This window comes from Sorangium sp. So ce362 (assembly GCF_051519845.1).
Taxonomy (GTDB): domain Bacteria; phylum Myxococcota_A; class Polyangia; order Polyangiales; family Polyangiaceae; genus Sorangium.
Window position 1 is genome coordinate 6795219 of sequence record NZ_CP150332.1, and the last position, 57671, is coordinate 6852889.

Consider the following 57671-nt stretch of genomic DNA (forward strand, 5'->3'; position numbering starts at 1 on the left):
ATTGCCTGCAACCAGGACGACGTGGACGCCGGCATCGCGAGCTGCCCTGACGCCGGTCCCGCGGAGGACGGAACGGTCGCGGTGCGCGGGACGGTAGCCGCCACGACACCTGAGGGCCGCGACACGCTCGACGTGAGCTGCGCAGACGGCACGTCACACCACTTCAATCGGATCGACGCCGAAAGGAAGTGCCCGGAATACGCGCAGCTGCTTCCGAGGGCAGTGCTCAGGACGAGCCTGGGCAACCAACCGCCTCCGAACGCCGGCCCGGCGGCCCCAGACGGCTTTGAGGGCTTCATCTCCTTCAGCGTCCATTACCCGCCGCGCGGTGCTACCCCGAATGCCGAGGGGGAGCTTGACGCGGACACCGCGGCTGAGGTGGTGGAGTATTTCTACTGCGAGTTCCCGCCACCTCCGGCGCTCTGCTTCAACGGCATCAAGGACGGCCCGGAGACGGACATCGACTGTGGCGGAACGCTCTGCGAAGGGCGGTGCGGTGATGGCCAGGCGTGCGTCGACGAAAGTGACTGCGCCGAGGAGCTGGAGTGCCGCCTCGTGGACGGCTTCTCCAAGTGCAAGGCCCCGGAGCCGGAGGACGGCGGCGCGGGCGGCGCAGGCGGCGCGGGCGGCGCAGGCGGCGCAGGCGGCGCGGGCGGACAGTAAGCTCCGCAGGACCGGGACCTGTCACGCAGCGTCCCGCCCGCCTGAGCTCACGCCACCAGCACCTTCACCACGAACGTCGTGCTCCCGAGCCGCAGCCTGTCGTTGTCGCGCAGCTGCCGGCGCTCGCCCTGCCCGAGGCGCTGCTCGTTGACGAAGGTGCCGTTGCGCGAGCCGTCGTCCTCGATGAAGACCTGGCCCGTCGTCGGGTCCGCATGGACCGACGCGTGCCGCGACGAGGCGCTCGCGTCGGCGAGCCCGATCTCCGTCGCCGGATCCGCCCCGGCGCGCCCCACCTGAGTGCGGCCACTGTAGATCGGCCAGAAGCTGCCCCCAGGGTCGTTCTGGAACGTCACGATGAAGCCCACGAGCACGCGCGACGGCTGCGCCGTGAGCGGCTGCACCACGCCCGGCACCGCCCCCTGAACGATCGGCGGCGCGACGATCGCCGGCGCCCTGCCCTGCGCCGCCGCAGGCACCCCGCCCTGCATCAGCGGCGGCGCGACCCCTCCGCCCTGCACCATCGGCGGCGGCGCGACCAGCCCCGGCGTCCCCGCCGGCACGGCCGCAGGCACCCCGCCCTGCACCATCGGCGGCGGCGCGACCGCTCCGCCCTGCACCATCGGCGGCGGCGCGACCAGCCCCGGCGTCCCCGCCGGCACGACCATCGGCGGAGGCGCGACCCTCTGCGGAGGCGCGCCGAACATGGGCGACGGCGATCCGGCCTGCTGCCCCATCGCGCCGCCCAGGGCAGCGCCGGGCACCATGCCCTGGATCGGCGACCCGAGCGGCGGCTGGGCGGGCGTGACGCCCGGCGCGTTCATCGGAGGAGACGCAGGTTGCGACGTGAGCCCCGCCGACGGTGCCGCACGCGCCCAGGGAGAGACAGGGAAGGCAGCGTCCGCGCCGCTCGAAAAGGGGACGCCGCCCCCCGGCGACGCAGACGCCGGGTGACCGCCGCCCATCCCGACCTGCGGAGGCGGAGGCGGATAGGCACCCTGCCCGCCGCCCATCGCGCCGTAACCCGGGGATACCGGCGGCGCCGCGCCGCCGTAGCCGGAGCCGACCGGCTGGCCCGGATAGCCCGGCGGGCCGGGCGGAGCATAGGCGCCAGCCCCCCCTTGCATCGGCGGCGGCGACGCAACCGCGGAAACTGAAGGCGCTGCGCCGGCCACGCTCGCGCCGCACATCGTGCACGCAGCGTCGGTCTCCTTGAGCATCCACGCGCAGTTCGGACACGGCCTCATGCGGTGACGAGGCTACCGATTCGCTTGACTTCCGTCGAGACGAAAGGCCGACGGCGGAAGCGTGGCGGCCCGCCGCCGCGCGACCCTCATGACGAAAAAGGCGCCGCGCGTTCAAGCCGCGCGGCGCCCTGGAGACAGATCGCTCAGCGATCGATCCGTGGATCAGTTGCTGGCGATCGAGCTCTTATCCGACTTCTCGAGCTCCTTCTTCTCACCGTCCTTCGACTCCTCGGTCACGGGCGCGGGCTCGGGCAGCCGCTCGAGCGCGGCCTCCAGGACCTGCTCCATCCGGCTGACGAAGAAGAACTGCAGCTCGTCCACGACCTCCTTCGGGACCTCCTCGAGATCCGCCCGGTTGCGCTCGGGGACGATGATGCGCTTGATGCCGGCGCGGTGCGCCGCCAGCACCTTCTCCTTCAGGCCGCCGATCGGGAGCACCCGACCGCGGAGCGTGATCTCGCCCGTCATCGCGACGTCGTGGCGGACCTTGATCCCGGTGAGGAGCGAGACGAGCGCGGTGAACATCGTCACACCCGCGCTCGGCCCGTCCTTGGGCATCGCGCCGGCGGGGATGTGGATGTGCAGGTCGCTCTTCTCCAGGAAGTCCTTCGCGATGCTGAACCTCGACGCGTTGCTGCGCACGAAGGACAGCGCCGCCTGCGCGGACTCCTTCATCACGTCGCCGAGCTGGCCGGTCAGCTGGAGCTTGCCCGTGCCGTACATCCGCGTCGCCTCGATGAAGAGGATCTCGCCGCCGACGCTCGTCCACGCGAGGCCCGTCGCGACGCCGCTCTCGGCGGTGCGCTCGGCGACCTCGCTCGTGTACTTGGCCGCGCCGAGGAACTCGTGCAGGTCGTCCTCGTTGTCGACGCGCCGCTTCTGCGTGTCGCCCTCCGCGACCTTCACCGCCACGCCGCGGATGACGCCCGCGATCTGCCGCTCGAGCGAGCGGACGCCGGCCTCGCGCGTGTAGTGATCGATGATCTCCTCCAGCGCCTTGTCGGTGACCTCGAGCTGCTCGGTCGTGAGCCCGTGCTCGGACAGCTGCTTCGGGAGCAGGTGCTGCCGCGCGATCGCGAGCTTCTCCTTCCGCGTGTAGCCGGGGATCTCCAGGATCTCCATGCGGTCGCGGAGGGGCGGCGGGATCGGATCGGCCACGTTCGCTGTCGCGACGAACATCACGTGCGACAGGTCGTACGGGATCTCCAGGTAGTGATCCGCGAACGTGTTGTTCTGCTCCGGGTCGAGCACCTCGAGCAGCGCCGCCGAGGGGTCGCCCCGGAAGTCGTGCCCGATCTTGTCGACCTCATCCATCATGAAGACCGGGTTGATCATCCCCGACTTCTTCATGCCCTGGATGATCTGGCCCGGGAGCGCGCCGACGTAGGTCCGCCGGTGGCCGCGGATCGCCGCCTCGTCGTGCACGCCGCCGAGCGAGACGCGGTGGAACTTGCGGCCGAGGGCGCGCGCGATGCTCCTGCCGAGCGACGTCTTGCCGACGCCGGGCGGCCCGAGCAGGCAGAGGATCGGGCCCTTCTTGTCCTGCTTCAGCTTCCGGACCGCGAGGTACTCGAGGATGCGCTTCTTGACCTTCTCCAGGCCGTAGTGATCCTCGTCGAGCACCTTGCGGACGCTCCCGATGTCGAGGTTGTCCTGCGTCGACTGCGTCCAGGGCACGTCGAGGATCCAGTCGAGGTACGTCCGCACCACGGTGTACTCGGCCGACCCGACCTGCATCGTCCGCAGCCGCTTCAGCTGCTTCTTCGCGACGGTCTCCGCCTCGGTCGGCAGGTTCGCCTTCGCGATGCGATCCTCGAGCCCGTCGAGGTCGCCCTGATCGCCGTCGTCCTCGCCGAGCTCCTCCTTGATGGCCTTGAGCTGCTGGCGGAGCACGTACTCGCGCTGGTTCTTGCCCATCTCCTCCTTGATCTGGGAGTTGATGCGCTCGCGCATCTTCAGGATCTCCAGCTGCCGCGTGAGCAGCCGGAGCACCTTGCGGATGCGCTCCTTGACGTCGATCGTCTCGATGAGCTGCGCCTTCTCCTCGACCGGCGCGTCGAGGTTCGCCGCGACGAGATCGGCGAGCGCCCCGGGCGCCTGGATCGAGTCGATGAGCGAGCCCGCCTCGCGCGGGAGCTCGGGCATCAGCTGGATGACCTGCTTCGCGATGTCGCGCAGGCTCATCGCGAGCGCCTCCGCCTCGACGTCCTCCGTCACCGGCTCGTCCATGCGGCGGATCTTGGCGCGCAGGTACGGCGCGTGGGCCGTGACGGTGTCGAGCCGGATCCTCGTGAGGCCTTGCAGGATCAGCGAGTAGTTGCCGGAGCTGTGCTTGAGCGCCTTCAGCACGCGCGCGGCGCAGCCCACCGGGTAGAGGTCCTCGGCGCCGGGATCGTCGGTCGACGGATCGCGCTGGGCAAAGATCGCGATGACCGGTCCGGGGAGGTTGTCGACATCCTCGACCAGCGCGACCGACTTCTCGCGGCCGACATCGAAGGGCGCAACGGCGCCCGGGAACAGGACCGCATTGCGGATCGGCAGGACCGGCAGCTCGTCGCCGAAGACGACCTCTTCGTCGGAGCGCGGCGGCATCGGCGGGTTCTTTTTCTCGGACATGGCGATCTCCTCTAGGCACCCGACCGGGGGAGGTAAATCCCTTGATCAACCTGCGGCCGGTCCGCGCGGTCGACGCGTGCCCCGGTCATCCTGGCTTGCATCCAGACGGATGCGGATGGTGCGACGCGGAGCCCTGCTGGCAGCTCTGTTGGAAGACAGCCCGCGAGGCTACTGGAGCTCACCATAGACACGGCGCATGCCGCATGCCACAGCCCTGGCCATTTTTTTGAATGAGGTTACTCTGCGGGTCAGCTCCGACCTGCAGCGCTCGCCTGTCAGGCGACATGACGGCGCGGCGCAGCGTCCCCCGCGGCGGAGGAGAGGCAGCAGCGCCAGCCTCGCCCTCGCGCCGCCGAGTCGCGCCGCCTCCGGCCTGGCCGCGGCGGCGACCGGCGCGGAGCGACACCGGAGCCCTCGCTGAACGATGATCGATCCCCTGCTCGGCCTCGGCGCCCTCGCGCTCGCGATGCTCAGCCTGCCAGCGGCGCCGTCCCTCGATCCAGGGCCCAGCCCGGCGTGCCCGGCGGACATGCGGCTCGTCACCGGCACCCACCATGACGACGTCCAGCACGTCTGCGTCGAGCCGGTCAAGAACGGCAAGGCCACCCACTGCTTCGCGTACTGGGAGGGCATCACCGCGGAGGAGGGGCCGACCACCGAGATCTCGACGTGCATGGACCAGTTCGAGGCGCCGAACCAGCGGGGGGCGAAGCCGCTCGTCATGCAGTCGTTCGAGATGGCGACCGCGTGGTGCGCGGCGCGCGGCAAGCGGGTGTGCGCCGAGCAGGAGTGGGAGCTCGCGTGCGAGGGCCCCGAGCGGCGCCCCCTCGTCTACGGCTGGCGCGTGGACAGGGCGGTCTGCAACAGCGGCAAGGCGTGGCGGCCGGTCGACGAGCGGAAGCTCGGCGCCTCCGGCGAGGTGGCGCGGCGCGAGGTGGAGCGGCTCTGGCAGGGCGCCCCGAGCGGCTCGTACCCCGGGTGCGCTTCGTCCTTCGGCGTCTTCGACATGATGGGCAACGTCGAGGAGTGGGTCGCCTCGCGCCGCGGCCGCCGGTGGTCGGGCGCGCTCATGGGCGGCTTCTGGGCCAAGCCCTGGACAGGCTGCCGCGGGACGAACGACGCGCACGATCCGAAGTTCGTTTTCTACGAGACCGGCTTCCGCTGCTGCGCCGATCCGCGCGGCGCGGCGGCGCGCGCGGGGTCGGACGAGCGCAGCGGGCCGCCGGCGCCTCCGCCCTGAGCCCGCCGCGGCGGAGCTCGCGGCGACCGCTGGAGGAAGAACGAAGAAGGCGCCGTGCCGGGGCGCAGCTCCTGCTAGAGCTAGCGCGTGCGCGCGCTCTTCTTCGGTACCCCCGCCATCGCCGTGCCCTCGCTCGAGGCGCTCGCGTCGATCGCGGACGTCGTCGGCGTCGTCTGCCAGCCGGACCGGCCAGCCGGCCGCGGGCTCGAGCTGAAGGCGCCGCCGGTGAAGGTGAAGGCGAGCGAGCTCGGTCTGCCGGTCGTGCAGCCCGAGAAGATCCGCACGCCCGAGTTCGCCGCGTGGGTGAAGGACGCCGCGGCGGACGTCGCGCTCGTGATCGCCTACGGGCGCATCCTGCCGAAGGCGGTGCTCGAGGCGCCGCGGCGCGGCTGCATGAACCTGCACGCGTCGATCCTGCCGCGCTACCGCGGCGCGGCGCCGATCACCTGGGCGATCGCCGGGGGCGAGGCCGAGACGGGCATCTCGCTGATGCAGATGGACGAGGGCATGGACACAGGCCCGATCTTCACGATCCACCCGACGCCGATCGGCCCCGACACGACCGCCGACGAGCTCGCGATCGAGCTCGGGGCGCTCGCCGCGCGCGTCGTGCGCGAGGACCTCCGCCGCGCGGTGGGCGGCGAGCTCGTGGCGACGCCGCAGGATCACGGGGCGGCGACGCACGCGCCGCTCCTGAAGAAGGAGGATGGGCGCGTCCGGTGGGATCGGAGCGCCCGGCAGATCCACGACCACGTCCGGGGGATGACCTCGTGGCCGGGCGCCTTCACGACCCTCGAGGGCAAGACGCTCAAGGTGCTCGCTGCGCGCGTGGAGAGCGAGACCGACAGCGGCGGGGCGCCGCCGGGCACCGTGGTGATGGCGGGCCGCAGCGTCGTGATCGTCGCCTGCGGCGGAGGCGCGATCCAGATCCTGCGGGCGCAGGCCGAGGGGCGGAAGCCGCTCGCGGCGGCGGACCTCGTCGCCGGGCGGACGCTGCAGACCGGGATGGTGCTCGGCCGCTGAGCGGCGCGCGGCCCGACGCCGGCGCTACGGCCCGACCGGGTGCCAGATCGTCTTCATCTCGACGAACCGCTCGATCCAGCGGGGAGACGTCGTCGCCCCATCGTCGAACCACTCCGCCTCGCCGAGCGAGCGGGCGCGCACCCGCTTGACGCTCGCCGCGGCCGCCTCCTCGAGGCGCTTCGCCAGGGCCGCGTCCACGCCGTGCAGATCGAGCGCGGCGACCTCCATGTGCGCGGCGAGGTGCGGCAGCACCTCCGCGAGCTGGCCGGTGAGGAGGTTGACGACGCCGCCCGGGAGGTCGCTCGTGGCGAGCGCCTCGCCGAGGACGAGGGCGGTGCGCGGATCCGCCTCGCTGGCGAGCACGACGCAGGTGTTGCCGGCGGTGATCACCGGCAGGAGAGCGCCCGCGAGGCCGAGGAGCGCCGGGCGCGGCGGCGCCGCGATGACGACGACCCCCATCGGCTCGGGCACCGTGAAGGTGAAGTGCGGGCCGGACACGGGGTTCAGGCTCGAGAAGAGGCTCTGGTACTTGTCGGCCCAGCCCGCGTAGGCGACCGCGCGATCGATCGCCGACACGACCTCGCGCTCCGCGGCGCCGGCGTCGCGACCGCCGCGCTCGAGCGAGGCCGCGAGCTCCGCGCGCCGCGCCTCGAGCATCTCGGCGAGGCGGTAGAGGATCTGCCCGCGGTTGTACGCCGAGCGCGACGACCAGCCGCCGAGCGCGCCGGCCGCCGCGAGCACCGCGTCGCGCCCGTCCTTGCGCGAGGCGCGCGGGATGTTCTCGACCGCGCCCGCGCCGCTGTGATCGCGCACCTGCGTGTACCTCCCGGACTCCGAGCGCACGAACGCGCCGCCCACGAACATCTTGTACGCCTTGCGCACGCCGACGCGCGCGCGCGCCTCGTCGCCGCCGCTGTCCTGGTCTCCGGGCGCCATCAGTCCACCTCGAGGTAGGCGAGCAGCCCCTGGCGCCCGCCCTCGCGGCCGAAGCCGCTCTCCTTGTAGCCGCCGAACGGGGAGCTGGGGTCGAGCTTGTTGAAGGTGTTCGCCCAGACGACGCCGGCGCGGAGGCGCTGCGCGACCCAGAAGCTCTTCGAGCCCTTGCTGGTCCAGACGCCGGCCGACAGCCCGTACATCGTGTTGTTCGCCTTCTCGATCGCCTCCTCGGGCGTGCGAAAGGTCAGGATCGAGAGCACCGGGCCGAAGATCTCCTCGCGCGCGATCCGGTGCGACTGCGCGACGCCCGTGAAGAGCGTCGGCGCGAACCAGTAGCCGCGCTGCGGGAGCGCGCAGCTCACCGAGAAGCGCGCGGCCCCCTCGCGCTCCCCCGCCGCCACGAGCTCCTGGATCTTCTCGAGCTGCGCCCGCGAGTTGATGGCGCCGACGTCCGTGTTCTTGTCGAGCGGATCGCCGACGCGCAGGGTCGCCATGCGCTCGCGCAGCTTGAGGAGGAGGGCGTCGTGGACGCTCTCCTCGACGAGGAGGCGCGAGCCCGCGCAGCAGACGTGGCCCTGGTTGAAGAAGATGCCGCCGATGATCCCCTCGACCGCCTGATCGAGCGGCGCGTCCTCGAACACGATGTTCGCGGCCTTGCCGCCGAGCTCGAGCGTCAGCCGCTTGCCGGTGCCGGCGAGCGCGCGCTGGATGCGCTTGCCGACCTCGGTCGAGCCGGTGAAGGCGACCTTGTCGACGCCGGGGTGGCCGACGACCGCCGCGCCCGTCGCGCCTGCGCCCGTGACGACGTTGACGACGCCGGGCGGCAGGTCCGCCTCCTCGATGATCTTCGCGAGGAGCAGCGACGTGAGCGGCGTCGTCTCGGCGGGCTTGAGGACGCACGTGTTGCCCGCGGCGAGCGCCGGGGCGAGCTTCCACGCCGCCATGAGGAGCGGGAAGTTCCACGGGATCACCTGGCCCGCGACGCCGAGCGGCCGCGGGTCGCGCCCCGGGAAGGCGTGATCGAGCTTGTCGGCCCAGCCCGCGTAGTAGAAGAAGTGCGCGGCCGCGAGCGGGAGATCGACGTCGCGGGACTCCTTGATGGGCTTGCCGCCGTCGAGCGACTCGACGACGGCGAGCTCGCGCGACTTCTCCTGGAGGGCCCGGGCGATGCGGTAGATGTACTTGCCGCGCTCGAGCGGGCGCAGGCGCGACCAGTGCCTCTCGTACGCGACCCGGGCCGCCTGCACGGCGAGGTCGACGTCCCGCTCGGAGGCCTCGGCGAACTCGCAGAGCTTCTCCTCGGTCGACGGGCTGATGCTGTCGAGGTAGCGGCCCGACGCCGGGGCGCGCCACGCGCCGCCGATGAAGAGGTCGTACCGCGGCGCGATCTTCACGTGATCGCGCCCCTCGGGCGCCGGCGCGTAGCGCCACGCGTCGCCGAACACGACGGCCGCGTCGGCGGCCGTGTCGCGCGCCGCGCTCGGTTGCCGGGGCGAGCCCCCGTCGCCGCCTGCCGCGGCGGTGCCCTTGTCGCTCATGCGGCGCACTTTACGCCGGCGGCGCCGGGTTGAACATGCGAGCGCGCCGGGGCCCGCGCCGCGCGCGGGACCGGCCGCGCGCGGTCAGTCCTTGCTGAAATAGTCGCCGCCCTGGTAGGCGCCGGTCCGCTCCTTCTCGAGCTGCATGAGCACGTCGTTGAGGAGCGTCGACGCGCCGAAGCGGAAGAGGTCGCTCGTGAGCCAGGCGTCGCCGAGGGTCTCCTTGACCATCACGAGGTAGTGGAGCGCCTGCTTCGCCGTCCGGATGCCGCCGGCCGGCTTCATCCCGATGCGCCGGCCGGTCGCGTGCGCGTGATCGCGGATCGCCTCCAGCATCACAAGCGTCACCGGGGGCGTCGCCGCCGGGGTGACCTTCCCTGTCGACGTCTTGATGAAGTCGGCGCCGGCGAGGATCGCGATGCGGCTCGCCTTGCGGACGCGGTCGTAGCTCCCGAGCTCGCCGGTCTCCAGGATCACCTTGAGGTGCGCGTGCCCGCACGCCTCCTTTGTCGCGGCGATCTCGTCGTACACGGCGCGGTATTCGCCGGCGAGCATCGCGCCGCGGTCGATCACCATGTCGATCTCGTCGGCGCCGAGCTCGACCGCCTGGCGCACGTCGGCGAGCTTGACCTCGAGCGTGGACAGCCCGCTCGGGAAGGCGGTCGCCACACTCGCCACCTTGACGGTCGAGCCCTCGACCGCTCGCTTCGCGACCGGCACGAGCTTCGGATAAACGCACACCGCCGCACACGGAGGGATGTCCGCGCGCTCGTGGGGGCGAAGCGCCTTCTGACAGAGCTGTTGGACTTTTCCCGGGGAATCTTTTCCCTCGAGGGTGGTGAGGTCCATCATGGAGATCGCGAGCTTGAGGCCTGCGATCTTGGCCGGGCCCTTGATGCTTCGTTTGCCGAGCCCGGCTGCGCGCTCTTCGACCATGACCTTATCCACGGTGGGCGAAGAGAAATCGGGGTAGGTGATTCCCCTGCCCTGGCCCACCGCGCCGGGGGTGGCGCCGCTGCCGTTTCCGAAGGTCGCCATCGGTCTCGTCTCCAGGCGGCGCAAGGTATCAGAAGCGTCGGATCGATCCTACCGAGTGCGTGCTAACGTGGCGCCCTGATGAAGAGACGCTTCCCGACTGCCCTCGTTTTTGTCGTTGTTGCTGTCGTCTTTGCCTTTGTCTCGCTGCTCGCGTGTGGCGCGGCCCAGCGACCCGACGGTGGACAGGGGCTACTTCCGGTCGGCGCGCCGGCGCCCGACGTGTTCGCCGCCGACCAGCACGGCGCGATCCAGCGGCTGTCCGACCAGCGGGGTCGGGCCGTCGTCGTGTACTTCTATCCGAAGGACGGGACGCCGGGCTGCACGGAGGAGGCGTGCGCGTTCCGCGACGCGTGGGATCGCTTCAAGCAGGCGAACGTGCAGATCCTCGGCGTCTCCGCCGACACGCGCGAGTCGCACGAGGCGTTCGCGACCGAGCACAGGCTGCCGTTCCCCATCCTCGTCGACACCGATCACACGTGGTCCAACGCGTTCGGCGTGCCGATGCGGCTCGGGACGGTGGCGCGCGTGACCTTCCTGATCGATCCCGACGGCAAGGTCGCGAAGGTCTACCCGGACGTCGATCCCGGCGTGCACGCGGACGAGGTGCTGAAGGACGCCGCGCAGCTCACGGGCGCCGCGCTCCCGGTGGCGCCTGCGGCGCCTGCGGCGCCGGCGAGCGCCGCGCCGACCGGGCCCGACACGGCGGCGCCGGGTGCTGCGGCCGCGCCGGGTGCTGCGGGCGCGGCGCCTGCGGGCGCGGCGGCGCCGGGCGCGGCGGTGCCGGTGGCGACGGGGGTGGTGCTGCCCCCGGCGGCGCCTGCGGCCCCGCCCGCGAGGAGGTGACGGTGCCGGGCGCGCGGAGCACGCGGAGCGCGCGGGGGGTTGACGGGAGCACCGGCACGCGAGAGCACGCGCGTGGTGCGTAGGACGTCGGACCCCTGGAAGGCCAACGGGCTGGAGCTGTGCGTCCATCGCTTCCGCGACGACGGTGCGCGGCCGACCGGCCTCACGTTGCTGCTGCTCCACGGCTTCCTCGACGCCGGCAGCACGTGGGACCTCGTGGCGGAGCCGCTCGCGCGGGCAGGGCACGACGTTGTCGCGCCCGACCTGCGCGGCTTCGGCCGGAGCGCCCGCGTGGCCGCGGGCAGCTACTACTACTTCCCCGACTACATCGCCGACGTCGCGGCGCTCGTCGACGCGCTCGCGCCGGCGCGGCTCGGCGTGGTGGGCCACTCGATGGGCGGCGCGGTCGCGGTGTACTACGCGGGCGCGTGCCCCGATCGCGTCGAGCGCCTGGCGCTGCTCGAGGGCATGGGGCCGCCGTCGCACGGGCCCGAGGTCGCCGTCGCGCGCATGGAGGCGTGGCTGCGCGCGATGAAGGGGCTCGAGCGGACGCCGCGGAGGCTCGCGTCGATGCAGGACGCGATCGCGCGGCTCGTGGCGCACCACCCGCGCGTGCCGCGCGACGTGCTGGCGACGCGCGCGCCGCTGCTCACGCGCGAGGAGCCGGGCGGCGGGCTCGCGTGGGCGTACGATCCGATGCACCGCACGACGTCGCCGCTGGCGTTCCAGGCGGAGGCGTTCGCGGCGTTCCTGGAGCGCATCGCGTGCCCGACGCTTGTCGTGAGCGGCGGGCCCACCGGATGGCATCCCCCGGATGAGGCGGCGCGGGTGGCGAAGCTCGCGCGCGCGGAGCACGTCGAGCTGCCCGACGCCGGTCACATGATGCACTGGTCGGCGGCGAGCGAGCTGGCGGAGCGGCTGGACGAGTTCTTCGCCGGCGGGGATGCCGGCGACGCGGCGGGCCAGGGGAGCGGGGAATCACAGAAGGCAGCGGAGGCAGCGGCAGGCGCCGGGCTGGCCGGGGGCGCGAATAAAAGAGCTTGACTCGGCGGGGCGAGTGGGTAATCTGCGCGCCTCCTCAACGAGAGGCGTGCCACCTTAGCTCAGTGGTAGAGCAACGGTTTCGTAAACCGTAGGTCTCGAGTTCAAGTCTCGAAGGTGGCTCAAAGGAACAGATTGCCGGCGTGTTCGCTCGCCTGTGGGTGAGCAGGAGACACGCTGGCGTCTAGCGGGACGCGCGGTACGCGGTGAGCGGGCAGCGCTTTCGCTCGCGAAGCGGGAGCTTCGGTTGAGGAAACCGCTGCTCTGCTGAGCTGCGCTCTGGAGCGCCGCCGCTGCTGGTCGTGCGGCTGCAGCCGCCTTACGTTGCCCCATGTCGAGCGCCGCCCCTGGACGCCGCCTTGCGACGGTGGAGGACCTCCTCGCCCTTCCCGAGGCGGAGCGCTGCCATGAGATCGTCGATGGCGAGCTCGTCCAGAAGGCGATGCCGAGCCCCCGCCACAGCGCGGCGCAGGCCGAGCTCACCGCGGAGATCGCCGGGGCTTACGGACCGCGCGCTCGGGGGCGCGGGCCGGGGGGCTGGGTCTTCGCGACCGAGGTCGAGATCTTCTTCGAGGAGCCGCAGGTCTATCGCCCCGAGGTGTCCGGATGGCGGCGCGAGCGGCTCCCTCGGCTGCCGGACCAGGGCCCCATCGCGCTCCGGCCGGACTGGGTCTGCGAGATCCTCTCGCCCTCGAACAAGCAGAACGACCTGTTCAAGAAGCTGCGCACGTACCAGCGATGCCAGGTGCCTCATTACTGGATCCTCGATCCGGAGGTCGAGGTGCTCGCGGTTTATCGCTGGACGGCGGAGGGCTACCTCCTCGTGCTGACGGCGGAAGGCCACGAGAGCATCCGGACCGAGCCGTTCGATGCGGTCGAGTTCTCGGTGCACAGCCTGTTCGCAGGAGAGGAGGGCGAGTGAGGGGCGTAATCATCTGACATCGCCTGTCCCAGCGTCGCCCAGAGCTCTCTCTGTTTCTCGTAGGTGGGCGGGCGGAGAGCACGGTGGGAGGCGTCTGTACGAGCGCACGGCATGGGAGCGTGCTGCACTGGCCCGCGAAGCCGCAAATGGACCCTGGCGGCGATTATCTCCTTACGAGCGCAACGACAAGAACGGCAAGAACCACCACAAGACCGAGCACCAGCACCACGACAAGCCCCCAGCTCCTCCGAGAGGACGCCGCGCTCTTCGCCATCACGCCAGCGCCAACCTTCGCCTGCTCCCAGGGTTCTGTCCTCGCCAACCGCTCTCTGGGTGCCATTCCCGCCATGGCAGCGGCCGCCCCTCGCCACTTCTCCGTGCTCGCCAGCGTGCCCTCCCCCGGCCGAGCTGCCACCGCCCCGTCCCACGTCTCCGTGCTCGTCCCCAGCACGCCCGCCGCCGCTGCCCCCGCGCCCTGCCCCTCGGCCTCGACCCCCGCTCCCCCGCCCTCCATCTGGAGCGCCGGCACAGGCAACCGCTCCCCGGCCGCTTCGCCTCCGGTCCCGGTCTCCTTCCCCGCGCTCGCCCCACCCAGCCCCCACGCCGGCTCCACCCGGAACCGCTGCGCCATCGCCAGCCTGCGCCGCGCGTCCGCCCCCGCCGCCGCGCCGCCCTCCGCCGCTTCCCCCACCGGCAGCCCCGCCACCAGCTGCACCGCCTTCGCCGCATCCTCCCCCTCTCCCCGCGGCGTCGCCCCGCGCTCGCGGATCGCCCGCTCGCGCGCCGCATCCCCCGCCTCGCTCAGGAGCTGCCGCCCGCTCGCGTCCTCCAGCGCCCTCTCCGCCGGCAGCGCCGTCCGCGCCACCTCGCGCAGCGCCGCCGCGAGCTCCGCGGCCCGCGCAAACCGCTCCTCCGGCCGCTTCGCGAGGCACCTCGCCAGCGCCCGCCACAGCGCCTCCGGGCACCCCGGCAGCACCTCCTGCAAGGGCGTCGCCGAGAGGTGCACGTGCGCCGCCAGGATCTCGGTCTCTCCGATCCCCGACGCCCCGTCGAGCACCGCATACGGGTGCGCCCCCGCCAGCATCTCGTACGTCACCACGCCGAGCGCATACAGATCCGCGCGCCCGTCCACGGCGCGCCCGGCGATCTGCTCCGGCGCCATGTAGCGCAGCGTCCCCACCACGCTCCCCTGCCCCGTCAGCCCCGGGCCGCGCGCGTCCTTCGCCACGCCGAAGTCGAGCAGCCGCGCGCGCACGCCGCCGCTCACCAGGATGTTCTCGGGCTTCACGTCGCGGTGCACGAGCTCGGCCTCGTGCGCCGTCGAGAGCGCGTCCGCGATCTGGATCGCGTAGTGGAGCGCGCGCACCACGTCGAGCCGCGCGCCGCCGGCGAGCATCTCGCGCAGCGGGACGCCAAAGACGCGCTCCATCACCATGAAGAGCCGCCCGTCCGCCGTCGCGCCGGCGTCGTACAGCCGCACGAGGTTCGGGTGCGCGACCCGCGCGACGAGCTTCGTCTCCCGCAGAAAGCGCGCCGCGTAGCGCGCCTCCCCCGCGAGCACGCGGTGGACGATCTTGATCGCCACCGGCCGCTCCAGCGCCGTGTCGAGCGCGGCCCAGACCTCGCCCATCCCCCCGCGCCCGAGGAGGCGGTCGATCAGGAAGCGCCCCTGGAACAGCGCCCCGGGGCCCGGCAGATCATCGACGCTCGTCACCTCGCGACACCCCACCTCCCAGCACGCCACGCCGCAACGCGCCGGCCTTCCTCGCTCTCTACCCTTGTTGACCCTCCCGGGGAAAGGTAGCTTCGAGGGGCGCCATCGCGCGCCCGGCGCACGCAGCGCCGGCGAGCAGCGCGCCCCCTTCGCCTCATGTCGAGCACGCGCCCCGAACCCGATGACGGCGATCCGATCCTCGAGGCCCGCGTCGCGCACGCCGTCGCGCCGTACGCCGACCTCCTGCCCGCGGAGGATCTCGAGGCGCTGCGCGCGCTGACCGCGCGGTTCCTCGCGACGCACCCCGTCGCCGCCCCGCTCGTCGACCGGCTCCGCCCGCGCGCGCCGCCCGCGTCGAGCGGCGAGGTCGACCGGCGCGATCCCGCGGCGCTGGCCGAGGCGGCGCGGCGGCTCGCCGCGAAGGCGAGCGCTGCCCGGGGGCGCCCTCGCGGGGGCGGTCGATGAAGGGCGGCGATCGAACGCTGCGGGCCCTGAGCCCCGACCAGCAGGCGCTCGTCGCGCAGGCCGTGCCGCTCGCCGAGCGGCTCTGCGACCACTTCCTCCGGCGCACGCGGGCGCACTACGTGGCCGACGATCTCCGCTCCGCCGCGTTCCAGGCGCTCCACGAGGCCGCGCTCGGTTACGACCCCGCCCGCGGCGTCCCCTTCCCGGCCTACGCGTGGCGGCGCGTCGACGGCGCGCTCTCGGACACCCTGCGGCAGGAGTCGAAGCACTGGCGCGCCGCCCGCGACGACGGGTACGACGCCGCCGAGGCGGTGCAGGACACGAGCGACCTCCTCGCCGACGGCGACGCCGAGACGAGCGCGCAGGTCGATGGGATGGGCGACGAGGTCGCCGCCGCCGCGGTGCTCGGCCTTGTGGGCCGCGCGCTGCGAGCGCCGGGCGAGGAGGGCGAGCGGCTCCGCGCCACGTACGGCCGCGCGATCCGGGCGGTGGAGGCCGCGCTGGCGCGGCTCCTGGACGAGGAGCGGCGCGTCCTCGTGCTCCACCACGTCGAGGAGCGGACCTGGCAGGCGATCGGCGCGGCGCTCGGCTGCTCGGAGCGGACGGCGAAGCGACGCGGGGCGGAGGCCCGGAAGCGGCTCGCCGCCGCCCTGCGGGCGGAGCGGGAACGCGCGCGGGACGGCGCTCGAACGCATCACCGCCCAGCCAGATGAAGCTCCGAGCCGGTGGTCACCTCCGAGCCGATCCTTCGCATGCTGTGCGCGCGTGAGGTACGATCGGTTCATGGATGACGCCCAGGCACGGCGGCGCGCACGGGCGAGCTGGCAAACACGAATTTTCCGGAACGATCCGGAAGGCGAAGCCGACGCAGACGCCCGCTTCTGGGCGTCGATGTCGCCGGCCGAGCGCGTCCTCGCCGCATGGGCGCTGAGCCAGGAGATGCATGCCCTCGCCCACCCCGATGCTCCCCCCGCTGAGCCCGGACTTTCGCGATCTATTGTACGAGTTATCCGCAGCTGAGGCACGCTTCCTCATCGTCGGCGGATACGCAGTCGCGCTCCACGGCCGCCCGCGGGCGACGAAGGACCTCGACGTCTGGGTGGACGCGACCGGAGACAACGCTCCGCGTGTCATGATGGCTCTCCGAGCCTTCGGCGCGCCGCTCCAGGGTCTCGTCGAGCGCGACCTCGAGACGCCGGGCGTAGGTTTGCAGATCGGCATTCCCCCGCAGCGCATCGACGTGCTCACCCACACGAGTGGGCTCCGATTCGACGAGGCGTGGCCCAACCGCGTCGAGGTCGCCATCGCTCCAGACCTCCTCTGCCCGTTCCTCGGTCTCGCCGATCTGCTGCGGAACAAGCGCGCGGCAGGAAGACCGCAAGATCTCGCCGACGTGGCTGCGCTCGAACTTGCAAAGGCCAAGGCGCCACAAGGGTGAATCATCCGCGTGGATGAGCGGGTCCCGCTCTCCAGACCCTCTCCACCATCGTCCGGTGCCGTGAACCCAACCGATGCCTGTCTCAGGCGCGGGTGATGATGGATCTGGCTCTCGAATGAGGAGCGTCGCGTCGTCGCGCGCCATCACGTCGACGAGCGGGCTTGGCAGGTGCTCCGCAATGTGATCCGGTGCCCGGAGTAGACAACGAAGCGCTGCGGGCGCGAGCCTGCAGGTGCTTCACCGCCGCCGTGCCCGCAGGTCGGATGCGCGCAGGGCGGCGCACGCGCTCCGGGTCAGGTGGGGCTCTCGGTCACGAGCTCCGGGACGGCCGTCACCGCAGGCGCCTCCCCGGCGACGCTCCCGCCGCCGCCCCCCTCCCCGGCTCCGTCCCCCTCGCCAGGCTTCGGCGCCTCCTTCCTCGAGCGGCCCCCGTTCGGCCGGCCCACAGCGAACAGCGACGGGAACCGCGCCTGCACACGCGCGTTCTTCCGCCACAGCCACAGCCCTGCCGCCCGCACCTCGTCGTAGCGCCGGCAGAGCAGCGTCCAGACCCGCACGTACAGGTCGAAGGCCTCCCGCGCCTTCGGCGTCATCGCCGTCGAGAGCCCCTGGATCATCACCCCCGCCAGGTCCCGCGCGCGCGCCGCGTCGCCGGCCCGGTACAGCTTCCGGTCCGCCTTCACCACGTCGGCGCGCAGCTCGTAGATCCGCACGTAGCCGAGCAGATCGTTCGCGAGATCGCGGTGCCCGGTGCCCGGCCGCAGGCGGTCGAGCTCCGGCTTGATCGCCGGGTCGTCCGACAGGTGGTACTCGCACAGCGCCTGCATGCGCCCCTCGACCTCCATCGCCTCGGTCACGAGCTCCGCCGGCAGCCGCGCGTCCGTCGTGAGCGCGCCGGCGGCGCGGGCCTCCGCGAGCGCGTGGAGCGCGGCGAAGCACGCGAGCTCCAGCTCGTCGACCTGCGTGATGTCGAACTCCTCCCGGGGCAGCCGCGCGAAGCGCGCGCGCACGTCGGGCGAGGACACGAATCCGACGACGCCGAGGGCCGCATACGTGGCGGCCTCGACATCCATCCTCACGGTCACGAGCTCGGCCTCGGCGAGGCGCTCGAGCTCCGGGGCAAGCGCCGCGATCGCCTTCTTGCCGGCCGCGGGATCGTAGATGGGCGGAGCGTACGACGGCTCTCCAGAGGCCGCGGCGATCACGGAGCACTTCTTCGACTTGGTCACAGCAGGCATATCTCTTCTCCTGAAGTCTCCTCAAAAAGGGAGGCTGTGGGTTGCGTTCGACCCGAACCATCGCCACCCCGCGCAGGCAGCGCGAGCGAACGATGGACAAGGGCCACCGGGACCGAGCGCGTCGCGCGAAGGGGATCCATCGCCCGGCGTCCTGCCGTCCCGTCGAGGAAATGAATCGGGAGCGCGACCCCGATCGGGTCACGGAAATCGACAAGAGCCTGTCGGTTTCCTTGTGGCCCTGTCCGGCACGCGCCCTGCTGGATCCGGGGATCCGTCGACGCGAGAAAAAGACGCCGGGAGGGCTGTCGAGAGGCTCCGGCCAGAGTTTCAACTCTCCCGACGGCTCCCGACAGCCTCCGGCCAGAGTTTCAACTCTCCGCGGAGCCTCTCGAGAGCCCCCGGCCAGAGTTTCAACTCTCCGCGGAGCCTCTCGAGAGCCTCCGGCCAGAGTTTCAACTTTCCCCGGAGCCTCTCGAGAGCCTCCGGCCAGAGTTTCAACTCTCCGCGGCGCCCTGCATCGTCAGCACGAGCTTGCCCACCGTGCTGCCCGACTCGATCGCCCGGTGCGCGTCCGCGACCCGCTCCAGCGGGAACGTCGTCACCGGCGGCGCCGAGAGGCGCCCCTCGTCCACCCAGCCCACGAGCCGGTCCATCGCCTCGCGCAGCATTTCCGTCTTGTTGAACAGGTACGAGAGGTTGAAGGCCAGCACGCTCTTGTTGTCGTTGCAGAGATCGAGCGGGTTGAAGCGGGGCATGCGGAGGAAGTCGAGCGCGAGCTTCGGGTAGCTCGGGCGGCCGCCCTGCCGCGGGAGCATCGTGTGGAAGCCGTACACGACGAGCTTCCCCGCAGGCGCCAGGTGCCGGTAGCTCTGCCGCAGCGTCTCGACCCCGTTCGCATCGAGGACAACGTCGTAGCCCTCGGGCGCGAGCCGCTCCGCCGCCGCCCAGAGCGGCTCGCTGCTCTTGTCGATCACCGCGTCGGCGCCGAGGCGCCTCGCCGTCTCGACCTTGTGCGCCGCGCCCACCACGCCCACCACCCGGCAGCCGGCGATCTTGCCGAGCTGCACAAGCGCGCTGCCGACGCCTCCGGCGGCCGAATGCACCAGAAGGGCCATGCCCGGCCGCAGACGCAAGAGCTCGAAGAGCGCGTAGTACGCCGTCATGAACACCGCCGGGAACCCGGCCGCCTGCTCCGGGGTGAGCCGCGCCGGGAGCGGGAAGACCTGGTGGCGCGGGACGACGACGCGCGAGGCGTAGCCGCCAAAGCGGACCACGCCGAAGACGGGCGCCTCCGGGGCGAGGTCGGAGACGCCCTCGCCGAGCGCGGCGACCGTGCCGGAGAGCTCGAAGCCGGGCGTGATGGGCCAGCCGACGTACTTCTTCGCCGACTCGTAGAGGCCCATGCGGACGACGCAATCCGCGTAGTTGACGCCCGCCGCCCGCACGTCGACGAGCACCTCGCCGGGCCCGGGGACCGGATCGGGGTGCTCCTCGACGCGGAGCTTGTCGTGGCTGCCGGGCTCGTGGACGACGATCTTGCGCATGGGTACCTGCTGGGCTGTCGTGGCCTCACCACAGAACCACGGTTCGAGATGGCGACGGAGACGGCGGCTGTCGTAGTACACCGATCGGAATAGGAAAGAAAACGCGCTCCGGAGGCGCTCCGGACGCGCCCGAGACGCGCCCGGGAGCAGCCTGTCCCGCTCTCCCGGTTCGGCTTGACAGGGAAGGGCACCTGGCTCTCCTGGCCGATAGCCACGTCGCGTGCGCCCGCCCAGGCGAACCCTTGAGCCACATGCTCCTCGCTTCCTTCCACGAGCCGCTCGAGCTGCGCTCGGTGCTCGGCATGACCGACCCGCGCGACAGCCTCGTCGTACGACCACAAGAACGCCGCGTCGGAGGCGTGCTCCTCGAAGATGTCTGCCTCGATCGTCGAGATCAATTGATCTGCACCGAGCCGCCCTGGATCCGGTTCACCCCGGAGGACCTCGTGAGCAAATAGGCGCCACGAATCAGGATCTTGCCAGCCCGCGTCAGCGTGATGCTGGCCTTCCCGCACTGGAGCACGATCTCCTTCTCCGCGGTGAGCACCAGCCGCTCGCCATCCGCCGTCGCCGTCGCCGTCGAGTCAGCGCGCTTCACGCTCGCGCCCTCCCCCGCCACGTGCATCCGCCCCATCACCACCGGCCTGTCGCGCCGCCCCCCCTCGAACAGGAGCGCGACCTCCCGCCCCGCGTCCTCCGGCCCTAGCGCCGTCATCGACCGCGCAGGAATACCCCCGCGCGCGCCGTCCCCCAGGACAGCCGCCTCGACGAGCGGATCGCCGTCGTGCCCGAATCCCACGATCCGACCCACAACGACCCCCTCGATCGGACCGGCCTTCGCCGCCTCCGCCGCGACGCGCTCCTCGTGTGCCGCCACCACCAGCTCGATCAGCCCCTCCGCGCCCTCGATCGCGCCCGCCTCTCCCTCCGCGCCGTCCACGCCCTCCCCGCCGGCAACCGCCGACTCGCCTTCCCCCTCCTCGATCAGAATCACCTCGCCGCCCAGCTCCGCCGCCGGCGCACGCCCATCGTCCCTCATCGCCCTGCTCCTCTGGTCCCGCTCGCCCCCGAAACGCCCGTTCCCCCCTCCCGCGTCAGTTCACCCCCACATTGCTCCCCTCGACTTCACGTTCCCCGAAGCCTCGACGTTCACCGACCCCTCGCTCTTCACGTCGAGCTTCTTCCCCTCGACCCGGACCGGCCCCTCGCCCTTCACCGTGATCTTCTTCCCCTGCACGGTCACGTTCCCGTTCTTCTCGATCGTGATCGTGGCGTCCCCGCACTGGATCGCGAGCTTCTCGCCGATGATCATCGTCTTCTTCTCCTTCACCTCCTCCTTCGCGCTCTTCCCGATGGTCACCGTCATGTCCTTGCCCACCGTCAACGTGTAGCCCTCGTCCACGCTCGTGGACTTGCCCTTGGAGACGCTCTCCGAGCTCGATCCCCCCACGGACTCGCTCGCGACGTCACCTTCCCCGACCGCACCCGCTCGGTGTACCGGAAACGGGAGACGTGCTCGCCCTGGACCAGGGCGCCGAGCTGCGGCCGGAACACGTGGGTGCTCTCCCCCGCGATCGGCGCGTGCGCAGAGGGGCAGTCGGCAAACACGAGCACGTGGCCGCCCTCGTCGTGCTCGAAGTAATAAGAGATGCCCTCCTCCTCCATCAGCCGCGACAGGAAGGCGAAATCGCTCTCCCGGTACTGCACGCAGTACTCCCGCGCGCGGTAAACCCCGCTCAGCAAGGAGCGGTAACCCTTGCTCGGGATCCCGGCCGCGCGCAGCTCCTTCTCGATGATCTCCGGGGTGGAGAGCGCCTGGAAGATCCGGCTGTTCCGGTGGTGCTTGAGGCGCGCGACGTCGGGCACGACGAAGTGGAAGAGCTCGGAGATGCCCTCGCGCCCCTCGAACCGCGTCACACGGAGCTCGTGCTCCAGTCCGTCGACCTGAAACGGCAGCTCCGCATGGCCGGTCACCACGACGCCGCACGAATCGAGGTACGGCGCGAGATCGCCCGCGGCCTGGAGCCACTGGCCGGAGGGATCGCGCTGCTCCTCCGGCGCGATGGGGTCCGGCGCGACGACCGACATGCGCCCCTCGGGGACGAGCGCAAACGTCGCCTTCACGACGACCGTGACATGCAGCCGGCCGCGCTGGAGCCAGGTGACCGTCGCGGCGACGGCCGGACCGAGGGGGGTAACCGCGACGTGCTGCGTGGATGGAATCATCGAAGCCGGGACATCATGCCTCACGGCCATCCCGGCATCTAGCAGGTCCGGCGGGAGGCGCTCGAGGCGGGACGCTTGCCTTGTCCGCGAGCTCGTGCGCGCCTCGCCTGATCGGGATTGAAAAAGGAGGGACAATTGTCCTCGCCGTCAAGGATGGCGAAGGCGGCGAGCGCAGCGGCGAGGCGAGCTACCTGGCCGACGACCTCCGCTCCGCCGCGCTCCACGCGCTCCACAAGGCCGCGCTCGGCTGCTCGGAGCGCACCGCGAAGCGGCGCGGGGCGAGCCTAAGGAAGCGATCTGCGTGCGATTTCTGGTGGATGAGTGCACCGGGCCGCGCGTGGCACGCTGGCTGCGCGACCAGCAGCATGATGTCGTCCCAATCTACGAGGATGCCCGCGGGCTCGATGATGCCGACGCGCTTGCGATGGCCGTCCGCGAGGATCGGATCCCATGAGAATTCTGGCCGTCTCATCGGAATGCGCGACAAACTCTCCACGATCGCTCCACGTTGTTCCCTGTGTCGCTGAACCTCTCCGGCGCATGATAGGGACAGGCTGTGCGTCCGACCCCCGTGGGCTCGTTCGCACGCAGATGCCCCCTGCTTCTCCCGTCCGCCAGCGAATCTCACACGCAAGGAGCCGGCTGCATGAGCACCAGGAAGCCCCGGAAGCCCCCGCCCAGGACCGGCAAGGCGGTCTCGGACCGTGGCAGCGCTGCGGCAAAGACCGGCGCGCGCGCTCGCCGGCCCGCGACGAGCGACCGTCCGGAGCCGCTCCCGCCCGACGCCGAGAGCTGGCCGCTCGTTCGCGCGGTTGCGCCGGTCCCGGACATCTGGCGCGCGACGGGCCTCGGCACGGCGGGCGTCGTGCGCCGCCGGCCGGACGGCCGGCTCGCCTGCGCATTCTTCACGATCCATCTCCTCGCTGGCGGCCTTCAGCTTGCGTTCGGCAAGCTCGACGGGACGCCACAAGAGACCGACGAGCTCGTCGACGGGATCCGCGGCCAGATCCCGCCGATGGCGGAGAGCCCGATCGAGCAGGCAGCGCTCCATGCCTGGGGCGCCTTCGCGCTGAGCGAGCTCGACGGCCCACCCTTCCCGCCCGAGATGCGCGAGCAGTACCTCGCCCTCATGCCGAGGCCGACAGGCTCGATGCGCGCGCTGCGCGACGCCCTCATCGGCCCCGGCGGCCCGACGCCCACGGACCTCATGGAGTTCATCGCCGCCCACCCGATGTCCGACGATGTGCCAGAGGACCAGGAGATCCTCATCCTCACGGAGATGACGTTCGATGTCTCATCCCCTCGGTCCGCCGCGGCCAGGCTCCGCTCCGCGGAGCCGACGTTCACCCGGCAGGACGACGGCGAGTTCGTCTGGACACGCCCCTATCCGAAGGGGCACTGGAGCCCGTTCGCGTCGCTCGGCGCTCGCCAGGTCCTCGGCTCCGTGCACATCGTCGGCGACGCGCTCGTCGCGGAGGCGAAGGCCCTGTCGATGGCGGCGAAGCTCGCGGCGACCCTGAAGGACCTGCTCGGCGATTCGATCCGACTCCGGAGCACGCGATGGACGGGCGCATCGGATCTCCTGCGCAAGCCGAGGTCGTCGAGGTCGTGAGCGCGTGCCCCGGGGATGCGCGGCCGGGCGGCCACACGCTCCGCCCCGGGTGTGCTAGACCGGCGCCCGAATGCGCATCGCGCTCGTCTATCCGCCGACCTGCGACCCCACGGCCCCGTACCTCGCGGTGCCGATGCTGACCGGCTTCCTCCGCGCGAACGGCGTGGAGGTGCTGCCCGTCGACGCGAACGTCGAGGCGTTCGACGCGCTCCTCACGCCGGAGCGCATGGCAGGGCTCCTCGATCGCCTCGAGGCGCGCCTCGGCGAGCTCGATCGGCGCGCGGCGCTCCCGCACGCCGAGCAGCTCGAGTACCTGGCGCTCGCCCGCGCGCGCGGCGACGCGCACGCCGTCCCGGGCGCGGTCGACGCCGCCAAGGCCACGCTCCGCTCCGCCGACGGCTTCTACGACCCGGAGGCCTACGCGCGCGCGGTCTCGACGATCGAGGCGGCGCTCGGCGTCGTGTCCGCCACGCACCACCCGCTCAAGCTCGACTTCACGGCGTACCGGACGCCGTTCGGCCTGATGTCGATGGACGAGATCGCCCGGTCGAGCCGCCCGGAGCACGATCCGTTCGACGCCTGGGTGCAGCAGACGCTCGTGCCCCGGCTCCGCGACGCGCGCGCCGACATCGTCGGACTCTCGGTGTGCTTCCCGGGCCAGCTCCAGCCCGCATACGCGTTCGCGCGCAAGATCAAGGAGGCGCTGCCCGGCGTGCACGTCACGTGCGGCGGCCCCGGCGTCACGCAGCTGCTCCTCCGGCTCTCGGGCGAGCGGCTCGCGCGCGCGCTCGGCCCGTTCGACTCGGCGTGCCTCTTCGAGGGCGAGCACACCCTGCTCGCGCTCGCCCGCGCGCTCGACGAGGGCCGGCCCCTGCGCGACGTGCCGAACGTGGTGGTGCGCGACCGGCTGATGGGCGCGCGCTTCACGTCCGGCCACGGCATGGAGGACCTCCGCGCCCTCCCGCCGCCCGACTTCGACGGGCTCCCGCTCGGCGCCTACCTCGCGCCGGCCCTCGTGCTCCCCTACGACCCCACGCGGGGCTGCTACTGGGGCAAATGCACCTTCTGCCATTACGGCCTCGCGGAGGTCGGCACCGCCGCGTACCGAGAGCGCGCCGTGGAGACCATCGTGGCGCACCTCTCGGCGCTCGCCGAGCGGTACGGCACGCGCCACTTCTACCTGTCGCAGGACTCTGTCGCGCCGAAGACGCTCGTGAAGATGGCGCAGGCGATCCTCGACGCCGGCCTCGACGTGCGGTGGGCGACCGACCTCAAGCCGGAGAAGTACCTGACCCAGGAGCGCGCGGACGTGCTGCGCCGCGCCGGCGCCGTCGCGTGCGCGCTCGGCGTCGAGTCCGCGTCACCCCGCGTCCTCGGCCTCATCGACAAGGGCGCGCCCGTCGAGGTCGTCTCCGACGTGATCGACCACCTCGCGTCCGCGGGCGTGGCCGCCGAGGCGATGTGCTTCACGGAGTTCCCCACCGAGACGCACGCCGAGGCCGTCGAGACGCTCGACTTCCTGCGCGCGCGGCGGGAGGCGCTCGCGGTCTACATCGTCGGCGAGTTCGGGCTGACCCACGGCTCGCTCGTCGCGCAGACGCCGGAGCGCTTCGGGATCGACGAGGTGTTCGAGCTCGAGGGCGACGAGCTCGGGCTCGGCCTGTTCTTCGTCCCGCGCACGCCGTGGAAGACCGACGCCGAGCGGGCCGACGTCGACGAGCGGCTCGCCGACCTGTCGCGCGGCTGGACCCTGCGCACGTATCCGTGGGCCGGCGCCGTGTCGACGGCGCACACGATCCTCCAGTACGACCGCTTCGGGCCCGGCGTCTTCCGCGATCGGGCGGCGCGCCGCCCCGAGGACGGCGTGCCCGGCGCGACCGCCCTCGAGCGAGGGCTGCGCTTCGATCCGCGCGCGGCCGCGCTCGCGGAGGGGCGCGAGGCGGAGATCTGGGCGACCCTCGTCCACGAGGAGCGGCGCGTGGGGCGCGACGCCTACGAGGCGCTCGCGCGGCCCTTGCCGCCGCTCCGGCCGAAGCCGGTGCGCGTCAGGTTCACCGCGGGCGCCGCGCCGGCCGTGACGTCGGGGCGGCGGCCGTCGCACGCGACGAGCGCGGCGCGCTGAGCAATCCCTGAGGGGCCATCTCCGCCGCCCGCCATCCCGGGCGCGGCGGGGGCGCGATCGCGGCCGGCTGCGCGCCGCGCCTGTCCCACCAATCTTGCCCAGGCCGCCCCGGTCGAGCGTCAATGGTCTCGGACGGGGAGCATGACGCGTGGCACGAACCGCGAATCGCTCGCGCTCGGGCGCCGCGCGCACAAGCGCCACAGGGCCTGTGGACCCTCGGGATCACGTCCGGGAGCAGATCACATGAAACGATTGCAGGACAAAGTCGCGCTCATCACGGGCGGCAATGCAGGGATTGGCAAGGCCGCAGCGCTCCTGTTCGCCCAGGAGGGCGCCAGGGTGGTCGTCGCCGCTCGCCGGGAGGACGAGGGCGCACAGACGGTCGCGGAGATCATCGCCCAGGGAGGCGAAGCCATGTTCGTCCGGGCCGACGTATCGAGCTCGGCCGACTGCGCCGCCATGGTGACAGCCACCGTGAAGAGGTACGGCCGGCTCGATGTCGCGTTCAACAACGCGGGCGTCGTGCAGTACGGAAAGACGGTGATCGAGCTCGAGGAAGAGGAGTGGGATCGCGTGCTCGCCATCAACCTGAAGGGCGTCTTCCTGTCGATGAAGCACGAGATCCCCGAGATGCTCAAGACGGGCGGGGGAGCCATCGTCAACAACTCCTCGATCGGGGGCCTCGTCGTGATCCCGGGCATGTCCGCGTACCAGTCGTCGAAGCATGGCCTCATCGGGCTGACCAAGGTCGCGGCCCTCGAGTTCGCCGCGCGCAACGTGCGGGTGAACGCGATCTGCCCGGCGGGCACGGAGACGCCGATGATCGCCGGCTGGACGGCGGATCCGGAGCTGAAGCAGCGCCTCGTCGCGACCCACCCCATCGGTCGCCTGGCGGACCCGATCGAGCCGGCGCGGGCGGCCCTCTTCCTGGCGAGCGACGAGGCGTCGTTCATCACCGGAGTCGCCCTGCCCGTCGACGGCGGCAGCATCCTGCCCTGACGCCGCCGGTCCCTGGCGTCAGCGACGGCGGCTGATCTCGACGAGCACGCCGCCGGGGGCGCGCAGGTAGAAGGCCGGCCCCGCCGCGGAACATCCTGTCGGGTACGTCAAGCAGCGCGAAGGTGGCAGCACGAGTCAGGGTCCTCGCGGGTGCCGCGCCGGCTTTACCGTCCGGGTGGTGGCCGTCACAACCGCGTGAGATGGGCTCATGTCGGCTCCCTCCAGTTCTCCAAAACCAGTGGGTAGCCGGCTGATTGAACACGGCTGTAATCGGACGTGTTGCCTGTCACGAGCGGCAGCCCGTGATGAATGGCAGTCGCCGCGATCATCGTATCTGGTACGCCGATCGGCGTGCCGGTCATCTGCAAATCGGCCATGATGCGACCAGCGAGCTCAGCAGCGATCGCGTCCAGGAGCAGCACCTCGCTCCGATGCGCCATCTCCAGGAACTGCCTCGTCTTCTGCTCTGCTTGCCGCTGCGAGTAGCCAGCGACGACCTCCATGACAGAGACGACGGAGAACGTGAAACGGCCGTGGAAGGCGACGTACGAGCGCGCGCGTGCCACGACAGCCGGGCTCTTGGCCTTGGTGATCTCGGACAGGATATCCGTGTCAAGGAGAGCCTTTTTCACCCGTTCCCCCCACGTCGCGCAACCTGGAGGAGCGACGATTCTCCCGGACGACCTCCATCATGGCATCGACCGCCTCGGGGTCATCGGCGAAGAGCCCGATCAGAGACGGAACGGCTTCTGCTTCACGTGACAGCTCCTCGCTTGCGGATCGATCCGCGAGCTCATGGACCACACGCTCGACGAGCCGGAGTCGCTCCTGGACCGGTAGGCCCTGGATGGCCTGGAAAATTCGCTCCACGTCGGTCATCGACAGACCTCCCTGTGCACACGCACCGCGGCTCAGCGTAGCGCGATCCCGGGAGCACGGGCGGCCCCTCCCGGACGCAGGGAGCCGCCGCCTGGGGTGGCCTGCGGGCGCCCACCAGCGCGCCCGCTGCCGCTCCCTGGCTAGTAGGGGACCGCCGCGCGCGTCCTACACCGCCGCCGACCCGCCCCCGCCGGCCGCCTGCGCGCGCGCCCGCTTGCGGACCTGGATCTCCGGCGACTCGGCGACCGCCATCCCCACGAGGCGCATGCCCTCCAGGAAGTGCCGCGCCCCGGTCCGGACGAGCTCGTGGCTCGCCTCCCCGACCTCTGGATAGCCGCGCCCCTCCGCGTCGGGCTGCACCTTGCCCCAGTTCGCGAACAGCCGCCCCCACGGGCTCTCCAGCACGGGCGCCATCTTCTCCTTGGCGTAGCGCGGGTACCAGAACATGTCGTGGTACGTGACCGACGCGACGTAGGCCCACGGCGCGAGCCAGGTCTTGAGCGACCACTCCACCGGCTTCTTCAGGGGCCCCCAGTAGATGCGGTGCTGGTTGCGCGAGGCGAACGTCATCTCCTTGAAGGGTCCCTCGAAGTTCCACGGCTCGTTCGCCGCGTCCACGTCGCCCACGAGCTCGATGTCGCGCACGTCGCCCGTCCCGAGGCCGAGGTCGTGCGCGAGCCGCACGAACTTGAGGTCGCGCAGCGGGTCGAACCCCATCAGCTTCGCCGCCACCGCGTCGATCGCCACCTGGTCCGACGACGCGAGCAGGACGTTCTTCACGTGCGGCACCATGCAGCGCGGCCCCGGGCCGTCGCCCGCGAAGGTGCCATCCATCACCGCGAAGACCCCGCGGTGGATCTTCTTCTGGATCATCAGCAGGTCCACGAGCGTCTCGTGGATCACCGGGTGCGTCCAGTGCCGGTGCTCGTTCAGCAGGCCGCCGAACGCGTTCTTCATCGCGCCCGTGGTCGTCGTGAAGATGTGGGTCTTCACCGTGGGCAGGTGGATGATGTTCTCCCCGATGAAGCGCTTCGGGATCGAGAACCCCTTCGGGTACACGTCGTTCAGACAGAGGAACTTCTTCCGCAGATCCCCGACCGCGTCCCCGATCGGGATCCACGCCTCGCCCTCGTAGAGGTGGACGTTGCGCAGGCCGTGCGCCTGCACGACGTCGATCTGCTTGTTCTCGCGCTCGCCGAGGTGGGCGTCGATGACCACCGTACGGTTGTGGCACGCGTGGATCAGGTCCTTCGAGTACCCGTCCTGCGTCATCGCCCGGATGACGCCCTCCAGCTGCCAGGGCGTCGTGGATGAGCTCGGGTAGAAGAAGTGCCAGGAGATGTTCACCTTGAGCGCCGTGTCGGCGTCCCTGGCGATCACGTCCTGATAACCGGCCAGGTTCATCAGCCGGTGGTAGTCCGAGAGCACCGTCGCAGGGGACGTGCGGATCACAGCAACCTTCGATTTCGGCATGGCCGGGTCCTTATATCCCGTCCCGAGTTGCCCGATCCGGGAAGTTGCGGGGGATCCGTGTGGAGCCTCCGTGCAGCGCGGCCATCCGCACAGGTCCACCCTGTCACGATCGGGGCATCCTGCCCCAGGGAAGAGGCCGCCGCGCGCGCCCCCGGACGGAAGCGACGACGCCGAGCTCGACGCCGCGCCGCCGCGCGGGCGCAGATGATTGGAGAACGCACCGGCCGCCGGCCTCTGCCGCCCTGTCGGCACGGGGGGTGCAATCAGGTGCAATCAGCTGCGAACAGACAGCTAACAGAATCACGTTGAGGTCGTCTCCCGCGAAGACAACGGATCGACCCCTGAGCCCCCCTTGGAGGACATCATGCTCGGCTGGACTGTCACCTTCTTCATCATTGCGATCATCGCTGCCGTCTTCGGGTTCGGCGGTATCGCCGCGAGCGCCGCGTCCATCGCGAAGATCCTGTTCGTCGCGTTCCTGGTGCTCGCCGTGATCTCGTTCGCGCTCGGGCGCCGCGTCCCGACGTGACCCAAGGAACAGGTGAAGCCATGAAGAACGCGTCGCAACAAGGGAACGGCGAGCCCGGGAGGCCCGGGATGCCGCAGCCGATGATGAGCCCTCCCGGCGAGCCGCCGGAAAATCCCGGCTCGCCCCCGGGTACGTCGCCGGATCGTGAGATCCAGCTCCCGGGGACCGAGCGGCCCGGCGAGGAGCCGGCGCCGGGGAAGCGCCAGCCCGAGGTGCCGGCGCCCCCGCACACGCACGAGATCCCCGACCCGTCGCCCTACGAGGTCCCACGCCACGACTTCCCGCGCGCGCAGGGCGAGCAATAACAGGCCGGTGCGCCAGGGCCTGCGCGCCGCGAACTCGGGTGGTGGGGGCGTTTGCCCAGAGAGGTGTCACATGAAGGCGGGAAGGCGGGAAAATCATTGATGATTTTCTTCCCGCCTTCTCGCCTTCATGTTCAAATGACACCACCACCACCCGAACTCGGGGAGATCTGCATGAGGCCGTCGGGTCTGCCCGGATTCGTCGATCCGTCGGCCTCCCCGGAGCTGCGGTCCCGCTCTCTGTCCCTAGCTGATCCCCATGCCTGAAGATCCCGCCCACCCTCCCGCGCCCAGCACAGCCATCGCGCACGGGCGGGGCCGCTTCCGCCGGGCGCTCGCCCGCGCGGCCGGCGTGACGGCCAGCGTGATCGGCCTGGGAGGCGTCTTCGTCGCCGCGGCGGGGGTCGGCGCGGTCGTTCACCTGAACACCGCCTCGACGCGCAACCTGACAAGGCAGCTCGTCAACGACATCCTGCGCTCCAGCCTGCAGGGAGAGATCGAGATCGCGCGGATCGACCGTCTCGGCCTCTTCACCACCGACGTCTCCGCGGTGACGGTGCGCCACCCGAGCGGAGCGGAGCTCCTCCGCGTCAGCGGCGTCCACGCCGAGTTCAACGCGCTCTCGATCGTGCGAGAGCTCGTCCTCGGCCACGGCGATCTCGCCATCACGATCCCGCTCGTCCGGGTCGCCGACGCGGACGTCCTGCTCGAGCAGGACCCACAAGGCGCGCTCACCCTCGCCGAGGCGTTCACGCCGAAGCCGTCCGAGGAGCCGCCCGCCGAGGAGGGCCGGCCGCTCCGCCTCGAGCTGTCGCGCGTCGTCCTCGATCACGCCGCGGTCCACGGCACGGTCGCCCCCGGGAGCCCCATCGACGCGACGATCGAGGACGTCGCCGGCGGCATCGTCGTCGCGGACCGGAGCCAGTACGCGCTCGAGCGCTTGCGCATCACCGAGCGGCGCCTCCTGCCGGTCCCTGTCGAGGTCACCCGCGTCTCCGGCAACGTGAGCGTCCCCGCGGACGCGCCGATGGAGCTCACCGCGAAGCTCGAGGGGAGCGTCGGGGCGATCCCGCTCACGGCCGAGGGGACCCTGAAGGACGAGCGCCTCTCGGCGCGGATCTCGTCCGCGCGCGTGACGCCCGAGGCGGCCCTCGCGATCGACCCCAGCGCGCCGCTGGCGCGGCCGCTCTCGGTCCTGGTCACGGCCGACGGGGAGCTCTCGGACCTCACCGTCACGGCGCGCGTCGCGGTCCTCGATCCGCTCGTCACCGACGACGCCGTGACCGGCGAGATCACCGCCCGCGCCCGGCTGAACGCCCTCGATCCGAGGCGCATCACGGCCGAGATCCGGATCGCCGAGCTCGACCCGCGCGCCTTCGCCGGGACGGCGCCGGCCGCGCGGGTGAGCGCGGAGGCCCGCGGGGAGATCCACCTCGACGCGGAGGGCGGGCCGCGCATCGTCGGCGAGGCGAAGACGGAGCCGTTCGTCGTCGTGGGGCAGCGCGTGCCGGCGCTCGATGCGCGCGCGACGTTCGAGCGCGGAGCGCTGCGCGCCGCCGCGACGATCCACGAGCCCGGCGCGCCCATCGAGGCCACCGTCGCCCTCTCCAGAGAGGGGGAGATCCAGTTCGAGGCGCAGAGCGAGATCCCGTCCCTCAGCGCGGTGCAGCACGTCCCGAGCGGCATCCACGGCAGCGCCGCGCTCCACGTCGAGGGCGCGCTCAAGAACGACGCGCTCGACGCGAGGGCGACCGTGCGCGTCGCCGGGCTCCGCGTCGGGTCGGAGCTGCGGCTCGGGCGCGGCGAGCTCCGGGCCAGCGCCACGGGGCCCCTCGACAAGCTCACGATCGAGGGCGCTTTCCGGGGCGCGGATCTCCGCGCGCAGCAATACGCGTTCAGCCGCGTCGCGGCGAGCGCCGCAGGGCCGGCCACCGCGCCGCGCGTCCGCGTGTCGCTGGCCAGCGCGGAGCGCCGGATCGCGGCCTCGGCCGACCTCGACATCGCGCGGAGCGAGGCGCGGCGGATCCGCGTGGAGGTGGCGCGCGGAGAGGACGAGATGACCGCGCAGGCGGCCCGCGTCGCGTGGGGCCGCGGGATCGCCCTCCGCGGGCTCGAGCTGCGCGGCGACGGCGTGGGCGAGCTCCAGGGGAACCTGTCGCTCGCCGGGAACGAGGTCGAGGGCGACCTCCGCGGCACCGCCATCCACCTCGAGCGCATCGCCGACATCGCCGGGGTGCCGCTCGGGGTCGGGGGCCTCGCGAACCTCGACGTGTCGATGCACGGCCGGGGGAAGCGGCGCGCCGGGCACGTGCAGGTCGAGCTCGAGGACGGCTCCATCCCGGGCGTGGCGCCGCGGCTGTCGATGAACATGACGGCGCGCGTCGACGGCGAGGCGCTGAAGGCCGACGGCCTGGTCCGGCTGATCGCGCCGCCCGAGCCGCCGCCGGCCCGATCGCGGGAGGCCGAGCGCCAGGGTGCGACGCCGGGCGAGCCGTCGGCCACGATCGGCGACCTGGCGAGGCGCCAGACGCCGCCGCCGCCGGTGTGCCAGGGCGCGATCGCGCGCGTCCTTGTCGACGGGAGCGCGGCGCAGCTGCGCGGGCCGCTCCTCTCCGGGCGCACCTGGCAGACCGTCACCGGCGCGGCGCGCCTGGACGCCGACGCCTGGCAGCTCGGGTGCCTGGCCCAGGCCTCGCCGGTCCCGCTCGCCCTGAGCGAGCTCGCGGGCCGGCTGACCGCGCGCCTCGCGGTGGTGCGCGAGGCGGGAGAGCGGCTCCCGTCGGTGCGGAGCCTCCTGGTCCGCACCGAGGGCCTGCGCGCGGCGGGGCCGGTCGACGAGGAGACGGGCGCGCCGGCGTGGGTGTCGAGGAAGCTCGACGCGCGGCTCGCCGGCGATCTCGACGCGAAGACGGGCGACGCCCACGTCACGCTGTCGGTGTTCGACCGCCAGCTCGTGGCGGAGCTCTCGGCCGCGCTCGACGCCGATCTTCCGGCGCTCCTGGCCGATCCGGCCGCGGCGCTCCCGCGGATGCCGATCGCGGCGCACCTCCGCGTGCCGCGCCGCCGGCTCGACGATCTCGCCGAGCTGGCCGCCCTCGGAAAGAGGATCCCGGTGCTCTCCGGCGCCGCGGGGCTCGACGTGTACTTCGCGGGGACGATGGCCGAGCCCAGGCTCGTGGCCCGCGCGATGGCGGCGAACGTGGGCGGCGCGGGGGGCCCCTCGCCGCTCGGCAAGCTCCGGCTCGACACGCTGCTCGTGTACGACGGGCGCGACGCGGCGCTCGACGCCTATGCGTTCCGCGGCCCGCGCACCTACATGACGGCGACGGCGAAGCTCGGCGCGAACGCCGCCGCCCTCCTCGGCGGTGCCCGGGGCGGTCCGGTCCTCACCAGGGGCAGCCTCGAGGCGAAGATCGCGGACCTGCCGCTCGCCGAGGTCCCGGTCCTCGCCGACATGCAGATCAGCGGCCAGGCGCGCGGCGAGATCGCCGTGCGGGGCTTGTTCGAGCCCGCCCCCGAGGTCGTGGCGCGCCTCGAGCTCCCGGGCCTCACGCTCGGCCCCGACGTGGCGTACGAGACCGCCGAGGTCTCGTTCAACATCGCGCCGCCGGGCGACGCCGGGCGCACCGCGGCGGTGGCCAACGTGCGGCTCGTGGGGCGCGACGGCGGCCGGCTCGAGGCCAAGGCGGAGGCGCCGGTCGTGTGGGAGGCGAACGCGATCCCGACGCTCACGGACGACCAGAACGCCGAGGTGTCGCTCGCGGTCGATCGCTTCCGCCTGGCGGCGCTGGAGCCGTTCCTCCAGGGCTCGGTGAACCGGCTCGACGGCACGCTCGACGGCGAGGTGCGGCTCGGGCTCGGCGCGCAGGCGGGCTTCTCCGGCCAGATGCGCCTCACCGGCGGCCTGATCCACGTGGCCACGATCGGCCAGCCGCTCGAGAACGCGTCGTTCCGCGTGACGGCGAGCCCCTCCGGCGAGCTGCGCATCGACGACATCCGCGCCGAGGCCGGCAGCGGCCAGGTCCGCGGCAAGGCGACTCTCCAGATGGAGGGGTTCACGTTCCGGAGCGCCCGCGCCGAGCTGGAGATCCCGGAGGGCCGGGATCTCCCGATCGCGCTGGAGGGCGTCCCCATGGGCGACGTGCGCGGCAGGGTGGTGCTCGCGGCGGAGAGCCGGGACGAGCAGGTCGCCGTGCGCGTGGATGTGCCCACGCTCCACGTCACGCTGCCGCCCACGATCGGGCGGAGCGTGCAGCCGCTCGACGAGAACGAGGACATCACCACGTCGGCGCCGCTCAGCCGGGAAGAGTACGAGACGCGGCGGGCGCCGGCCGAGCCGACGGACCAGGCGAAGCGGAGCGCGGGCGGCACGCCGCTCGTCATGGATGTCCACCTCGGCAGGATCGGCATCGAGGGCGACATGGTGCAGGCCTCGCTGTCCGGCGATCCGGCGCACCCCCTCCGCATCCAGGTCGCGGAGGAGACCCGGATCGAGGGCAACGTGAACATCCTCTCGGGCAAGCTCGAGGTGATCGGCAAGGAGTTCGAGATCGAGCCGGGCCTCGTCGCGCTGCAGGGGGATCCCTCGAATCCGTACCTGAACGTGAAGGCGTTCCACGACACGCCGGAGGGGACCCGCATCTTCATCGATTATGTGGGGGAGCTCAACCCGATCACCGAGGAGAAGATCACCTTCCGTTCGGAGCCCCCGCGCCCGGAGAACGAGGTGATCGCCGAGCTCCTGCTCGGCAAGCAGTACGCGGAGGGGACGCTGGCGGGCGGCACGTCCACCGAGGCGCCTGGCGGCGGCGGCAACGCGGCCGGTGGGGTCGCGGCCGGCGTGGGCACGGGGCTCGCGTCCGCGCAGATCAACATGATCCTCCAGAGCATCGGTCCGCTCCGGAATTTCGAGACGAAGCTGGGCACGACCGAGGCGGGCGCGCTGAAGACCACCGTGGGCTACCAGCTCGGGGAGCAGGTGACCGCGAGCGCGAGCTACGAGGCGGGGACCACGGGGCAGGGGCAGGGGGCCGGTTCCCCGAGCAGCCCCGCCGCGGCCCGGGCCCGCACCGAGGTGAGCCTGGAGTGGCGGTTCCGCCGGGACTGGTCCGTGCGGGCCGGGATGGCGACGGGCGAGAGCCCGGGGACGACGCTCGACCTGCTCTGGAAGCACCGGTACTGAGCGCGCTCCGACGGCGGGGGGCGCGCTCTTCGTGAGGACGGCGCGCCTCCTGCGCGCCGGCTCAACGCTTCACGCAGATGCCGCCGCAGTCCGCGCCGATCTCCGGATCGCAGTCGTCGCCCGGGTCGTCGATGCACTCCAGCCCCTCGGGGCACGGGCGCGCCGTGATGCCGCCGCACCCCTCCGGCGCCGGCTCGGGCGCCACGCAGATGCCGCCGCAGTCCGCCCCGCCGCGCTTCGGGTCGCAGTCGTCGGACGGGTCATCGATGCACTCCCGCCCCTCGGGGCACTCGATCCCCGCGAAGCCTCCGCACTCCGGCCCCCCCGGCGTCGGCTCCACGCAGATGCCGCCGCAGTCCGCCCCGCCGTGCTTCGGGTCGCAGTCGTCCGACGGGTCATCGATGCACTCCCGCCCCTCGGGGCACTCGATCCCCGCGAAGCCCCCGCACTCCGGCCCCCCCGGCGTCGGCTCCACGCAGATGCCGCCGCAGTCCGCCCCGCCGTGCTCCGGGTCGCAGTCGTCCGACGGGTCGTCGATGCACTCCCGCCCTTCGGGGCACTCCAGCCCCAGGAACCCTCCGCACTCCGGCCCATCCGGCGGCGGCGGCTCCACGCAGATGCCGCCGCAGTCCGCCCCGCCGTGCTCCGGGTCGCAGTCGTCCGACGGGTCATCGATGCACTCCCGCCCTTCGGGGCACTCGATCCCAGCGAAGCCCCCGCACTCCGGTCCCCCCGGCAGCGTCGGCTCCACGCAGATGCCACCGCAGTCCGCCCCGCCGCGCTCCGGGTCGCAGTCGTCGGCCGGATCATCGATGCACTCGAGCCCGTCGGGACAGCCCGTCCCGAGGAGCCCGCCGCACGTCTGAGCTCCGGGCGGCTCCTGCGGTCCTCCGCCCCCGCCGCCGTCTTCCTCTTCGTCGCAGCCCACGAGCCCGATCACGATAAACAAGAGAGCCAGTCCTTTGTGACGCATCAGAACCTCCGCGTTGTGGTTGTCCGAACCCCGACGCGGCCACCGGACCGGCGACCGCGCGGCGAGCCTTTCGCGCGGGCGCCGCCGAGACGACGCCTCCGGCGCGACCGCCCAGACCGCCAGCAGCGCTGCTGTGGTCTGCGCTCTTTAGCAGAGCGTCCTTCGAGGGGCCGCGTCCCACCATCGGCCCGCCATGAAGCAGCTTCGGTGCCACTGAAAATCGCTGCGATTGGCGCGGAGCTCACGGTGTCGAGCTCGGTCACCGCGATCGCGATGTCTTGCTGTATCTCGATTGTGCCAGCGGCTTGACCGTAGGGTCCGCGGGCCTCCTCGGCGGAGGCCCTCCCCGTGTGCGCGCCCGGGCGACGCCTGGCGGCGCTCGCGTGAGAGGGCACGGGCCGCGAAGCGCGGCCGCTACCGCCGTCAGAGCGACGCGTCGAGCCGGTCGAGCACCGCCCGGATGACCGGCGTGTAACCGTAGTCGCCGTTGTCGCTGAGCGGATCGCTCGTCTGCGCCGGGCAGATCGAGCCCGTGATCCCCTGGTTCCCGAGGCTCCGGAGCAGCTGCAGCTCGCGGATGCCCGGGTACGCCTTGGCCTTGTACTGCGTCGTCGTCCGCGGGAGCGGCGCCGCCGGATCGTTCATGTCCTCCGGCACGCACAGCGGATTGTCGATGGTCTGGCCCCCGACCTGTATGCAATCGCAGCTCTGGTTCGTTCCCTCGCAGCTGCGCTCCTCGACGTCGAAGAGGCAAGCGTACTGGAGATCGCCGGCGCCATCCGGCAGGATCGTGTACTCGCGGCCGTTGATCGCGTTCCATCCCGTGGCGTTCGGCGGGACGATCGGGTCGCCGGTGATCGGGTTCGTGCCCGAGCGCGGCGTTGCCGACTCGATCATGAACGGGTCCGCGGGCGGGACGTGGTTCGCCGGATCGCCGAGGATGATGTCCCAGGTGTTTTTGGAGCTGCCGGTCACCCGCGCGTTGAGCTCGGCGGCGCTCTTGAGCCCGCCGACCGGATTGCCCTGATCGTCGAGGCCCTGCGAGAGATCGGGGGCGCCGCTTGCGTCCTGGCGCGCGAGGTCCTGCCACGGCACCCCGAGGATGCCGGTGAAGATGACGTGCTGCGGCCCCCGGGTCAGCGCGCTGCCGCCCTCGAGATCCGTAAAGAGCGGGTTCGGCACGAGCTCTCCGGTGCGCGACGGCACGAGCGGCGACGAGAGCGCCTCGAAGTACCGCTCGATCGGATAGAGGAAGTCGAACCCGAAGCGGCGCTTCTGGTCCCAGCACCGGCTGTTCACCGGGTCCTCAGCCACGGAGAGCCTGGCGGGGTAGCCATCGGAGCCCGTGCAGGCCGGTTCCAGGGGGCAGCCTGTCTGGTCCTGGCTGCAGGACCTGCAGCATTCGTGGTTCGGGTCGATGGCGCACTCGCTCCGCGGCCGCCACATCCTGAAGCCCCCGGTCTCGGCGACGACGTAGTTCCTGCCTTCGTCCCTGATCGAGCAGTCGTTCTCGTCGGAGAGCATCACGATGAGCACGAGCGAGTCCGGCCGGAGAAAGGCCCTTCGTTGGTCCAGGAGCGTCTGGTCGACCCCTATCGGCGTCGCGACCTTGCTGTCCCTCGCGATCTCGAGCCTCTCGTACGGCTCGGGGTCGGCAAGGAAGCGATACATGCTCTCCAGCGGCGCCTCGAAGCCGCACCCCGCCTGCCCGACTCCATCCACGATGGCGCCGAGCTTGCTGTGGAGCGTCGCGACATCGGAGTCTCCTGCCGGGTCGTGACTTCCGGCCGGGTCCCACACGAGGAAGCCCTTGTCCTGGTAGGTCGGCAGATCGTTCGTTCCGCTCCCGTCATGGGAGCGCGCGAGGAGGTGGGCCATGTCGACGTTCGAAGTGGACGTCGACGCAGGGCAGGCGCCCGATCCGTGGCCGCCGAGGCTGCTGCTGATGACGCCGATGTGCATGTCGTGCACCGGGTTGCGCACGCGCGAGGAGCCGGCCGGGCATGTGTCGAACCCTGTCGCGGGCTGCTCCGACTCGCCCACCGGCTCGCCGGTCGGGGACACGCAGACGGGGTTGACGATATTGAACACGAGGTCGGCGGTCGCCAGCCGCAACATCTCCTGCTTGTCCGCCATCGAGCCGGAGTTATCGACAACGAAGAGGACGTCGACCTTGTCCGGCGTGAACTCCGGCCAATCCCAGCCTCCTGCGCCTGTGCTGCTGCCGCCGCTTGTGCTTGTGCTTGTGCTGGCGGGGAAGTCAGAGCCGCCGGTGCCATCGCCGCCGCTGCCGCCGGCTCCCGAGCCCGACGTCGAGCTGGTGTTCGCGTCGCCGAGCGAGATATCCACTTGACATGCGGCGAGCGACACGGCGCTCCCGACGAGAATTGGCGACATGGTTCGTAGTAGCTTCGATGACATGGCTCCTCCATGAGCGGCGCCGAGAGCCGCCTGCGAAGACCTGCTGTGACCCAGCATGAAGGGACGCTCGCCCGCTTCCCCATTTCAAAAAATTCATCTCCGCTAACGAATCCCCGAGCCCCGCCGTCTCCCTCGCATCCCGCCCAGCCCCCAAGACGCGCCTCTCCCCCGCCGCCCGCTCTCAATCTCTTCCGCCCCGCTCTGGTACCGCGGGCCAGAACTCCTGCCAGGGCTCTGCCTCGCGAGCGAAAAGAGATTTCAACGCAAAGGCGCAAAGGCGCAAAGGCGCAAAGGCGCAAAGGCGCAAAGGCGCAAAGGCGCAAAAGAACAAATCTCGTTCATTTTTGCGTCTTTGCGCTCTTGGCGTCTTTGCGTTGAAATCTCTCTCCGGATCCCTGGCCGGACTCCTGGTGGGTGGAACTAGTGGGTGAAGGAGTGGAGGCGAGAGACGTGGGGGCTGGACGGGTAGGCGCGGAGGAAGGCCGAGGCGCGCTGCGCCGCGGCCGCGCGCTGGCCGCTGTGCCAGAGCGCCTCGATGGTGAGCGCCTCCCGCTCCTGCGCCAGCGCGCCGCCCGGGAAGCGGAGCCGCGCTTGCTCGGCGATCATCAGCGCGCCGGCGGCGTTGCCGCGCCGGAGCGCCGCGCGCGCGTCGGCGAGGAGCGTCAGCTCCTCGCCGAGCCGGCTCTCTCGAAGGGCCGGCGGGCTGGGCGCGCCGTCCGCGAGGGCAGCGCCTGCGGATTCCACCGCGGGCGCTGCCTCGGCGACCTCCGCCTCGTCTGCGGGCGGCGCGCTCGCGGCGTGCTCCTGCCGCGGCGCCTCCGGCTTCGGGGGTGCCGCGGTCGTACGGGGCCTGGCCGGTGTGATCCGCCTGGCCGGCAGCGGCACCGCGACCGGCGGGGCCACCTGGACCGGTACAGGCGCCTCGGCCGGCGGCGCCGCCTCGGTGGGCGAGCGCGCTTCGGCCGGCGGCGCCGCCTCGGCGTACGCCGCCGTCTTCTGCGCCGGCGCCGCTGCGGGCGCGGAGGCCGGCGGCGCGACGGCCGGCGCGACCACGACGACCTGAGCCGGCGGCGCCGCGCTCGGCGGGGCCACAACGGCATAGCTGACGAGGAACAGGACCCCGCAGGCGGCGCCAAGGAGCATCGACTTCACGATGCCCGCAGCGCCCGCGGCTGCGGCCACCGCGGCCGCTGCGCTGGCGGCACCGGCGGCGCCCGCACCGGCGGCGCCCGCACCGGCGGCGCCCGCACCGGCGGCGCCGAAGCCTGCGGCCGATGCCACCTCGCCCGCGGACGCCGCGGCGGCCATCTCGCCCGCGGACGCCGCGGCGGCCACCTCGCCGGCGCCGCCCGCGGCAGCGCTCGCCGCGCCGCCCGCGTTCGCCGAGAGCGCCCCTCCCCCCGCGCCCTGGATCCCGCCGAGGGCGGCTGTTCCGGCGAGGCCGAGCTGCGCGGCCATCGCGGCCCACACCTGCTCCTGCGCGCCGTCGGGTGGGTCCGCCGGCGGAGCAGCACGGAGGAGATCGCGCTCCGTCTCGAGCGCGCTCACCTCGGCATCGAGCCAGCGCACAGGATCGCTCATCGCTCCCCTCCCGCGCGCTTCCAGATGGATCGCTGCTCGACCCCCGGCAGCGGGACGAGCAGCGAGGAGGGCCCTGGCGGCGCCGGCCCCCGCTCCAGGGCCGGGAGCCCGGCGTCGACGGCCGCCGCCTTCAGCACGGGCTGCGACTTCGTGGCCGGGGCCCCGCCCACGTGGAACCGGTCGCGCGCGTTCAGGCGCGTGACGGCGCGGCGGAACGCGTCGCGCGCGAGGCGGAGGCGCGAGTAGACGGTCCCCAGCGGGACGTCGAGCAGCTCGGCGACCTCGTCGCCGCCCATGCCGTCGAGCTCGAAGAGCGTGAACACGGCGCGTTGCTCGAGGGGCAGCTCGTCGAGGAGGGTCTCCAGCAGCGCGATCGCCTGGCGCCGCTCCGCCTCCGCGCCGACGTCGACCCGGTCGTCGGCGCAGTCGAGCAACGGCTCGTCGTCGTGAGCGCGCCGCCTCATGTGAGCGAGCTTGCGCCGGTCGCGGGCGACGTGAAAGCAGATGCTGTACAGCCAGGTCGTGATCTTCGACCTACCTTCGAATTCGGGCAACCGGCGATGGACGACGAGGAAGACGTCCTGAACCGCGTCGGCGGCGTCGCTCTCGGGCACGCCGAGGCGCCGCAGCGACCGCCACACGAACCGGAAGTGCTGCGCATAGACCTCTCCGAAGGTCATTCTGTCCTGCCGCTCTTCGCCATGCTCACCCCGTCTGTGGAGGGTCTCCGGCCTCGCCATCAGAAAATCGACACGCGGGCGCTCAGGCCGACGAGCAACCCCACCGGGGAGGGGTCGAGCGCGGGGTCCTCGATCACGGCGGCGCCGGCGTCGGTGCCCGAGCGGCGCTCGACCGTGATGCGCGCCCGCACGACCGGCGCGAGGAGCGTGGCGCGCGCGGCCCAGCCGAGCGCGTGCGTGCGCGTGCCACCGAAGAGGGTCCCTTCCGCGATGGCCGAGCCGCCGACGGCGAGCCAGGGCGCGGAGGCCTCGCGATCCTGGACGAACCCCTTGCCCGTGCCGTGGACGGCGCCGAACAGCGAGACCGCGCAGGCCGAGAGCCGGGTGCCGTCGAGCTCGCCGAGGATCCTCGCGCAACCGCGCGCGGTCGCGGCGACGAGCCCGACGGAGACTGCGCCCGACGTGAGCTCGATGTCCTGGCGCGGCAGCCACACCGCGCCGAGGCCGGCGGACCAGGCGCTGCGCCGCAGGGAGATGTCGGCCGTCGCGGCCGGCCGGAACGGATCGAGCATGCCCACGGTCCCCGCGGCGCCGAGCTCCAGCGAGACGTCCCCGCGCGGTGCCTGACGCGGCGGGCGCGGCGACGAGGGCGCGACCGGGGCCGGCGCGGGGGCGGGGGCGGCCGGGGCCGGCGCGGGTGGAGGCGCCGGCTTGCTGTCGAGCAGGATGGCGACGGTCAGCGCCACCGCTCCGACGAGCTCGTCGCAGGTCGCTCCCGCTTCGGACGAGAGCTGCCGGGCGCGGCCTCCCGCCTGGAGGACAGCGGTGTACGTGGAATCGGCGCGGAGAAAGTGGACCTCGAACTCGGGAGCAACGCCGGATCTCGCGGAGGCGCCTTCCGGGGCGCTGCCAGCGCCTTCCGGGGCGCTGCCAGCGCCTTCCGGGGCGCTGCCAGCGCCTTCCGGGGCGCCGCCGGCGCCTTCCGGGGCGCCGCCGGCGCTCGCAGGCTCCAGGGCGCGCCGGTTCATCACCTGTTCGACCGCAGCGGCGAGCGACGGCGCGTCGGGGCAATCGGTCGCCGAGGGCGTCCGGTGGACGGCGAGCCGAGGGAGCGGCGGGGCGGCCGATACCACGCGCGGCGAGCCGAGGGGAAAGGCACACAGGGCCAGGACGACGCAGAGCGCGCCCCGACGCGAGAGACGAAGGCAGGTCACGGGCCTCCCATTAGCGCAAGGAACGGCGCAAGCGGAGTTAGGACGCGCCGGCCCCGGCCATCTTGGGCCGGCGCGTTGCGATCTCGCGCGATGACGCGGCCGGCCCGATCCGCCCTGGCCAGGCCGACGCGGGTCGCGAGCACCGCGCGCGCAGGATCGGATAGAGTGGCGCCCCATGAACTCCTACGATCTGGTTACGTGCACGAGCTGCTACGGCGAAGGCGAGATCAACACCGACTCCGGCCCCTTTCTGTGCAAGGACTGCAACGGCAACGGCCGCATCTTTCCGACCGGAGAGCAGATCGAGGAGCGCATCCGCGAGATCGAGGTCGAGCTGGAGCGTCACCCGCTGGAGGCGCGGCCGGAGACCCGGTGGCTCGTCTTCGAGCTGCGGCGCACGCGCAAGCTGCTCTGGCAGATCCGGTCGCTCTGCGAGGAGACCGACGGCGACGCAGAGAGCGCGCTCATCGTCAAGGTCCGCGATCTGGCCGACGCGGCCGTCGCCCCGAGGAGCCCCGCGCTGCCGCGCGAGATGCTCCCGGAGGACGGCTGACGGCCGATCCCGCCGGGGAGCCGAGCCTCGGCGAGGCGTCCTCACGCACCTGTCCGGTCGCGACGCGCGGTGTCCTGATGCTTGCTCTTTACCCTGCCCTCCTCGGCCCCGCGTGGGCTGCGCTCGCGCCGCCGGTCCAGGACCTCCACGCGGGCGGCGCGCGCGCCCGCGGCCGCTTCCGCGTGCGTCGCGGCCGCGGGCTCGCGGCGCGCCTGATCGCCGCCCTGCTGCGCATGCCGGAGGCGGCGGAGGACGTGGCCGTGACGCTCGCGGTCGAGCCGGTGGGCGACGGCGAGCGGTGGATCCGCACCTTCGGGGGCCGCCTGCTCTGCTCGTCGCAATGGCGCTCGGGGGATCTGCTGGTGGAGGCGATCGGCCTCATCCAGTGCTGGTTCCGGCTCCGCGCCGAGGGCGGAGCGCTCGTGTTCGAGCAGGCCCGGTCGACGTTCGGGCTCGGCGGCTTCGGGCTGCCGCTGCCCCGGTGGCTCGCCCCGCGGGTCGAGGCGCGGGCCGAGCCCCTGCGCGGTGAGGTCCGCGTCGACGTACGGATCTTCGCGCCGATCGCCGGCCTGCTCGTCGCGTACGACGGGCGCGTGGCCGGCGAGAAGCGCGGCGCGACCCCCTCCGCGCGCGCCGGCGCGCCGCCGCCGGGGGCCGGAGCGCCATCGCCGGAGCCCCGCGCGTGATCACGGCGCTCGTGCTCCTCGCCGTGCAGGGCGCGCTCGGCGCGTTCGACACGCTCTACTACCACGAGTGGCGCGCGCGCCTGCCCGGCGGCGTGCCCGGCACCGCGCCCGAGCTCGTCCTCCACGGCGCCCGCGATCTCGTGTATGCGGTGCTCTTCGCCTCCCTGCCCTTCGTGCGCTGGGAGGGGCTCGCCGCCTGGCTGCTCGCGGCGCTCCTCCTCGTCGAGATCGCGATCACGCTCCGCGACTTCGTCATCGAGGACACGGTCCGCAGGCCGCTCGGGGGCGTCTATCCGGGAGAGCGGGTGATGCACGCCGTGATGGGCATCGTCTACGGCGCCGCCCTCGCGCACCTCCTCCCCGAGCTCCGGCGCTGGTCGCTCGGCGCCACCGGTTTTTCCCGCTGGGAAGCGCCGCTCGCCCTCCGCGTGATCCTGCCGCTCATGGCCGCCGGCGTGCTGCTCTCGGGGCTGCGCGACCTCGGCGCCGTCTACGGGCCTCGCTGGCTCCGCTTCCCCTGGGGGCGCGCGTGATCCGCGAGCGCCCGCGCCGCGCGGGCCCCTTCAGCCCTTCACCGCGCCCGCCGTGAGGCCCGCCAGGATCCGCCGCTGGAAGACCAGCGTCAGCACGACAAGCGGCACGGTCACGACGATGGACGCCGCCATGGTCTGCCCCCAGGGGATCTCGTAGAGCCCGCTCGTCGTCGTCGAGAACGCCTGGATCGCGTAGGTCACCGTGCGCTTGTCGGGCGTCTGGGTGAACGAGAGCGCGAACAGGAACTCGTTCCAGGCGGCGATGAAGGCGAGGATGCCGGTCGTCGCCATCCCCGGGACCGAGAGCGGCAGCATGATCCTGGTGAACACCTGCCACGGCGTCGCGCCGTCGACGTAGGCCGCCTCCTCGATCTCGCGCGGGATCGCCTTCAAGAACCCGGTGAGCACCCACACCGTGAAGGGGAGCGTGAAGATGAGGTACGTCAGGACCAGCGCGGGGAGCTGGTTGTAGAGGTTGAAGAAGTTGATCATCTCGAACAGGGCGCCGAGGACGGCGATCTGCGGGAAGATGGTCATCGCCAGGACGATGTAGAGCACGGCGCTGCGCCCGCGGAACCGGAACCGCCCGAGCGCGTAGGCGGCCAGGGAGCCGATGGCGAGCGAGACCGCCGTGACCGAGACGGCGACGATCACGCTGTTCATGAGCGCCGTCTGGAACTCGCCGTTCTCCAGGACGAGGCGGTAGTTGTCGAGCGTCGCGCGGCCGGGCCAGTAGCGGACCGGGGTCGTGAAGAGCTCGTCGTCGGGCTTGATGGAGGAGACGAACGCCCAGACGAACGGGAAGATGGTGAACCCGACGACCGCGGCGACGAGCAGGTAGAACAGGGCCCGCAAGGCGCCCTGTCCCGGCGAGCGCCGCCCCCCGGAGTCCCGCGAAGAGCCCTTCATCTCACGCCTCCTCGGTGCGGAACACCGCGAGATAGATCATGATGAACACGGCGATGATCATGAACAGGGCGACGGAGATCGCCGAGCCGTATCCGATGTTCGAGATGCTGACCAGCGTCTGCTGGGCGTACGTCGCCATGGTCTGCATGTCCGGCCGGTTGCCGAACATGACGAAGAAGATGTCGAACACCCGGAGCGCGTCGAGCGTGCGGAAGATGAGCGCGACGAGCATCGAGGGCTTGAGGAGCGGCAGGGTGATCCGGGTGAACTGCTGGAGCGCCGTCGCGCCGTCGACCCGCGCGGCCTCGTAGAGATCGCTCGGGATGAGCTGCAGCCCGGCGAGCAGGAGGAGCGCCATGAACGGCGTCGTCTTCCAGACGTCGATGACCGCGACCGCCCAGAAGGACACGTCGGGATCGGCGACGAAGGCGACGTTGCGCTCCAGGACGCCGAGCCGGTTGACGAGGAGATCGTTGAAGACGCCGTAAACGTCGTTGTACATCCACTTCCACATCTGGGCGGAGATCACGGTCGGTATGGCCCAGGGGATGAGCATGGCGGCGCGCACCGCCGAGCGCCCCTTGAACTGGGAGTTGACGAGGAGCGCCACGCCGAGCCCGAGGGTGAGCTCGCTCAGCACGGTGACGACCGTGAAGAGGACCGTGAGCAGGACCGCGTCGTGGAAGTAGCTGTCCTGCGCGAGATCGACGTAGTTCTGCGCCCCGACGAACCTGGCCGGCTCCCCCGTGCCGAGGCGCGCGTTCGTGAAGCTCAGGTAGAACGTCTCGGCCAGGGGGTAGAGGGCGACGAAGGCGACGACCACGAGCGTCGGCAGGAGGAACAGCCAGGCGCGCCGCTGCCGCCGCTTCTCGAACGACGCGCTCGCCGCGCGGGGCGCCGCGCTCGTGGCCTCTGGGTTCGCCGGCGTGCTCATGGGGTGATCCGTTCTCGCGGGGTGGTGTGGCCGGGAGATCTCGTGCGCGGCGCGCCGCACCCGAGATCGACGCGATGGAGCCGTGTCAGCGGAGCGCGCGCGTGATGCGCTGCTCCACCTGCCCGAGCACCTCCTTCGGCTCCTTGCCCTGCAGGACCTGGCTCACCCCCTGGAAGAACGCGATCGACGCCTCGTTGTACCGGGCGCCGGTGCTGTTCGAGGGGCGCGCCACGAGCGTGATGTCCTTCGCGTTCGCCAGGAAGGGCAGCGACTTCACCACCTCCGGATCCTGCTGCACCGACGGGATCGTCGGGATGAACGAGCCCGCGGTCGCGCGGAATTTCTGCGCCTCGGGGCTCGTCATGTAGCGGACGAGCTCGATCGCCGCGTCCTTGCTCGGCGAGAACTTCGAGACGGCGAGCTGCCACCCGCCGACGGTGCCCGCGCTCTTCTGGCCGGGCTCGTGCGGCAGCGGGCCCGCCCCGAACTTGCCCTTGATCGGCGACCTCTCGGCGTTGCCCGCCGCGTAGGCATAGGGCCAGTTGCGCATGAAGGCGGCGTTCCCGCCCTGGAACGTGTTGCGGGCGTCCTCCTCCTCGTAGCTCGTCACGCCGGCGGAGGAGATCGAGCCCACCCAGCCCTTGGCGCGCGCGAGCGCCTTCTGGGCGCCCGGGTTGTTCACGGTGATCTTGCCGTCATCGATGATCGCGCCGCCGCCGTGCGAGGCGATCCACTCCAGCGCGTTGCAGGTCAGCCCCTCGTAGGCCTTGCCCTGCCAGACGAAGCCGAGGAAGTTCGGATTGCTCGCCCGCTCCCCGTCCTGGATCTTCTTCGCCATCTGCTCGAGCTCGTCCCACGTCTCCGGCGGCTTCTTGTAGCCGTATTTCTCCAGCAGATCGGTGCGGTGGTAGAGCAGCCCGAAGTCGGTGAACCAGGGCATCGCCACGAGCTTGCCGTCGACCGTGTTGTTCCGCACGATGCCCTCGATGTGCGGCTTGGCCGCCTCGCCGAGCTTCTCGTTCAGGTCGACGAGGTTCTGCGCGAAGGCGCCGGGCCAGATGACGTCGAGCATCAGGACGTCGACGTCCCCGGACTGCGCCTGGAAGAGGCGCTGATAGACGGCGTAGGTCTCGGTCGCGTCCTTGGGCCTCGGGATGATGGTCACCTCGATGCCTGTGTCCTGCTGGAACTGCTTGATCATCACCCTGTCGAGCTCGGCGCCCACGCCCAGCGGCTCGCTGTAATACTTGAGCTTGCTGCCGGCGTATTTCTTCGCCTCGGCGGCGTTCGGCACCGCGGGGGGCTGCGCCTTGATCGCGCTGTCGCCCGGCGCCGCTGCGACCGCGGCCGCGGTCGTGGCGGCGGCGGGAGGGCGGCTATCGCCCGCGGGCGGGCTCTTGTCGCCGCGGCAGGCGCACAGCCCGACGACGAAGAGAAGGAGCGCTGTGGCTCGCCACGCGCGGAGGTCATGCTGCCGAGTGAGGTCCATCGCAGGATCCCTTCTGAGCTCAGTTGTGAGGAGTTTCCACATGTACGAGGCCGGAGCTGTCGTGACGCGCCGCTCACGAGCGCCGCGAAGGTGAAGCCCGCGGCAGCATCGAACGATCGCGCGCTCCGAGGCAAGGGTTCGCACCGCATCGGTGCGTCAACACCGCGGGCGAGAGCCCACGGATCACAGATGGGACGGAGCACGGCGCGCTGCTGGCGATGGCGCGCCGGATGACCGACCGCGCGGCCGCGACACGGCGCTTGGCGAGCGCGACAGGAGGTGACGACGCGCACGGGCGCGCGCGCGGGCGCGGGCTGCTTTGCGCTTGCGGAGCCTTTCCGGAGGCGGTAGAGCCGATGCTGCGCGGCCGGCGCTCGCGATCCGGCATGGTGCCGCGGGCTCTCGGCCTGCTGTTCCAGGCGGGTCCTGCCGAGCAGGGCGAGCTCAAACCGGTCTGCGCACGGCGGTGCATGACCCCCCTGACGCTCTCCTCTCCGGCCGATGCCCCTCGCCTTGCGGCGCGGCTCGTCGCCCGCACCATCCGGCTCGATGCTGACACGCTCGCGAGGATGCCCGGCGGCATCTCGTCGCTCGCGGGAGACAGCGCGCGCGTCTGGCTGCACCCCAGCGCGCAGCTGATCGCGCACGGGGTCGCCGCCCGCCTGGAGCTGCCGCAGGGCATCGAGGGCGGCGTGGCGTGGGTCCAGGAGGCGCTCTCGTCGGTCGCCACCTCCGACGCCGTGGGCCGCCCCGGCTGCGGCCCGGTGGCGCTCGGCGCCCTGCCGTTCGAGCGGACGGAGCCCGCCGCGCTCATCGTGCCGGCCCAGGTCGTCGGCGTGGCGCCCGACGGGACCGCGTGGGTCACCACCATCGGCGAGGGCGCCGCCCCCGCGCCGCGCCTTTTGCCGGCCGAGGGCCACCGGCGCTCGCCCGACAGCTTCACGCTCAAATCGGCGCTCCCGCACGACGAGTGGTGCGGGCGCATCGCGCGAGCGGTGGCCGACATCCAGCACGGGGATCTCTCCAAGGTCGTTGTGGCGCGCGCGGTCGACGTCGAGGCGAACCGGCCCATCGTCGTCGAGGAGGTCCTGCGCCGCCTCACCGCGCTCTACCCCTCGTGCGCGATCTTCCACTTCGACGGTTTCCTCGGCGCGAGCCCGGAGCTCCTGCTCTCGCGCCGCGCGCGCGCCGTCTCGTCGCACCCGCTCGCCGGCACCTACGCCGTCTCGGCCGACGTCGACGCCGACCGCCGGTTCGCCGAGGTCCTCCGGAGGTCGGCCAAGGACCAGCGCGAGCACCGCTTCGTGGTGGAGGCCGTGGCCGCGGCGCTCGCGCCGGAGTGCGCGTCGCTCGACGTCCCGAGCGAGCCGTCGATCCTGAGCCTCCGCAACGTGATGCACCTCGGCACGTCGATCCACGGCGACCTCAGGGAGACGGCGCCGGACGCGCTCACGCTCGCCGCGCGGCTGCACCCGACGCCGGCCGTGTGCGGCACCCCGCGCGACGCGGCGGAGGCCTGGCTGGCCGCGCACGAGGGCATCCGCCGCGGGCTCTACGCGGGGCTCGTCGGCTGGGTCGACGCCCGCGGCGACGGCGACTGGTTCATCGGCATCCGGAGCGCCACGGTCGACGGCGCGCGCGCGCGCATGGTCGCGGGCGTCGGGGTCGTCGCCGGCTCGAGCCCGGAGGCCGAGCTTGTCGAGACGCAGCTCAAGCTCCAGGCCATGCTCGCCGCCATCATCCGCCCCTGATGCCAGGGCCGCCCGGGCCCCTCACCCGCGCCGCCGGGGCCGCGCTGACGGGCTCCGCGCGGGCCCGAAGGGGAGCTTCGCCGTGAAGACACTCCTCATCGACAACTACGACTCGTACACCCACATCCTCGGTCAGTACCTCTGGGAGGTGAACGGCGAGGAGCCGATCATCGCCAGGAACGACAGCCTCTCGCTCGCCGAGATCAGGGACCTGGCGGTCGACAGCATCGTCATCTCGCCCGGCCCTGGCCGCCCCGAGCGCCGGGCCGATTTCGGCGTCTGCATGGAGGTGATCGAGGCGCTCGCCGACACGCCGATCCTCGGGGTCTGCCTCGGCCACCAGGGGCTCGCCGCGCGCTTCGGCGGGCGCGTCCAGCACGCCCCGCGGGTGATGCACGGCAAGGTCACGGAGGTCGAGCACGACGGCACCGGCCTGTTCGAGGGCGTGCCCAGCCCGTTCGAGGTGGTGCGTTACCACTCGCTGATCGTCGGCGACGACGCGCTCCCGGCGGAGATCGAGGTGACCGCCCGGACGCGCGGCGACGGGCTCATCATGGCCCTCAAGATCAAGGACCGGCCGTTCCACGGCGTGCAGTTCCACCCCGAGTCGATCGGCACGGAGCACGGCAGGAAAATTCTCAGCAATTTCCGTGATATAGCCGCACGCGCGGCGCGCGACCGGAGGGCTCCGGCGCCCGGCGGGCGCGCTCGCGCGCTGGGCGCACGCGCGCAGGCGGGTGCGCCGGAACGCGGCCGCGTGCGTCACCTCCGGCTCCCCTGGGTCGACCCCGAGCGGGCCTTCGCCGGGCTCTTTGCCGCGGCCCCGTGCGCGTTCTGGCTCGACTCGAGCGCGCCCGGCCGCGACGGGCGCTTCTCGTTCATGGGGAGCGCGACCGAGGCCATCGAGAGCCACGGCGCCGCGGTGACGCGATGGAGCGCCGGCTGCCCGGGGGGCCTGCTCACCCCGGCCCTGTCCGAGGGGAGCCCGTTCGCGGCGCTCCGGCGGGAGCTCGCGTCGGTGGCGCTCGAGCCGAGCGGCTTGCCCTTCCATTTCACCGGCGGCCTCGTCGGCTACCTCGGCTACGAGCTCAAGGAGCACCTCGGCTTCGGCGCGTCCGCCCACCCGCGCCGCGCGCTCCCGGACAGCGCGATGATGATCGCGCGGCGGCTCCTCGCCTTCGACCACGTCGAGCGCGCGGTGTACGCGTGCGCGATCGGCGCGCCCGGCGCGGACGAGCCCTCGCCTCCCTCGCCTCCCTCGGCTGACGCGTGGCTCGACGAGATCGCGGCGCGCCTCAAGGGCCTCCCGGCCCTCCCGGAGCCGGTCCTCCCGCCCGTCCCGGAGGGCTTCGCCGATCGCGTCGCGCTCTCCCAGCGCCTCTCGCGCAGGGAGCACCTCGACGCCGTCGCGGCCATCCTCGGCGAGATCCACGAGGGCGAGACGTACGAGGTGTGCCTCACCAACGAGTTCCATGCGCGGACCTCGCTGGACCCGTTCGCCCTCTACCGCGTCCTGCGCCGCACGAACCCCGCGCCGTTCTCGGCCTACCTCAAGCTGCCGGACGGCGCGGTGCTGTCGTCCTCGCCGGAGCGGTTCCTTTCGGTGGACCGGGAGCGGCGCGTGCGCAGCGAGCCCATCAAGGGGACGCGGCCGAAGGGCGCCACCGAGGAGGAGACCCTGGCCCTGCGCCGCGATCTCGCGACCAGCGAGAAGGACCGCTCCGAGCTCCTCATGATCATCGACCTCGTCCGCAACGACCTCAGCCGGGTCTGCGCCATGGGCTCGATCGAGGTCGAGGAGCTCCTGCGGATCACGGAGCACGCGACCCTGCTCCAGCTCTCCTCGGTCATCACGGGCGCCCTGCGCGAGGGCCGGGGCGCCCTCGACGCGCTCGAGGCGTGCTTCCCCGGCGGCTCGATCACCGGGGCGCCGAAGCGCCGGACGATCGCGATCATCGACGCGCTGGAGCGGCGTACGCGGGGCGTGTACACGGGCAGCATCGGGTACCTCGCCCACGAGGGCCCCATGGACATGAACATCGCCATCCGGACCCTCGTCGCCGACCGCGAGGGGGTCAGCTTCGGCAGCGGCGGCGCGGTCGTCGCGGAGTCGAGCGCGGAGGCCGAGTACGAGGAGGTCCTCGTCAAGAGCTTCCCCCTGCTCCGCGCCATCTACCTCGCGGAGCGCGTCGCGGACGCCGGCCGAGCGTCCGCGCGGTGCGCCCAGGCGACGGGCGCGCCGCGCCGATGACGTGCCCGGCGGACACGCGCGGGCGGCGAAGAAGCGAGTGCGGCGCGCATGCCGCACCGCGTATACTCGCCGCGCAGAAGGAGACGTGGCCTTGAAACGAGACAGCAACATCACGCAGAGGGGGGTCACGGTGCGTCGAGAGGTCGAGGACCTCGTCGTCGACGGCGCGATCCAGCCCATCGTCGAGGCGCTCGACAGCCACCTCGGCGTGGTCCTGGCGTCGAGCTACGAGGTGCCCGGCCGGTACACACGCTGGGACATCGGCTTCATCAATCCCCCGCTCGTGCTCGTCTCCCGGGGCCGCGACTTCCGGTTCACCGCGCTGAACGAGCGCGGGCGGGTGATCCTGCCGGCCATCGACGAGGCGCTCCGGAATTTCGACGCGGTCGCGGCCGTCGAGCGCCGCGCGGACGAGGTGATCGGCGCGGTCCGGCAGCCGGGCGAGCGGGTGCCGGAGGAGCTGCGCAGCCGGCAGCCGTCCATCTTCTCGGTGCTGCGGCGGATGATCGAGCTCTTCGGGGTCCCGGGCGACTCGCTCTTCGGGCTCTACGGCGCGTTCGCGTACGATCTCGCCTTCCAGTTCGAGCCCATCCGGCTCCGCCTCGAGCGCCCGGCGGATCAGCGGGATCTCGTGCTCTACCTCCCCGACGAGATCATCGCCGTCGACCATCGCCGCGAGCGGGCGACGCGCACGCGCTACGAGCTCAAGTTCGGCGATCGCTCGACCGACGGGCTGCCGCGCGAGGGCGCGGCGCGCGCCTACGTCGGCGCCGATCGCGCGCCGCCGAACGAGTACGCGCCGGGCGAGTACGCCGAGCTCGTCCGGGTCGCGCGGGAGTCGTTCAAGCGGGGCGATCTCTTCGAGGTCGTCCCGGGCCAGACGCTCTACGAGCCGTGCCCCGTCGCGCCCACCGAGCTGTTCCACCGGCTTCGCGAGCGCAACCCGGCGCCCTACGGCTTCCTGATGAACCTCGGCGAGTCCGAGTACCTGATCGGCGCCTCGCCGGAGATGTACGTGCGCGTCGAGGGCAACCGCGTCGAGACGTGCCCCATCTCGGGCACGATCCCGCGCGGCAGCGACCCGATCGCCGACGCGGCGCAGATCGCGCGCCTGCTCGCCTCCGCCAAGGACGAGTCGGAGCTCACGATGTGCACGGACGTCGATCGCAACGACAAGTCCCGCATCTGCGTGCCGGGGAGCGTCCGCGTGATCGGGCGCCGCCAGATCGAGATGTACTCGCGGCTGATCCACACGGTCGATCACATCGAGGGGCGGCTGCGCGAGGGGTTCGACGCGCTCGACGCGTTCCTCGCGCACACGTGGGCGGTCACGGTCACGGGGGCGCCGAAGGCCTGGGCCATGCAGTTCATCGAGGATCACGAGCGCTCGCCGCGCGCGTGGTACGGCGCCGCGGTCGGGATCGTCGGCTTCGACGGCACCATGAACACGGGGCTCACGCTGCGCACGATCCGCCTCAAGGACGGCGTGGCGCAGGTCCGGGTGGGCGCGACGCTGCTCTACGACTCCGATCCCGACGAGGAGGAGCGCGAGACGCACGTAAAGGCGTCGGCGCTCATCGACGCGATCCGGAGGCCGCGCGGGGTCCCCACGACGGCTCCGGCGGCGATCAACCCGGTGCCGGGGGGCGGCCTCAAGGTGCTGCTCGTGGATCACCAGGACTCGTTCGTGCACACGCTGGCCAACTACCTCCGGCAGACGGGCGCCGAGGTGATGACGCTCCGCGCCGGCTTCCCGCACGAGGAGCTCGACGCCTACGCTCCCGATCTCGTGGTGCTCTCGCCCGGCCCTGGGACGCCGAGCGATTTCGATCTCTCGGGGACGCTCTCGGCGCTGATCGAGCGGCGGCTGCCCGTCTTCGGCGTCTGCCTGGGCCTTCAGGGGATGGTCGAGCACTTCGGGGGCAAGCTCGGCGTGCTCGACTACCCGATGCACGGCAAGGCCTCGAAGGTGCGCGTGCTGGGCGGGCGCCTCTTCGAGGGGCTGCCGCGCGAGTTCCACGCGGGGCGCTACCACTCGCTCTATGCGCTGCGCGACGCGCTCCCCTCTTCGCTGAAGATCACGGCCGAGACCGAGGACGGGGTCGTCATGGCGATCGAGCACACGGAGCTGCCGATGGCGGCGGTCCAGTTCCACCCCGAGTCGATCCTCTCGCAGCACGACAACGTCGGGCTGCGGCTCGTGTGGAACGCGGTCGCGGATCTGCGCCGGGAGCGGCGCTGAGAGCCTGAACCGGTTCAGACCACAAAATGAAAAAGCGCCGCCGGGGCCTCGGGGGGGGAGAGGCCACGCCAGCGACGCTGGGCTGCCTGAGAGCATCAGGCGTGCCATGCGTGATTCCGTCGTAGTCGCGCACTTCGCATGGATGTCCAGGGCGGTCGTTTCGCTTCTGCAAGCGCAGCGCTGCACACCTGCAAAGGCAGGGCGCCACGACGGCCCTGCGCGGCGCCCAGGAATGCTCAGGCCGGCGCCTGCGGGCTCTCGCTACGCCGCACAAAAACACCCTTGCTGTATGCCATGAAGAACCCGAGCCTCATGGCGTTGCGCTCCGTGGCGATACCGGGACTGGCGCTGATGCACGCCAGGTGGCGACCTCGCTCGCGCACCCGCTCCAGGCGGCGGACGATGAGCGCCTGCTGGACGATGAGCGCCTGCTGGATGCCGCGCTCGCGGAACCGGGGGAGCACCGAGGCGCCGAAGAGCGCGGCGCCGTCGCCGGCGATCTCCATGCTGCCGCCGCCGGCGGATGGGCTCGGCGTAGGCGACCACGGACGAGGTGCCGAGCGCCAGCCGGCGCTCCTTGAGCCGGGCGATCTCGGCGTACGACAGCCTCGACACCGGCCTGCTCGTCATCGGAATCGGAATCGGAATCGGAATCGGAGAGAGGCGCTCGCGCGACATGGTGTTCTCCATCCTAGTCCCCTAGTCCGCCGAGCGCGCCTCGTGCGGTCGTGCAGACGAGCACGAGCGCGCCGCCGGCGCCGCGACCAAGGGGCGGCGCCGCCGGGCGGAGACCGCGCGCCCGACCCGTCCCTGGGGAGCGCGCTCGGCTGCCGCCGGCGCCGTCCGGGGCTGCGCCGCCCCACGATCTCCGCTCGCGCGGCCGCGGGCGTTGCGGCTATGCTGCGCCGCCATGAGTAGGATCTTCCGTTCACTTCCCCCGGCCGGCACCCAGCTCGGCATCGCGTTCTCGGGCGGGCTCGACACGCGCTGTGCGGTGGCGTGGCTCGCGCGCAACGGGCTCAAGGTGCACGCGTACACGGCCGATCTGGCGCAGCCGGACGAGGACTCCCCCGGCGACATCCCGCCGATCGCCCTGCAGCACGGCGCCGTCTCCGCCAGGCTCGTGGACTGTCGCGACGCGCTCGTCCGCGAGGGAATCCTCGCCATCCAGTGCGGCGCCTTCCACCTCTCGACGGGCGGCAAGAAGTACTTCAACACCACGCCGCTCGGCCGCGCGGTGACCACGACCGCGATCGTGCGCGCGATGCGCGACGACGACGTCCACGTCTTCGGCGACGGCAGCACGCACAAGGGCAACGACATCCAGCGGTTCTATCGCTATGGCATCTTCGTCGACCCCTCGCTCAGGATCTACAAGCCCTGGCTCGACCCGAAGTTCGTGGGCGAGCTCGGCGGGCGCAAGGAGATGAGCGAGTACCTCGAGCGCCACGGGCTGCCCTACCGCATGGGGACGGAGAAGGCCTACAGCACCGACGCCAACGTGCTCGGCGCGACGCACGAGGCGAAGGATCTCGAGCACCTGAACACCGGCATCAAGATCGTCCAGCCGATCATGGGGGTCGCCTCGTTCCGGCCGGAGGTCGCCATCGAGGCCGAGACGATCACCCTCGGGTTCGAGCGCGGCGTCCCGACGACCATCAACGGCAAGCGCTTCGGCTCCCTGTTCGAGCTGTTCGTCGAGTGCAACCGGATCGGCGGGCGTCACGGGCTCGGCATGAGCGATCAGATCGAGAACCGGGTGATCGACGCGAAGAGCCGCGGCATCTACGAGGCGCCGGGCATGGCCCTCCTCCACGCCGTCTACGAGCGGCTCCTGTCCGCCATTCACAACGAGAACACCCTCGACGTGTACTTCACCCAGGGCCGGCGCCTCGGGCGTCTGCTCTACGAGGGCAAGTGGTACGACCCCGAGGCCATGATGCTGAAGGACGCGCTCTCGCGCTGGATCGCGCCCGGCGTGACCGGCGAGGTGACGCTCGAGCTGCGCCGCGGCGACGACTACAGCCTCCTCGACACGCGCGCCGACTACATGGCCTACGCGCCCGACAAGCTCTCGATGGAGAAGGTCGAGGAGGCCTATTTCACCCCCGAGGATCGCATCGGCGCGCTCGAGCTCCAGAACCTCTCGGTGACGGACAACCGCCAGTTCCTCATCCACCTCATCGAGAGCACGCAGGCCCTCGGCCCGGGCGGCGCCCCCGCCATCGGCGAGCTGCTCGGCGGCGACAAGCCGAAGCAATGAGCCGAGACGAGCGGAAACGATAGCTGAGCGGAGGCGGCGCGCCGCGGTGGTGGCCGGATTTGAACGTGAAGGCGGGAAGGCGGGAAGAAAAGATCAATGATCTTCTCGCCTTCCCGCCTTCCCGCCTTCATGTGAATCTCTCCGGGGCAAACTAGGCCACCACCCGCGCCGCGCTCTGACCGCGGCGCTCGCCCCCCGGCCCGCCAAGGTTGCGCCCGGCGCGCGCCTGGGTCACCAAGAACGTCCAAACCCGGCCCGCCAGGAGCGGCGCCGGCCCAGGGAGGTGGTCATGTTCAAGCAGTTCATCGTCCAGGCGCTCGCCGCGGGCCTCGCGGTCGTCGTCGGCGCCAAGCTCATGCCCGGCGTCCGCATCCGCAAGATCCAGACGGCGCTGGTCGTCGCCGGCGTCTTCGCGCTCCTCAACCTCCTGCTCGGCTGGCTCGTGAGCTTCCTCGTCGCCGTGGCGCTCCTGCCCGCCGCCATCCTCACGCTCGGCCTGGCCTATCTCTTCTTCGGCCTCGCCGTGAACTCGGTGCTGCTCTACGCGACCGACAAGCTCATCGACGATTTCGAGATCCGGGGGTTCGGGCCGCTCTTCGGGACGGCCGCCCTCATCTCGATCGCCGGGTGGCTCTTGCCGCGCCTCCTGTGACGCGCCCGGCTGAGCGCGAAGGTTGATCGACGCGATCGCTGCCCAGAGATCGAGGACCGGGCCGTAACCGGGCTGTAGAAGACCGGCGACCGAGCCGCCGGTCGGCCCGCGTCGCTTCGCGCGTGGGTGATGCATCGCGCTATCGTTGCTCCCCGGGCGACCCAAATGACGAGGGCGCACGCGCGGCGGGGCAACTGCACCATGCCTCATGGTGGGTTAAGACTCTTGACATACTCAACTTGGTGAGCTCCCATGCTTTGAACCAAAGGAGGGGCATTGGTGGAGCTGCCGCACTACACGCTGCGGGACAAGCTGTACGACAGCGCCGGACGGGTGCTGTACCGTGGCATTCGCGACGAGGATGGCATCCCCGTCGTCATCAAGTTCCTCAAGGACGAGCACGCGAACCCGCGCGAGCTGGCCAAGCTGCGACACGAGTTCAGCGTCCTGCGAGAGATCGACTGGCCAGGGGTCATCAAGGCGCACGCGCTCGAGGTGCATGAACAGAGCGCCGGGCTCGTCCTCGAGGACGTCGGCGAGACGCCGCTGAGCGGGCACCTGCGCGGCCGCGGGCTCGATCTCGCGCAGGCGCTCCACGTCGCTCGCGCGCTGGCGACGATCCTCGACGGCGTCCACGCGCACGGCGTGATCCACAAGGACATCAAGCCGGCGAACATCGTCGTGGACGACAGGTTGCAGAGCGTCCACCTGATCGACTTCAGCATCGCCACGCGCCTCTCGCAGGAGGCGCAGACGGCCCTGCGCCCCGACACGCTCGAAGGTACCCTCGCCTATATCTCGCCCGAGCAGACGGGGCGGATGAATCGAGTCGTCGACTACCGGACAGACTTCTATTCGCTCGGTGTCACCTTCTACGAGATGCTCACCGGGGTCCTCCCGTTCGACTGCACCGATCCCATGGAGATGGTCCACAGCCACATCGCGAGGACGCCGCTCGCACCGCACGAGCGCGATCCGACGATCCCCGAGATGGCGTCGATGATCGCGATGAAGCTGCTCGCCAAGGCGGCGGAGGACAGGTACCAGCGGGCAGAGGGGCTGGCAGCGGATCTCGAGCGGTGCCTCTCCGAATGGCAGCAGACGGGGAGGATCGCGCCGTTCGAGCTGGGGCGGCGGGACATCAGCGAAAGGCTCCAGATCCCCCAGAAGCTCTACGGGCGAGCGGCGGAGCTCGAGGCCCTGGTCTCGGCGTTCGATCGCGTGAGCGACGGGGCCGCGGAGCTCGTGCTCGTGACGGGGGCGGGCGGGATCGGCAAGTCGGCGCTGGTCCACGAGCTGCACAAGCACGTCGCCCGGCGCCATGGAAGCTTCGTCGCCGGCAAGTTCGATCAGCTCCACCGCGAGGTCCCCTTCGCCGCCTTCACGCAGGCCTTTCGGGCGCTCATCTCGCACCTGCTCGGGGAGTCGTCCGTCAAGCTCGCGGCGTGGAGGTCCGCGCTGGTCGAGGCGCTGGGCGCGAACGGGCAGCTGCTCGTCGACCTGATCCCCGAGCTCGAGCTGATCGTCGGCCCGCAGCCCGTGGCCGTCGCCCTCGGGCCCTCGGAGTCCCAGAGCCGCCTCAGCCTCTTGATGCAGAACTTCGTCCGTGTGTTCTGCTCGTCGTCGCACCCCCTCGTGCTCTTCTTCGACGATCTGCAATGGGCCGACGCGGCGTCGCTCTGGCTCTTGCGCCAGCTGCTCTCTGGGCCCGG

Annotated in this window: 48 protein-coding genes and 1 tRNA gene (2 of these 49 cut by a window edge); 26 read left to right on the forward strand and 23 right to left on the reverse strand. The window is 71.9% G+C overall.

Features of this window, described 5'->3' with window-relative positions; translation table 11 throughout:
- A protein-coding gene (locus tag WMF17_RS25875; protein WP_437595818.1) for a hypothetical protein crosses the window boundary here: on the forward strand, positions 1–663 show its 3' portion. Its footprint begins 384 nt before the window's first position; only the last 663 of its 1047 coding nucleotides appear in the window; its start codon lies off the left edge, out of view; it ends in the stop codon at positions 661–663.
- Positions 664–710: 47 nt separating this feature from the next.
- Here WMF17_RS25875 and WMF17_RS25880 read toward each other — a convergent pair whose 3' ends face one another.
- On the reverse strand, positions 711–1907 hold the full coding sequence (locus WMF17_RS25880; protein ID WP_437595819.1) for an FHA domain-containing protein: 1197 nt from the start codon (positions 1905–1907) through the stop codon (positions 711–713).
- A gap of 162 nt (positions 1908–2069) precedes the next feature.
- Positions 2070–4523, reverse strand: coding sequence for an endopeptidase La (lon, locus tag WMF17_RS25885; RefSeq protein ID WP_437595820.1), 2454 nt, complete (start codon positions 4521–4523; stop codon positions 2070–2072).
- Positions 4524–4947: 424 nt separating this feature from the next.
- Between lon and WMF17_RS25890 the strand changes: the two genes are divergently transcribed.
- The gene (locus WMF17_RS25890; RefSeq protein ID WP_437595821.1) at positions 4948–5763 is read left to right on the forward strand and encodes a formylglycine-generating enzyme family protein; all 816 of its coding nucleotides are present in this window, start codon (positions 4948–4950) and stop codon (positions 5761–5763) included.
- 87 nt (positions 5764–5850) lie between these two features.
- On the forward strand, positions 5851–6786 hold the full coding sequence (gene fmt, locus WMF17_RS25895; protein WP_437643809.1) for a methionyl-tRNA formyltransferase: 936 nt from the start codon (positions 5851–5853) through the stop codon (positions 6784–6786).
- A gap of 24 nt (positions 6787–6810) precedes the next feature.
- Here fmt and WMF17_RS25900 read toward each other — a convergent pair whose 3' ends face one another.
- The 3 genes from WMF17_RS25900 to deoC form a co-directional block, all read right to left on the reverse strand.
- Positions 6811–7722: an aldehyde dehydrogenase family protein gene (locus WMF17_RS25900; protein ID WP_437643811.1), complete on the reverse strand. Its 912-nt coding sequence runs from the start codon at positions 7720–7722 to the stop codon at positions 6811–6813.
- Entirely contained in the window at positions 7722–9260 is a 1539-nt protein-coding gene (locus tag WMF17_RS25905; protein ID WP_437643813.1) for an aldehyde dehydrogenase family protein, read from the reverse strand. The genes WMF17_RS25900 and WMF17_RS25905 overlap by 1 nt, the downstream gene beginning before the upstream one ends.
- Positions 9261–9344: 84 nt before the next feature.
- Entirely contained in the window at positions 9345–10298 is a 954-nt protein-coding gene (gene deoC, locus WMF17_RS25910; RefSeq protein ID WP_437595825.1) for a deoxyribose-phosphate aldolase, read from the reverse strand.
- A gap of 78 nt (positions 10299–10376) precedes the next feature.
- On the opposite strand from deoC, the gene WMF17_RS25915 reads away from it, so the two are divergent.
- The 4 genes from WMF17_RS25915 to WMF17_RS25930 all read left to right on the forward strand — a co-directional run bounded on the left by WMF17_RS25915 (position 10377) and on the right by WMF17_RS25930 (position 13104).
- The gene (locus WMF17_RS25915) at positions 10377–11141 is read left to right on the forward strand and encodes a peroxiredoxin (RefSeq protein ID WP_437643815.1); all 765 of its coding nucleotides are present in this window, start codon (positions 10377–10379) and stop codon (positions 11139–11141) included.
- A 72-nt stretch (positions 11142–11213) separates the two neighbouring features.
- Positions 11214–12185, forward strand: coding sequence for an alpha/beta fold hydrolase (locus WMF17_RS25920; protein WP_437643817.1), 972 nt, complete (start codon positions 11214–11216; stop codon positions 12183–12185).
- 48 nt (positions 12186–12233) lie between these two features.
- Positions 12234–12305: transfer RNA gene (locus WMF17_RS25925), tRNA-Thr, on the forward strand.
- A 208-nt stretch (positions 12306–12513) separates the two neighbouring features.
- Positions 12514–13104, forward strand: coding sequence for a Uma2 family endonuclease (locus WMF17_RS25930; protein ID WP_437643819.1), 591 nt, complete (start codon positions 12514–12516; stop codon positions 13102–13104).
- A gap of 163 nt (positions 13105–13267) precedes the next feature.
- On the opposite strand, the gene WMF17_RS25935 is transcribed toward WMF17_RS25930, so the two are convergent.
- Positions 13268–14818, reverse strand: coding sequence for a serine/threonine-protein kinase (locus WMF17_RS25935; RefSeq protein ID WP_437643821.1), 1551 nt, complete (start codon positions 14816–14818; stop codon positions 13268–13270).
- A gap of 156 nt (positions 14819–14974) precedes the next feature.
- Here WMF17_RS25935 and WMF17_RS25940 point away from each other — a divergent pair, with 156 nt between their 5' ends.
- From WMF17_RS25940 to WMF17_RS25950, 3 genes are all read left to right on the forward strand, one after another.
- Positions 14975–15283: a hypothetical protein gene (locus WMF17_RS25940; RefSeq protein WP_437476568.1), complete on the forward strand. Its 309-nt coding sequence runs from the start codon at positions 14975–14977 to the stop codon at positions 15281–15283.
- The gene (locus tag WMF17_RS25945) at positions 15280–15996 is read left to right on the forward strand and encodes a sigma-70 family RNA polymerase sigma factor (RefSeq protein ID WP_437643823.1); all 717 of its coding nucleotides are present in this window, start codon (positions 15280–15282) and stop codon (positions 15994–15996) included. The genes WMF17_RS25940 and WMF17_RS25945 overlap by 4 nt, the downstream gene beginning before the upstream one ends.
- A 248-nt stretch (positions 15997–16244) precedes the next feature.
- Positions 16245–16721 (forward strand): DUF6036 family nucleotidyltransferase, encoded by a 477-nt coding sequence (locus WMF17_RS25950; RefSeq protein WP_437643825.1) that lies wholly within the window; start codon positions 16245–16247, stop codon positions 16719–16721.
- Between the two features lie 293 nt (positions 16722–17014).
- On the opposite strand, the gene WMF17_RS25955 is transcribed toward WMF17_RS25950, so the two are convergent.
- The 5 genes from WMF17_RS25955 to WMF17_RS25975 form a co-directional block, all read right to left on the reverse strand.
- Complete coding sequence (locus tag WMF17_RS25955) at positions 17015–17959, reverse strand: hypothetical protein (RefSeq protein WP_437643827.1); 945 nt, start codon at positions 17957–17959, stop codon at positions 17015–17017.
- 494 nt (positions 17960–18453) lie between these two features.
- Positions 18454–19503: a synaptic vesicle VAT-1 family membrane protein gene (locus tag WMF17_RS25960; RefSeq protein ID WP_437643829.1), complete on the reverse strand. Its 1050-nt coding sequence runs from the start codon at positions 19501–19503 to the stop codon at positions 18454–18456.
- A 394-nt stretch (positions 19504–19897) separates the two neighbouring features.
- Complete coding sequence (locus tag WMF17_RS25965) at positions 19898–20380, reverse strand: DUF6484 domain-containing protein (RefSeq protein WP_437651394.1); 483 nt, start codon at positions 20378–20380, stop codon at positions 19898–19900.
- 222 nt (positions 20381–20602) lie between these two features.
- A complete protein-coding gene (locus WMF17_RS25970; RefSeq protein WP_437643831.1) occupies positions 20603–20905 on the reverse strand; it encodes a hypothetical protein in 303 nt (100 codons plus the stop codon).
- On the reverse strand, positions 20884–21729 hold the full coding sequence (locus WMF17_RS25975) for a contractile injection system protein, VgrG/Pvc8 family (protein WP_437643833.1): 846 nt from the start codon (positions 21727–21729) through the stop codon (positions 20884–20886). Before WMF17_RS25975 ends, WMF17_RS25970 begins: the two co-directional genes overlap by 22 nt.
- 301 nt (positions 21730–22030) lie before the next feature.
- Between WMF17_RS25975 and WMF17_RS25980 the strand changes: the two genes are divergently transcribed.
- From WMF17_RS25980 to WMF17_RS25995, 4 genes are all read left to right on the forward strand, one after another.
- Positions 22031–22183: a DUF5615 family PIN-like protein gene (locus WMF17_RS25980; RefSeq protein ID WP_437643835.1), complete on the forward strand. Its 153-nt coding sequence runs from the start codon at positions 22031–22033 to the stop codon at positions 22181–22183.
- A gap of 192 nt (positions 22184–22375) precedes the next feature.
- The gene (locus WMF17_RS25985; RefSeq protein WP_437643836.1) at positions 22376–23341 is read left to right on the forward strand and encodes a hypothetical protein; all 966 of its coding nucleotides are present in this window, start codon (positions 22376–22378) and stop codon (positions 23339–23341) included.
- Between the two features lie 70 nt (positions 23342–23411).
- Positions 23412–25463 (forward strand): B12-binding domain-containing radical SAM protein, encoded by a 2052-nt coding sequence (locus tag WMF17_RS25990; RefSeq protein ID WP_437643838.1) that lies wholly within the window; start codon positions 23412–23414, stop codon positions 25461–25463.
- A 243-nt stretch (positions 25464–25706) separates the two neighbouring features.
- Positions 25707–26462: an SDR family NAD(P)-dependent oxidoreductase gene (locus WMF17_RS25995; RefSeq protein ID WP_437595841.1), complete on the forward strand. Its 756-nt coding sequence runs from the start codon at positions 25707–25709 to the stop codon at positions 26460–26462.
- A gap of 206 nt (positions 26463–26668) precedes the next feature.
- On the opposite strand, the gene WMF17_RS26000 is transcribed toward WMF17_RS25995, so the two are convergent.
- From WMF17_RS26000 to WMF17_RS26010, 3 genes are all read right to left on the reverse strand, one after another.
- Positions 26669–27094 (reverse strand): type II toxin-antitoxin system VapC family toxin, encoded by a 426-nt coding sequence (locus tag WMF17_RS26000; RefSeq protein ID WP_437643839.1) that lies wholly within the window; start codon positions 27092–27094, stop codon positions 26669–26671.
- Positions 27075–27341 carry a hypothetical protein gene (locus tag WMF17_RS26005; RefSeq protein WP_437643841.1) on the reverse strand — a complete coding sequence of 89 codons (267 nt, stop codon included), beginning with the start codon at positions 27339–27341 and terminating at the stop codon, positions 27075–27077. The genes WMF17_RS26000 and WMF17_RS26005 overlap by 20 nt, the downstream gene beginning before the upstream one ends.
- 165 nt (positions 27342–27506) lie before the next feature.
- A complete protein-coding gene (locus WMF17_RS26010) occupies positions 27507–28814 on the reverse strand; it encodes a DUF362 domain-containing protein (protein WP_437595842.1) in 1308 nt (435 codons plus the stop codon).
- 364 nt (positions 28815–29178) lie between these two features.
- Between WMF17_RS26010 and WMF17_RS26015 the strand changes: the two genes are divergently transcribed.
- From WMF17_RS26015 to WMF17_RS26025, 3 genes are all read left to right on the forward strand, one after another.
- Positions 29179–29343, forward strand: a complete 165-nt coding sequence (locus tag WMF17_RS26015; RefSeq protein ID WP_437595843.1) for a DUF1328 domain-containing protein — start codon at positions 29179–29181, stop codon at positions 29341–29343.
- Positions 29344–29363: 20 nt separating this feature from the next.
- A complete protein-coding gene (locus WMF17_RS26020; protein ID WP_437643843.1) occupies positions 29364–29648 on the forward strand; it encodes a hypothetical protein in 285 nt (94 codons plus the stop codon).
- A 256-nt stretch (positions 29649–29904) separates the two neighbouring features.
- Positions 29905–34827, forward strand: a complete 4923-nt coding sequence (locus tag WMF17_RS26025) for a translocation/assembly module TamB domain-containing protein (protein ID WP_437643845.1) — start codon at positions 29905–29907, stop codon at positions 34825–34827.
- Between the two features lie 61 nt (positions 34828–34888).
- Here WMF17_RS26025 and WMF17_RS26030 read toward each other — a convergent pair whose 3' ends face one another.
- The 5 genes from WMF17_RS26030 to WMF17_RS26050 all read right to left on the reverse strand — a co-directional run bounded on the left by WMF17_RS26030 (position 34889) and on the right by WMF17_RS26050 (position 41696).
- Complete coding sequence (locus WMF17_RS26030) at positions 34889–35800, reverse strand: hypothetical protein (protein ID WP_437643846.1); 912 nt, start codon at positions 35798–35800, stop codon at positions 34889–34891.
- A 423-nt stretch (positions 35801–36223) separates the two neighbouring features.
- A complete protein-coding gene (locus WMF17_RS26035) occupies positions 36224–38197 on the reverse strand; it encodes a hypothetical protein (protein WP_437643848.1) in 1974 nt (657 codons plus the stop codon).
- Between the two features lie 444 nt (positions 38198–38641).
- A complete protein-coding gene (locus tag WMF17_RS26040) occupies positions 38642–39802 on the reverse strand; it encodes a hypothetical protein (RefSeq protein ID WP_437643850.1) in 1161 nt (386 codons plus the stop codon).
- Positions 39799–40482, reverse strand: coding sequence for an RNA polymerase sigma factor (locus tag WMF17_RS26045; protein ID WP_437643852.1), 684 nt, complete (start codon positions 40480–40482; stop codon positions 39799–39801). Before WMF17_RS26045 ends, WMF17_RS26040 begins: the two co-directional genes overlap by 4 nt.
- 59 nt (positions 40483–40541) lie before the next feature.
- Positions 40542–41696, reverse strand: coding sequence for a hypothetical protein (locus WMF17_RS26050; protein WP_437643854.1), 1155 nt, complete (start codon positions 41694–41696; stop codon positions 40542–40544).
- Positions 41697–41871: 175 nt separating this feature from the next.
- On the opposite strand from WMF17_RS26050, the gene WMF17_RS26055 reads away from it, so the two are divergent.
- The 3 genes from WMF17_RS26055 to WMF17_RS26065 all read left to right on the forward strand — a co-directional run bounded on the left by WMF17_RS26055 (position 41872) and on the right by WMF17_RS26065 (position 43468).
- Positions 41872–42249 (forward strand): hypothetical protein, encoded by a 378-nt coding sequence (locus WMF17_RS26055; RefSeq protein WP_437476619.1) that lies wholly within the window; start codon positions 41872–41874, stop codon positions 42247–42249.
- 77 nt (positions 42250–42326) lie between these two features.
- Entirely contained in the window at positions 42327–42935 is a 609-nt protein-coding gene (locus tag WMF17_RS26060; protein ID WP_437595851.1) for a DUF4166 domain-containing protein, read from the forward strand.
- Positions 42932–43468 carry a hypothetical protein gene (locus WMF17_RS26065; protein WP_437595852.1) on the forward strand — a complete coding sequence of 179 codons (537 nt, stop codon included), beginning with the start codon at positions 42932–42934 and terminating at the stop codon, positions 43466–43468. The genes WMF17_RS26060 and WMF17_RS26065 overlap by 4 nt, the downstream gene beginning before the upstream one ends.
- 30 nt (positions 43469–43498) lie before the next feature.
- Here WMF17_RS26065 and WMF17_RS26070 read toward each other — a convergent pair whose 3' ends face one another.
- The 3 genes from WMF17_RS26070 to WMF17_RS26080 form a co-directional block, all read right to left on the reverse strand.
- Positions 43499–44377: a carbohydrate ABC transporter permease gene (locus tag WMF17_RS26070; RefSeq protein ID WP_437643856.1), complete on the reverse strand. Its 879-nt coding sequence runs from the start codon at positions 44375–44377 to the stop codon at positions 43499–43501.
- A 1-nt stretch (position 44378) separates the two neighbouring features.
- Positions 44379–45311 carry a carbohydrate ABC transporter permease gene (locus WMF17_RS26075; protein WP_437643858.1) on the reverse strand — a complete coding sequence of 311 codons (933 nt, stop codon included), beginning with the start codon at positions 45309–45311 and terminating at the stop codon, positions 44379–44381.
- 85 nt (positions 45312–45396) lie between these two features.
- Positions 45397–46800, reverse strand: a complete 1404-nt coding sequence (locus tag WMF17_RS26080) for an ABC transporter substrate-binding protein (RefSeq protein WP_437643859.1) — start codon at positions 46798–46800, stop codon at positions 45397–45399.
- Between the two features lie 470 nt (positions 46801–47270).
- On the opposite strand from WMF17_RS26080, the gene WMF17_RS26085 reads away from it, so the two are divergent.
- The 3 genes from WMF17_RS26085 to WMF17_RS26095 all read left to right on the forward strand — a co-directional run bounded on the left by WMF17_RS26085 (position 47271) and on the right by WMF17_RS26095 (position 53044).
- On the forward strand, positions 47271–48551 hold the full coding sequence (locus WMF17_RS26085; protein ID WP_437643860.1) for an isochorismate synthase: 1281 nt from the start codon (positions 47271–47273) through the stop codon (positions 48549–48551).
- Between the two features lie 82 nt (positions 48552–48633).
- A complete protein-coding gene (gene pabB, locus WMF17_RS26090) occupies positions 48634–50802 on the forward strand; it encodes an aminodeoxychorismate synthase component I (protein WP_437643861.1) in 2169 nt (722 codons plus the stop codon).
- An 85-nt stretch (positions 50803–50887) separates the two neighbouring features.
- A complete protein-coding gene (locus WMF17_RS26095) occupies positions 50888–53044 on the forward strand; it encodes an anthranilate synthase component I (RefSeq protein WP_437643862.1) in 2157 nt (718 codons plus the stop codon).
- A gap of 236 nt (positions 53045–53280) precedes the next feature.
- Here WMF17_RS26095 and WMF17_RS26100 read toward each other — a convergent pair whose 3' ends face one another.
- On the reverse strand, positions 53281–53550 hold the full coding sequence (locus WMF17_RS26100) for a hypothetical protein (protein WP_437643864.1): 270 nt from the start codon (positions 53548–53550) through the stop codon (positions 53281–53283).
- A gap of 404 nt (positions 53551–53954) precedes the next feature.
- Here WMF17_RS26100 and argG point away from each other — a divergent pair, with 404 nt between their 5' ends.
- From argG to WMF17_RS26115, 3 genes are all read left to right on the forward strand, one after another.
- Complete coding sequence (gene argG / locus WMF17_RS26105) at positions 53955–55307, forward strand: argininosuccinate synthase (protein ID WP_437595861.1); 1353 nt, start codon at positions 53955–53957, stop codon at positions 55305–55307.
- Positions 55308–55596: 289 nt separating this feature from the next.
- A complete protein-coding gene (locus tag WMF17_RS26110; RefSeq protein WP_437643866.1) occupies positions 55597–55959 on the forward strand; it encodes a phage holin family protein in 363 nt (120 codons plus the stop codon).
- 279 nt (positions 55960–56238) lie between these two features.
- Positions 56239–57671, forward strand: the 5' portion of a protein-coding gene (locus WMF17_RS26115) for an AAA family ATPase (protein WP_437643868.1). 3655 nt of this gene lie beyond the right edge of the window; 1433 of the gene's 5088 nt are visible here — the first part of the coding sequence; the start codon lies at positions 56239–56241; the stop codon falls past the right edge of the window.

Coding starts and splice junctions, on each gene's coding strand:
- WMF17_RS25990 (WP_437643838.1), top strand. CDS start 23,412: ATGCGCATCGCGCTCGTCTATCCGCCGACCTGCGACCCCACGGCCCCG.
- WMF17_RS25950 (WP_437643825.1), top strand. CDS start 16,245: ATGCTCCCCCCGCTGAGCCCGGACTTTCGCGATCTATTGTACGAGTTA.
- WMF17_RS25955 (WP_437643827.1), bottom strand. CDS start 17,959: ATGCCTGCTGTGACCAAGTCGAAGAAGTGCTCCGTGATCGCCGCGGCC.
- WMF17_RS25915 (WP_437643815.1), top strand. CDS start 10,377: ATGAAGAGACGCTTCCCGACTGCCCTCGTTTTTGTCGTTGTTGCTGTC.
- deoC (WP_437595825.1), bottom strand. CDS start 10,298: ATGGCGACCTTCGGAAACGGCAGCGGCGCCACCCCCGGCGCGGTGGGC.
- WMF17_RS25960 (WP_437643829.1), bottom strand. CDS start 19,503: ATGCGCAAGATCGTCGTCCACGAGCCCGGCAGCCACGACAAGCTCCGC.
- WMF17_RS26040 (WP_437643850.1), bottom strand. CDS start 39,802: ATGAGCGATCCTGTGCGCTGGCTCGATGCCGAGGTGAGCGCGCTCGAG.
- lon (WP_437595820.1), bottom strand. CDS start 4,523: ATGTCCGAGAAAAAGAACCCGCCGATGCCGCCGCGCTCCGACGAAGAG.
- WMF17_RS26060 (WP_437595851.1), top strand. CDS start 42,327: ATGCTTGCTCTTTACCCTGCCCTCCTCGGCCCCGCGTGGGCTGCGCTC.
- WMF17_RS25905 (WP_437643813.1), bottom strand. CDS start 9,260: ATGAGCGACAAGGGCACCGCCGCGGCAGGCGGCGACGGGGGCTCGCCC.
- WMF17_RS26020 (WP_437643843.1), top strand. CDS start 29,364: ATGAAGAACGCGTCGCAACAAGGGAACGGCGAGCCCGGGAGGCCCGGG.
- WMF17_RS26035 (WP_437643848.1), bottom strand. CDS start 38,197: ATGTCGCCAATTCTCGTCGGGAGCGCCGTGTCGCTCGCCGCATGTCAA.
- WMF17_RS26015 (WP_437595843.1), top strand. CDS start 29,179: ATGCTCGGCTGGACTGTCACCTTCTTCATCATTGCGATCATCGCTGCC.
- WMF17_RS26100 (WP_437643864.1), bottom strand. CDS start 53,550: ATGGAGATCGCCGGCGACGGCGCCGCGCTCTTCGGCGCCTCGGTGCTC.
- WMF17_RS26070 (WP_437643856.1), bottom strand. CDS start 44,377: ATGAAGGGCTCTTCGCGGGACTCCGGGGGGCGGCGCTCGCCGGGACAG.
- WMF17_RS26110 (WP_437643866.1), top strand. CDS start 55,597: ATGTTCAAGCAGTTCATCGTCCAGGCGCTCGCCGCGGGCCTCGCGGTC.
- WMF17_RS25930 (WP_437643819.1), top strand. CDS start 12,514: ATGTCGAGCGCCGCCCCTGGACGCCGCCTTGCGACGGTGGAGGACCTC.
- WMF17_RS25880 (WP_437595819.1), bottom strand. CDS start 1,907: ATGAGGCCGTGTCCGAACTGCGCGTGGATGCTCAAGGAGACCGACGCT.
- WMF17_RS25995 (WP_437595841.1), top strand. CDS start 25,707: ATGAAACGATTGCAGGACAAAGTCGCGCTCATCACGGGCGGCAATGCA.
- WMF17_RS26010 (WP_437595842.1), bottom strand. CDS start 28,814: ATGCCGAAATCGAAGGTTGCTGTGATCCGCACGTCCCCTGCGACGGTG.
- WMF17_RS26045 (WP_437643852.1), bottom strand. CDS start 40,482: ATGACCTTCGGAGAGGTCTATGCGCAGCACTTCCGGTTCGTGTGGCGG.
- WMF17_RS25890 (WP_437595821.1), top strand. CDS start 4,948: ATGATCGATCCCCTGCTCGGCCTCGGCGCCCTCGCGCTCGCGATGCTC.
- WMF17_RS25985 (WP_437643836.1), top strand. CDS start 22,376: ATGAGCACCAGGAAGCCCCGGAAGCCCCCGCCCAGGACCGGCAAGGCG.
- argG (WP_437595861.1), top strand. CDS start 53,955: ATGAGTAGGATCTTCCGTTCACTTCCCCCGGCCGGCACCCAGCTCGGC.
- WMF17_RS25975 (WP_437643833.1), bottom strand. CDS start 21,729: ATGATTCCATCCACGCAGCACGTCGCGGTTACCCCCCTCGGTCCGGCC.
- WMF17_RS26080 (WP_437643859.1), bottom strand. CDS start 46,800: ATGGACCTCACTCGGCAGCATGACCTCCGCGCGTGGCGAGCCACAGCG.
- WMF17_RS26055 (WP_437476619.1), top strand. CDS start 41,872: ATGAACTCCTACGATCTGGTTACGTGCACGAGCTGCTACGGCGAAGGC.
- WMF17_RS26030 (WP_437643846.1), bottom strand. CDS start 35,800: ATGCGTCACAAAGGACTGGCTCTCTTGTTTATCGTGATCGGGCTCGTG.
- WMF17_RS26075 (WP_437643858.1), bottom strand. CDS start 45,311: ATGAGCACGCCGGCGAACCCAGAGGCCACGAGCGCGGCGCCCCGCGCG.
- WMF17_RS26025 (WP_437643845.1), top strand. CDS start 29,905: ATGCCTGAAGATCCCGCCCACCCTCCCGCGCCCAGCACAGCCATCGCG.
- WMF17_RS25900 (WP_437643811.1), bottom strand. CDS start 7,722: ATGGCGCCCGGAGACCAGGACAGCGGCGGCGACGAGGCGCGCGCGCGC.
- WMF17_RS26085 (WP_437643860.1), top strand. CDS start 47,271: ATGACCCCCCTGACGCTCTCCTCTCCGGCCGATGCCCCTCGCCTTGCG.
- WMF17_RS25940 (WP_437476568.1), top strand. CDS start 14,975: ATGTCGAGCACGCGCCCCGAACCCGATGACGGCGATCCGATCCTCGAG.
- WMF17_RS25945 (WP_437643823.1), top strand. CDS start 15,280: ATGAAGGGCGGCGATCGAACGCTGCGGGCCCTGAGCCCCGACCAGCAG.
- WMF17_RS26005 (WP_437643841.1), bottom strand. CDS start 27,341: ATGACCGACGTGGAGCGAATTTTCCAGGCCATCCAGGGCCTACCGGTC.